Origin of the sequence: Collinsella sp. Sow4_E3, assembly GCF_052116285.1 — a bacterium.
In the GTDB taxonomy this organism is placed as follows: Bacteria; Actinomycetota; Coriobacteriia; order Coriobacteriales; family Coriobacteriaceae; genus Collinsella.
Genome location: NZ_JBQKLJ010000010.1, coordinates 1 through 57,671, shown reverse-complemented (window position 1 = coordinate 57,671; position 57,671 = coordinate 1). Strand labels below are relative to the sequence as shown.

Here is a 57,671-nt window from a genome sequence, read left to right as displayed (position 1 = left end):
TAAGGATCGCCTTGCGGTCGGCCTCGCGATAGACCATGTCGTCCATGGGCAGGTCGGAGATGCCGCCGATCTGCGCCACGTGTGCCATCACCTTAATGCCGCGCGCCTCGAGTGCCTGCAGCGCAATGCCGCCGGCGATGCATAAGGGGGCCGTCAGGCGGCCGGAAAAATGCCCGCCGCCGGCGACATCATGCATATTGCGGTACTTCACGCGCGCGGGGTAGTCCGCATGGCCCGGGCGGGGCTTGCGGCGCAGCTCGGAATAGTCCTTGGAGCGCGTGTTGGTGTTTTCGATAATCGCGGCTATGGGCGCGCCGGTGGTGTGCCCATCGACCACACCGGCAATGATGTGCGCGGCGTCGGCCTCGCGGCGCTTGGTCGCGGTCTCGTCGCGCCCGGGGGCGCGACGGTCCAAAAAGGCCTGCAACGCCTCCTGGTCAACGGCGATACCTGCCGGAATGCCGTCGAGCGAGCAGCCGATGGCGGGGGAGTGCGACTGGCCGAAGATGCTTAAGTGCAATACGTTGCCAAAGGTCGAGGACATGCTACTCCTCCTCGAGCTTGACCTTGCCGCCCAGCAGGCGGTAGTGGTCAAAGAAATCGGGATAGGACTTATTGACGGCCTCGGCGCCGTGAATTACGACCTCGCCGGTGGCACGGCTCGCGGCGATAGCGGCCATCATGGCGATGCGGTGGTCGTTGTGCGAATCGACCTCGCCGCCGGTAAAGGCGTCGACACCCTTGATGATGAGATCGTCGCCGGCAATGCGCACCTGCGCGCCCAGCGCGGTGAGCTCGCGGGTGGTAGTGGCAAGACGGTCGGATTCTTTGATGCGCAGGCGGGCACAATCGCGGATGAACGTGCGGCCCTGTGCCAGCGATGCCACGGCAGAGATAACGGGCACCAGGTCGGGGATGTCGTGCGCGCTCATCTCAAAGCCTGCGAGCTTATCGGACTGCACGGTGGCGGCGTTGGTGGAGCGCACGATGCGGGCGCCAAAGCGCGAGAGCGCGGCAAGCACGTTGCGGTCGCCCTGGGCGGAGCTGAGCGACACGCCCTCCACGGTGATGGGGTCGGAGCCGATGGCGCCGGCGCACAGCCAAAAGGCGGCGTTGGACCAGTCGCCCTCGACAGCCACGCTGCCGGGCGTGCGGTACGAGCCGCTGCTTACGCGGAAGTTTGTGACCTCGGGCTTGCCATTCTTAGCGGGGATGCGCTCGACGTTGACCTCGACGCCGAAGGCCTTCATGGCCTGGATGGTCAGGTTGATATAGGGGCGGCTCTCGATAAGGCCGGTCACCTGCACGCAGGAGGGCTGGGCCAGCAGCGGGGCTGCCAACAGTAGACCGGAGATGTACTGTGAGCTCACATTGCCCGGCAGGATAAATGTGCCCGGGCGCATGCGGCCGCTCGTCTTGAGCGGAAAGCCGCCCAGGCCCTGCAGGTCGCAGCCGGCGGCGATGATCTCGTCGGAGAGCGGGGAGAGGGGGCGTGCGCCCAGACGGCCCTGGCCCACAAAGGTTGCCTCTGCCCCCAGCGCGCAGGCGACGGGCAGCATAAAGCGGAGCGTGGAGCCGCTCTCGCCGCAGTCGAGCGTGCCGCCGGCAAGTGCTTTGAGCAGGCCAAACTCAATACTCTTCATAGTGGGATGGACCTGGAAGCCATCCTCGACGGTCTCGATGCGGGCGCCGAGCGCCGTGAGGCAGCGCACCGTGGCCTCGATATCGGCGCAGGTGGTGTTGCAGGTCACATGTGTCTCACCGTTGGCAAGGGCGGCGCAGATGATCAGGCGGTGCGCCATCGACTTGGATGCGATGGCGGGGACGGTGCCCTTGAGTGGGGACGGAGTGATGCGGGCTAGCATGCGGAGGCGTCTCCCTTCTGGCCGAGGCCCTCGGCAATTAAATCATGGAAGGCGGAAAGCGGCGTGCGGTCGATGCTGCAGCGGCCAATGCCGTGCGGAATTACCAAGTCGATGGTGTCACCGGCTCGTTTTTTGTCGTGCAGTGCCTCGGCAAAGATGGCGTCGGCGGAAAGCTCGCAGCGGGTCTTAAGGCCGTGGCGTGCGCAGAGCTCCTCGATGCGGCCGGGCAGCTCGGCGTCGCAAATGCCATGAAGCGCTGCGGCGCGCGTGATGATACCCATGCCGATCGACACGCAGTTGCCATGTCCCAGCTCAAAGTGCTCGCAGGCCTCGACAGCGTGTCCAGCGCTGTGTCCAAAGTTGAGCAGCTTGCGCTGGTTGGTCTCGCGCTCATCGGCGACAACCACGGCGCGTTTAATGTCGATATTGCGGGCGATGATGAGCGCCACACGGGCAACGTCGCGGTTGAGGAGCTCCAGTGTGAGCGGGGTTTTCTCCAACTCGGTGAAAAGCTCGGGGTCGGCGATCACGGCGTGTTTGACGACCTCTCCGCAGCCGTCGGCGAACTGCTCGGGCGTGAGGGTGGCGAGACACCCCACGTCGGCAATAACAACACTCGGCTGCCAAAAGGCGCCGGCCAGGTTTTTGCCGGCGGCCAGGTCGATGGCCGTCTTGCCGCCCACCGAAGAATCAACCATAGCGAGCAGGCTCGTGGGGATCTGCACAAATTTACAGCCGCGCATGTAGGTGGCGGCCACAAAGCCAGCCACGTCGCCTACAACGCCGCCGCCGAGTGCCACGATCACGTCGGAGCGCGAAAGCTCGTGCTCGGCCACAAACTCCAGGATGGCAATGTAGGTCTCGGCGCGCTTGTGGGCCTCGCCGGCCTCGAAGGTGCAGACACTCACCGTATAGCCCGCAGCCTCCAGGCTCTGCTTAACAGGCATTTGGTAGAGTGGGCCCACGTTGGTGTCCGTCACGATGACGGCTTTGGTACCGCCGGCGGTGGCGCGGACGAGCGGGCCCGCCTGCTCCAGCAAAAACGTGCCGACATGCACCTGGTAGGGGCGTGCGGTGTCGATATCGATGGTAATCGCCATAAGCTTTGGTCCTTTCGACCTAGCGTGATAGGTGGTCTAGTGGGCGGCCTCGTCGTCGAGCGCGCGCTTGATGCGGTCGCCCTCGGCAAGGAGATTCTCAAGATAGCGCTGGTCGCGGTCCTTGAGCGCAAGGCTGTAGGCGCCGAGCGAGTCGATCAGATGGTCGATCTCGAAGGCGAGCGCGTCGGCGTCGTCAATCATGAGCTCGGACCACATCTGGGGGTTGAGGTGCGCCACGCGGGTAAGGTCGCGGTAGCTACCGGCCGAAAAGCCGTGGTGGACCTGGGCGGTCGGGCTCTTTACGTAGGCGTTTGAGACGACGTGCGCGAGCTGGCTCGTAAAGGCGATCACGCGGTCGTGCTCGGCAGCGCTGGTCACGCTGAACTTGCCAAACCCTAAGGGGCGCACCATCTCGCGCACCTGGCCTAAAAGCTCAAGCTTGAGCGCATCGTCCACTGCAGGCGGCACGAGCACGAGTGGCGCGCCCTGGAACAGGTCGGCACGGGAGTGAGCGTAGCCCGAGTACTGGGTGCCCGCCATGGGGTGCGCGCCCACAAAGTAAAACCCGTACTCGTGGGCGAGTTCGAAGGCACGCTCGCACACGATGCCCTTCACGCCCACGGTGTCAATCACCACGGGCCCCATGATGGCCTCGGTATCGGTGGCGTCGGCGAGTGCTTGGGCGTGCGTCTCGAGCCACTCGATGCAGGCCTCGGGGTAACAGGCCAGCACGATGATGTCGCACTCGCCGAGCGTCTCGTCGTTGAGCTCGCCGGCGACGGTGCCCATGCTGGCGGCCGTCATGACGTCATCGTCGGGGTCCCAGGCCAGCACGCGGACGCCCGCCTGCGCATAGCCGCGGGCAAAGCTGCCGCCGATCAGACCCAGGCCCACAACGCCGGCGCATTTGGGGCCGCCCTGGTTAACGCGCGCGTTTCTTACCGTACCCATGGGCTACTCCATGGTCTCTTGGCAGACGACCTCGCGGATGGCGCGGATACGGCGCATGGTGTCGTCAAACTGGTCGGGGGTGAGGGCCTGAGCACCGTCGGACCATGCGCGGCTGGGCTCGTCGTGGACCTCGATCTCCAGACCGTTGGCGCCGCAGGCGGTCGCGGCGAGCGCCATGGGTTCAACGTAGCGGGTGTAGCCGGTGGCATGGCTGGGGTCGGCCACGACGGGCAGGTGCGACAGGTGGTGCAGCACCGGCACGGCGTTGAGGTCGAAGGTGTTACGGGTGCGGGTCTCGAAGGTGCGAATGCCGCGCTCGCACAGGATGACGTTGTCGTTGCCCTCGCTCATGATGTACTCGGCAGCCATGAGCAGCTCGTCGACGGTGCCGGACATGCCGCGCTTGAGCAGGACCGGGGTCTTGGTCTTGCCGACCTCCTTGAGCAGGGGGAAGTTCTGGGCGTTGCGGGCGCCGATCTGCATGACGTCAATCTTCTTATCCAAGAAGACCTGCACGTCGCGCGGGTCCATGATCTCGGTGACGATCGGCATGTCGAGCTCGGCCGAGGCCTCGCATAGCAGGTCCAGGCCGGCGGGGCCCATGCCCTGGTAGGCGTAAGGGGAGGTGCGGGGCTTGTAGGCACCACCACGCAGCATGGTGGCGCCGGCGGCCTTTACGCGACGGGCGATGCGAATGAGGTTTTCGCCCTCGACGGAACAGGGTCCGGCGATGACCTGGAACTGGTCGCCGCCGATCTTGATGCCGTGGCCGCAGTCGATAACAGAGTCCTCGGGGTGAAACTTGCGGTTGGCACGCTTGAACGGCTCGGAGACGCGCTGCACACGCTCGACGACGTCCATGGACTCGAGCAGGAACGGGTCGATCTTGGTTGTATCGCCCACCAGGCCGATGATGGTCTCGTTCTCGCCCCGCGACACGTCGGTTTTGAGACCCTTCTTCTCAATCCAGCTGACGATGTGGCCGATGGCCTCATCGCTGGCGCTCTGCTTTAAAATTGCAATCATGGTGTGCCTCTCACCTCGATGGATAACCCTTGCAAAAACGGCCCGCAGTGCGAGCCGTATCATATGGTGCATGAGAGTTTATACTAATTATTTCACTTTTGCGTCCTAAAGTGAGCCGTTGCGCTTCGTCTCCCACGTAATTGCAAAGCTTTTTCTGTTATGTTGTTAGCTCGTGGCGCACTTGGGTATAATGCCAACCGTTGGCCCTATTAGCTCAGGGGATTAGAGCGTCTGCCTCCGGAGCAGAAGGCCGTTGGTTCGAATCCAACATGGGGCACCATCGAACGTAAGACCGTCCGAACCTCGCATGGTCCGGGCGGTTTTTCTTATACCGACGCGACGTGATGGGACGTGGTATGGCAACGACGGATATCGAGCGCGGACTTTCGACCGCCGAGGTCGAGGAGCGCATTGCCGCCGGCAAGATCAACCGCAACATGGAGCTCAAGACCAAATCGGTTCGTGAGCTTATCATCGAAAATCTCTGCACGCTGTTCAATCTGATCAACGTGGTCTTAGCGATTTTGGTCATTATGACCGGATCGTTTAAGAACCTGACGTTCCTGTTTGTGGTGTTCCTCAATACCGCCATTGGCGTTATCCAGTCCATGCGCTCCAAGAAGATGGTCGATAAGCTCACATTGCTGACCTCTAAGAAGGCCATCGCGGTGCGCGATGGTGCCGAGGTGGAGCTCGACTTGGACCAGATCGTGCTCGACGACATCATTCGTCTGGGGCGCGGGGACCAGATACCTGCCGACGCCGTGGTGGTATCGGGCGAGGCGCTCGTTAACGAAAGTCTGCTGACGGGCGAGAGCGACCTTATTAAGAAGCAACCTGGTTCCGAGCTCATGAGCGGCAGCTTTATCGACTCGGGCCTGTTGCGTGCCCGCGTGGTCCATGTTGGTGCGGATAACTATGTGGCCAAGATCAACAACGAGGCCAAGTACGTCAAAAAGGTCAATTCCGAGATCATGAACGCGCTCAACGCTATCGTGCGTTTTGCGAGCGTCATCATGATTCCGCTTGGTCTGGCCTTGTTTGCCTCGAGTGTGAGCGGGCTATGGGATGCAGCCGGTACGCCGGGCGATAGCGCGCTTTCGTGGTGCTTTTCCGAGCTGCTGGCCGGTCGCGTGCCTTCGTCGGCGCTGCTGTCCACGGTGGGCGCTCTTTTGGGCATGATTCCGCAGGGCCTGGTGCTGCTGACCTCGTCGGTGCTTGCCATCGCCACGGTGCGCCTGGCGCGCCGCAAGGTACTCGCGCAGCAGCTCTATTGCATCGAGACGCTCGCGCGCGTCGACGTGCTGTGCCTGGACAAGACGGGCACTATCACGTCGGGTCGCATGGAGGTCGAGGGCACCTATCCGTTGCCCGTTGAGGGCGTGGGCTTGGCCCCGGACGAGGCACCTGTCACCGTCGATACTACTGTGCTCGATTTTGCGCTTGCCAATGTCGCGCGCGCGACCTCGGCTGATGCCAATGAGACCTGCCAGGCGCTGCTCAACTACTACGCCGACCGCCCGGTCGAGGTGTCCGAGCCGCTGTCGGTCATTCCGTTTTCGTCCTCCAAAAAGTGGAGCGGCGCCTCGTTTGCGCAGGGCTCCTATGTGATGGGCGCGGCGCAATTTGTGCTTTCGGAGCGTATCTTTGCGCAGGTCGAAAATCGTGTGGCCGAGCTTGCCGACACCTGCCGCGTGCTCGTGGTGGCCCGTGTGGACGGCTTTACGCCCGATGGCGATATGGTGGGCGAGGCCGAGCCCGTGGGCTTTGTGACCATTCGCGATGAGATTCGCACTTCGGCCGCCGAGACCATCGGCTACTTTAACGAGCAGGGTGTGACCCTTAACGTGATCAGTGGCGACGACCCGCGTACGGTGTCGTCGATCGCGCGCGTGGTGGGCGTGCCGGGGGCGGACGCTTATGTGGACGCCACGACGCTCGATACGCCGTCCAAGATTGATGCGGCGGTGGACCGCTACCATGTCTTTGGCCGCGTGACCCCGCAGCAGAAGCGCGAGCTCGTGCAGGCGCTCAAGCGTCGCGGCCATACCGTTGCCATGACGGGCGACGGCGTCAACGATGTGCTGGCGCTCAAGGAGGCGGACTGCTCCGTGGCCATGGCCGCCGGTTCCGACGCCGCACGCAACGTGGCCGAGATCGTGCTGGTCGATAACGACTTTGCTTCGATGCCCGCCGTGGTGGCCGAGGGCCGTCGATCCATCAACAACCTGCAGCGTTCGGCCTCGCTGTTCCTGACCAAGACGCTGTTTTCGATGGGCCTGGCGGCGCTGTGCATCGCGCTGCCGCCGTATCCCTTTGAGCCTATCCAGATGACGCTCATTAACTTCTTCTGCATCGGCGCGCCGGGCTTTGTGCTGGGCCTTGAGCCCAACAATGCCCGCGTGAAGGGCTCATTCTTGACCAATGTGCTCAAGCGCGCGCTGCCGGCGTCGGTTGCAGTCATTTTGGCCGCGGCGCTCGACATCTTTGTGGCGCGCGTGTTTGGCTTTAGCCAGCTCACGCTGTCGACGATGTGCCTTCTCACGTCGTGCGCGGCAAGCGTGAGCCTGATCTGGCGTATCTCGCAGCCGCTCACTCCCTTGCGCGTGATGCTCTTTGTATTTGTCGTCGTCGGCATCTTGGTGGGCGTTATCGGATTCCCCGAGCTGCTGTCTATCGCCAACTTGTCGATGGGCGAGGCAATTATCCTTCTGGTGATTGTGGTCTTTACTTGCGGCGTGTTCTTTAAACTCGCCTCGATGATGGATTCGCTTAAGCCGCGTCGCCGCCATGCCGCCACTGGCTTTGGCCGCGGCGTGCGCGTTCGCTTGGGCCGCGGTGGCGGCAAGGTGAGCTCGACGGGCTCGACGGCCGAGCGTTTTGCCAAGCGCGTCGCCGCCGACATGGCGCAGCGCCGCGAGGAGCGTACGACACGTGAGGCCGAAGCCCGCGCGCTCGAGGGCGTGGAAAAGACCCAGCCCAAAAAAATGAAGGGCGCGGGCGCCAAGCGCTCGCGCGTGACCAAGTCCGCGCAGGGCATTAAGGTTTCGATGCCGAGCAAGAAGAAGAAGTAACCGCACCTCACAGGGTAGCTAATTTGGGACGGGGCTTTTTTAGCTACCCGGCTGATGACGCGATCTATTTGGCCGATTGGCGGCCAGGGCAGCTAAAAAAGCCCCGTCCCAAATTAGCTACCCTGCGATGTTGAATTGGTGCCCTGTGCCTTTAGGGGCGTAGCGATGTTATGCTCTAACCTCGATGGTTCGAATGATTCCGAAAAGAGGCTGCCGTGATTTGCCCGCATTGTCTCAAGACCATAGAGGACGGCTCCTCGTTCTGCCCCTATTGCAATACCTATGTTGGCCCGGGCGATGGCCCCGAGCACACCGAGTTTGTGTTCTGCGAAGGCTGCGGTGCCCGTCTGTCGCCGCATGACCGCACCTGTTCCAAGTGCGGGCGCCCTGCCCCGGGCATTCTATCCGAGGATGCGGCCGCATCCGACCTGGCTGCTGGGCGCACGGCTGGTTTTCCCCGCCTGACGCAGGAGCAGATCGATACCGAGGTACCCCATGCGCCGGCCTCTGCCGCCGCGGTACTTTCCGATGCCGCCGATCCCAATGAGACCTGCGTGCTGCCGGCTTTCGACAGGGATTTTGGCATTCCCAAGGTCGATATTCCGCTGCCGGTGTCCCTTCGTGACGACGCTCAGTCCAAAAATCAAAAACCCAAGCGCAAGGTGCATCCTGACGAGGATGCCTACCACAAGCACAAGCGCCGTATTCCCAAGCCGCTCATCGTCATCGCGTTGCTCGCTGCCGTGTGCGGCAGTGCCTATTGGTTTGTGACGTCGGACCCCATGGGCGTTATGCCGGGCTTTTACGACCAGTTTGGCCAGGCCGCCAAGACGACGTTCCCCTCGCGCCAGAAGGGCGAGGCTACCGAGGAAGAGACCAATTCCGACGATACCGCCGAGGTGGTCCAGGAGGAGACCGTCCTTTCCGACGACCAGCTCTATACCAAGCTCGACGGTCTGTATCAGACCATCGTGTCGTATGGCGACGATGATCAGATCGGCGAGGTTGTCGACTCGTTTAACAGCGGGTACCTGCGCACGCCGCTCTCCACGCGTCAGGAGCTGTCGCAGAGCGCTTATGCCCTGCGCGACCAGATCAAAAAGACCCAAGACGAGCTCAACAACCTTAAGGTGCAAGATGATACCGTCTACGCAGAGGATATCGAGCACCTCAAACAGCTTGCCGAGTGGATGTACGAGCGCGTCGACATGATCTGCCAGAGCTGGGATATCTCGCTGTCCATTCCCGATGGCGAGTCGCTGAGCGCACGCCAGAGTGAAATCTTGGCGCCCATCGCACAGGGCGGCAACAGCGCCCTTAACCAGTACGATGCCAATGTGAGCGCCTGGAAGCCGCAGCCGCGTTCGTAATTTGTTGCCCTCCGACGGCATAACCTGCGTGCGCAATTGATGGAAGCCCGTGCTTATTGCTACAATTCGTACAAATATGCTTTAAACGCACGAGGAAGGAACCACATGTTTGGTTTTAAGAAAGAGCTTTATACGCCCGAGTACCAGCTCGCTGGTGATGAGTGTGCGATCATCGAGACGTCGAAGGGTACGATCAAGGTCAAATTTGACGGCGAGGGCGCTCCCATCCATGTGGCGAACTTCTGCGAGCTTTCCACCATGGGCTTTTATGACGGCCTTAAGTTTCACCGCTATGTGCCCGGCTTTGTGATCCAGGGCGGCGACCCCAATACCCGCGATATGTCCGGCGCTGACGTCGCCGCCGGCCTTGAGGGCCCCGACGGTATGCCCGGCACCGGTGGCCCCGGCTACTGCATCAAGGGAGAGTTTGCCACCAACCCGCGCAACAGCCATGTGGACGGTGCGCTTGCCATGGCACGTTCCATGGATCCCGATTCCGCGGGCTCCCAGTTCTACTTCTGCCTGGGAGCCCAGCACAATCTGGATTCCGGTTACACCGTCTTTGGTACCACGGTCGAGGGCCTCGACGTGATTTCGCAACTGCGTGCCGGCGACGAGATCGTCCATGTCGAGATCGTTCACGAGTAAAAGGGGACTTCCTTGAATAGCCAGCTGATTCAACAGGGTCGAGCCGCTTATCGTGCGGGCGACTTTTCCGCTGCCGCTCAGATGCTCGGTGCGGCAAAGACCCCCAGCGAGATCATGGGCGAGGCCGACCATCTGCGTGGCAACGCTCTGATGCACCTGGGTATGTATGCCGAGGCTGCCGAGGCGTACGCGGCTGCCCTCAACGACGGCACCTATGGAAAGCGCGGCGCGCTGCTCACCAACCGCGGCAAGGCGCTCGCTGCCGTGGGTGACTATGTGACCGCAGCCCAGGCGTTCTCCGCCGCAACGCAGGATGCTTCCTATGCCACGCCGTTTAAGGCCTATCTGGGTCTTGGCAACGCGCTGTTCCAGTCGGGCGATTTCGCCAATGCAGGCACTGCCTTCCGCCAGGCCGCCATCGATGGCGCCAATCCAGCCCCCGCGGCCGCCCTTGGCGAGCTCGGCCGCTGCTTCATCAAACTTGGCCGACCGGCGGACGCCGTGGAGACCTACCGCACCGCTATCGACTTTGCCGGTCCGCGCGATGACACGCGTGCGCTTAACGCGGGTATGGGCGAGGCGCTTTCTGCCGCGGGTCGTCCTTCCGAGGCGCTCGATGCCTTTAATGCCGCCACCGCCGACGGCATCTATCAGCTCACACCCGAGCAGGCCGATGAGCTTGCCCGCGTGCACGATTCACTTGCCGCGCTTTCGGCCCAGACCGCCATGGCCACGGCCCCGGCGCCCGCCATGGATACGACTGCTGTCGATTCGCTCGATCCCACGGGTGCCACTGGCCAGTTTATGCCCGATCCGTCCGACACGGGCTTCTTTACGCTGTCCGAGTCCGAGATGGTCCAGCAGGATCGTCGGGACCGCAAGCAGGCCAAGGTCCGTCGTCGCCATCGCCATACGGGCCTCAAGGTCTTCCTGGTTTTGCTTCTGCTGATTGTTCTTGCCGCGGGCGGTTTGGGCTTTGCCTACACGCGCGGCATGGGTATCCCCTCGCAGGAGTCCGTCATCACCGATTTGTTCCAGGCTGCCGGCGACGGTGATACCGCTAAGGCCGAGTCCTGCCTGGCCTCCAGCCTGTCCGAGGACGCCAAGGCGATGATTATCTCCTCGATCCCGCAGGGTGCCACCGTCTCCATCGAGGGCATGGATCAGTCCATGACCGAGACCACCGCGAAGGTGAAGGCTTCCCTGTCCAAGGGCGGCGAGCAGGAATATACCGTCAAATTCGTGCGCTCCGACAACCATATCGGCTGGGCGGTATCTTCGCTCGACATCGATTTCTCGGCCGCTGACAACCAGTAGTGACCTTATGAGATTTGGCGCTGCCCGGTGCTTCACCGCAAGTGAGGTGCCGGGCTTGCGCTAGTATGATGGGCTAGTAGTTTTCCAGCAATCATCCAACACATCAGGAGTTGCGTTGTTTTCTTTGATGGACATGTTCTTCGGTAGCTATGCGGGCGATCTAGCCATCGACCTCGGCACCGCCAATACGCTTGTCTCTGTGCGCGGCAAGGGCATCGTCATTCGCGAGCCTTCCGTCGTCGCCATCGACAAAAACGATGAGCGCATCCTTGCAGTCGGTATCGAGGCCAAGCGTATGCTTGGCCGTACGCCCGGCAACATTGTGGCCGTGCGTCCTCTCAAGGATGGCGTCATCGCCGACTTCGATGTCACCGAGGCCATGCTTCGCTACTTTATCGATAAGGCTTCCGAGAAGCGCTATCCGTGGACCCCTCGTCCGCGCGTCGTCGTATGCGTTCCCTCCGGTGTCACGTCGGTCGAGAAGCGCGCCGTGTTCGAGGCTACGATTCAGGCTGGCGCTCGCCAGGCCTATCTGATCGAGGAGCCTATGGCTGCCGCTATCGGTGCTGACTTGCCTGTCGAGGAGCCGACCGGCTCCATGGTCATCGATATCGGTGGCGGCACCACCGAGGTTGCCGTTATCGCCATGGGCGGTATCGTCGTGTCGCAGTCCATCCGCATTGCCGGCGACGAGTTCGATCAGGCTATCCTCACACATGTTCGCGATGCCTACAATTTGGCCATCGGCGAGCGCACGGCCGAGGACATTAAGATTAAGGTCGGCTCTGCCGTGCCGCTCAAGGACGAGCTCGACGTCGAGGTCAATGGCCGCGACGTGATCACGGGCCTGCCCAAGACCGTGCGCATCGAGAGCGAGGAGATTCGTCGTGCGCTCAATAAGCCGCTCGACGAGATGGCCAAGGCCGTCAAGGACGCACTCGACGCCACGCCGCCCGATCTTGCCTCGGATCTTATGTACTACGGCATTCTGTTGACCGGCGGCGGTGCGCTGCTGCGCGGCCTCGACGTCCGCTTGCGCGACGAGACAGGCGTTTCGGTCAACGTGAGCCCCACGGCGCTCGACAACGTCGTAAACGGTTGCGCCCGCGTGCTCGAGGCCAACGCGTTTGACGGCGGTTTCGTCCAGACCAATGCTTAATTTCCAAAAGGTGGATTCCATTTGGCACGATCTTCGGGTTTCTCTTCAAATCTGAATACCAAACGACAATCAACGGGTATGCGCCCGTTGATTGTTTTCAGCCTGATTTCTGTGTTGCTGCTCACGTTTTACATTCGAGAGGGCGAGGCCGGGCCGATACATGCCGTGCGTTCGGGCGTCACGACAATCACCTCTCCGGTGCGTTTCGTTGGCTCGGCGGTGGCGGCGCCATTCAATGCCATCGGCAACGTGTTCTCCAACCTCACCGCTTCGCAGGAGTCGCTCGACGACCTTAAGAAGCAAAACGAGGTCCTCACTTCCAAGGTCGCGGAGCTTTCCGAGGCCCAAAAGACCGCTGAGCGCCTTGAGGGTCTTGTGGGCCTGCAGTCGACCTATAACCTCAAGTCCACTGCGGCTCGTATTGTCGGAGCCTCGGGTGACGCCTGGACGTCGACCGTCACCATCGATAAGGGTTCTGCCGACGGGCTTACCATCAACATGCCCGTGACGAGCTCGGCCGGCGTCATCGGCCAGATTATCGAGGTTTCGGCCAAGACATCGACCGTGCGCCTGATTGGCGACGAGAACTCTGGTGTGTCCGCCATGGTGCAGGACACGCGCGCACAAGGCATGCTACAGGGCCAGCCCGATGGCACGCTGCGTCTTGAGTACGTGAGCGTCGACTCCGATGTTAAGGTTGGCGATATCATCGTGACCTCGGGCATCGGTGGCGTGTTCCCCAAAGGACTGCCGCTTGGCACCGTGTCTTCGGTCGAGAAGTCGGCTAACGACGTGTACTACACCATTGTGGTGCGTGCGCAGACCACGGCCGAAAATAACGAGGAAGTGCTCGTCATCACCTCGCTCACCGACGAGCAGTCGGCTTCGGACGATGATGTGAGCTCGGCCAATAGTGCCCCGCAGGGCTCGTCGCGCGGTGCTGCGACTCAGTCTAAGGACGAGAAATCGGATGATGATTCCGACACGGCCGAAGCGTCCGATTCTGGATCGAGCGAATAGGGAGGCATGTCCATGGATCTACACGAGCAGGGGACTGGCTCCCGTGCCTTTGCAATCGCCGCTATCGTCTGCGTGCTGCTGCAGACGGGACTGGCACCGCAAATCTCCATCGCGGGCGGTCGCGTCAACTTTATGATTATTTTGGTGTGCCTGAGCGTGTTTTCGGGCGACCCTACGCGTGCCGTCGTGTGCGGCTTTTGCAGCGGTCTGTTTTACGACCTTTCCGCCGCCGTGCCGGTGGGCGTTATGTCGCTGCTGCTGACCGTGGGCAGTTTTGCTTTGGTGCACAGCGCGGCTGGTCAGACGGGCGGCTCGCCGAGCGCGCGCGGCATTACCGTGGGCGCCTTTGCGCTTGCCATCAACGTGGTCTACAGCATCATCTTGCTGTTTATGGGTCTGGAGACGAGCTTTGTGGTGGCCATCTTTGGGCACGCTCTGCCGTCCTCGATCCTGACGGGCTTGATTGCCATTCCGTTTTTGATGTCCGGCGCCGCTCCGCAGTCTGGCTATGGGTTCTCCGCGCGCGGTGGGCGTCAGACGGGCATGCGCTTTAAGCCCAAGACCCGTAAGCTCAAATAGGGGAGGCCTCAAGATGTCTTCCCAGTTGACGGTTGTTGTCGCCGGTATCGCGCTGGTCGTGGCCATTGTGGTCGCGCTGGTCATCATGCGCCGCGGCGACTCCCGCTTTACCTACGACACACAGCACGGAACGGCCCCGCGCGCCACCGAGGGCGAGGGCAATACGGCCGCCACGGCCTTCAAGGGCCGTTTTTCCATCCTCACCACGGGCGTGGGCGCCATGTTTGCCGCGCTTGCCGTTAAGCTGTGGGGCATGCAGATGGTCTCGTCGGACTACTACGACAAGCAGGCCAAGAGCAATCAGACCCGTACCGTTACCACGCCTGCCGTGCGTGGCCGCATCTTGGACCGCAACGGCGTCGCACTGGTGCAAAACCGCCCCTCGCTCGCCGTCGTCGCCTATCGCGATCTTGCCGACGACAAGGTGCTGGTGCGTCATCTTGCCAACGTGCTCGGCATGCCGTATGTCGCGGTGCTGCGCAACATCCAGGACAATTCCGAGGGCGCGCAGAGCCTGCATACGATCGCGACTGACGTGCGCCGCTCTACCGTCGCCTACATTCAGGAGCACGCCGGTGAGTTTCCCGGCGTGAAGATCGCCGAGCGCACCGAGCGCCAGTACCCGTATGGCGAGACCGCCTGCCATATTTTGGGCTATACCGGCACCATTACCTCCGAGCAGCTCGAGGCGCAGAACAAGAAGTCGTCGGACGGCAACGAAAGCGCGGCTGGCCAGATCTCGTATCAATCGGGCGATATTGTGGGTCAGGCGGGCGTAGAGATTTACTACGAAAATCTGCTGCAGGGCATTCGCGGTGAGCAGACCGTGAAAGTTGACGCCTCGGGTAACGTTACCGGTCAAGCCGGCGCCGTTCCCGCCAAGGCCGGTTCTGACATTAAGCTTACGCTCGATCTTAAGATTCAACAGGCCTGCGAGACGGCTCTGGCGAATGCCATTGAGCTTGCCAAGACTACGGGCCATAGCAATGCCGGCAACGGTGCCGTGGTGTGCCTCGACCCCAACAACGGCGAGATCTTGGGCATGGCAAGCGAACCCAAGTTTGATCCTTCTGTCTTTATCGGCGGTGTTTCCAATGACGTGTGGACCGAGCTTAACGATGACGAGGGCTCGCATCCGCTGCTCAACCGCGCCATTAGCGGCCAGTACATGTCCGCCTCGACCATCAAACCCCTCTCGGCGTTGGCTGGCCTCGAATTTGGCACGTACACTTCGAGTCAAACGACCAACTGCACGGGATATTGGACCGGCTTGGGCAAATCTTGGGGAAAGTACTGCTGGCTGCACTCCGGCCACGGCACGATGACGCTGCAGTCCGGTATCGCCAACTCCTGCGACCCCGTGTTCTACGATATGGGCAAGGCCTTTTTCTACAACGACCAGCATCCCGAAGGCCTGCAAGAGGTCTTTCGCCGTTGGGGCCTGGGCAAGACCTGCGGCATCGACCTGCCGAGTGAGGGTGCGGGCCGCATTCCCGATGCCGAGTGGAAAGAGTCGTACTTTACCGACGCCTCGGCCGAGGACCGCAAGTGGAATGCCGGCGATATGACCAACATCGCCATCGGCCAGGGCGACATTCTGGTGACACCGCTGCAGATGGCCTGCGCCTACATGGGTATTGCCAACGGCGGCAAACAGTATGTGCCGCATGTGTTCTTGTCTGCTGTCTCGCGTGATGGCGACGGCGATGCCTACAAGTACAACGGCAAGGGCAAAAAGAAGCGCCTTGAGGCTCAAATTAACAACGATGCCGATCTTGCGCTGGTCCGCAACGGCATGCACGATGTGATTTACTCGGCGTCGACTTCGACCGCCGCGCACTTTAACTCCCTGACCCCTACGGTCTACGGCAAGTCCGGCACGGGCGAGAAGAGCGGCGAGGACGATTACGCGTGGTTTTGCGCCTACGCGCCGGCCGATGACCCCAAGTACGTGATCGCCACTGTCTTGGAACAAGGCGGCGGCGGCTCCGATACCGCGCTGCACGTTGTGCGCGATGTCCTCGGTGCGATTTATGACGAGCCCGACACGTCGACGGCCACGGGCGATTCCTCGGTTCGATAGGAGGTTGCGGATGGACTTTTCGCCGGCGGACCTGTTCCGCTCAACCAAAACCGGCTCTCGCAGCAGCCTGGACCGCGTTAACAAGCAGATTTCCGCATCGCGCGGAACGTTTCGCCAAAAGGTGCACGTCGGCGTGCTGTTGGCGACTGTGGCGCTCGTCACCTATGGCGCCATTATTATCTGGTCCGCCTCGCAGTTTAAAGCCGACGCCTCGTTCTCGCGTCACCTGCTGGGTATCGGTATTGGCGCGGTGCTGGCGGTGCTCGTCTGGCGCACCGACCTGCGCGGCATTTCCAACTTTTCGACGGCCCTGCTCGTCATCGATCTCATCGTGATCTTCTCGCCTAAGATTCCGGGCCTGTCCTACACGGGCGGCTTGGGAATGACGGGTTGGATCAAGATTCCCGGTATCGGTTTAACATTCCAGCCCGTTGAGCTTGCCAAGCTCATCACCATCTTCTTTATGGCCACGCTTGGCTCGCAGTACAACGGGCGCATCGATACCGCTCGCGACTACATTAAGCTCTGCGGCATGCTGTCCGTTCCGTTTTTGGCCGTCGTCGCCATGGGCGATTTGGGTTCGGGTCTGGTCGTGCTGGTGTCGGGCGCCATCGTCATCTGCATGAGCGGTGCGCGCCGCGAATGGGTGCTGTCGACTTTGGCTCTGCTCGTGGGTTTCGTGGCGCTCGTCCTGGCGCTCGATTCGGTCTTCGATTCGCTGCTCGGTCACGATGTGCTCATTAAGCAGTACCAGATGAATCGTCTGACGGTCTTTATCGACCCCGACAACGCCGATTCGGACGATGCGTACAACCTGCAGCAGTCGTTGATCGCGGTCGGCTCGGGCGGTTTCTTTGGTAAGGGGCTGGGGCATGCGACGCAGTCGGCCGGCGGCTTTCTGCCCGAGTTCCATACCGACTTCGTCTTCGCCTTTTTGTCAGAGACGTTCGGCTTCTGCGGTTCCTTTTTGTTGCTGTGCCTGTATGTGCTGCTCATCTTCTCGACGATCCGCGTCGCCTTTAAGTGCGAGTCTCTGTTTCTACGCTTGTCATGCGTGGGTATTGTCGGCATGTGGGCATTTCAGACGTTCGAGAACATCGGCATGTGCATTGGCATGATGCCGATTACCGGTATTCCGCTGCCGTTCATTAGCTTTGGTTCGTCGTCGATGATGATCCAGTTGCTGACGGTGGGTATCGTACAATCCATATGGCGGCATCGTTCGGGCGCCGCATAACCGCTGGAGGGGTTTGCCATGAAGATTCCCGTGGAAAAGCTGACCCGCGCTTTTAAAATGGGCGCGACCACCAAGAGGGATTCCGATACGCCGGTGCGCGTTTCGGTCTACCTGGATTCGACTGCCTCGCGTTTTTTGGTCGAGACGGTGCGCGATGCCTTTGTGCCGCAGACGACCTCGGGCATTGTGCGCGTTGAGCGCCTGGGTGAGGAGCGAATCGTCCCCAAGACCGATACCGACGTGGTGCTGGTGCTTTCGTGCGGTTCCGACCGCCTTGAGAGCTCCGTGCAGGAGCTCGTCATTGCCGGCGCGCCCGTGTGCGTGCTGGCCGAGTCCGCTGTCGAGGTGCCTTTTATCCAGGAGTCCACGCCCATGCTCGGCGTGGTAGCGGCCACCGATAAGACGTATCTGCTCGAGACGCTCGCCCGCTGGATCCTGGACCGTACGGAAAAGGAGACGGCCTTTGCGGCGAACTTTGCCTTTATGCGCATCGCCGCCGCCAACCGCATCATCACCTCGTGCGCGCTTACCAATATGGCGACGGGCGCGCTGGTGTTTTTGCCGGGGGCCGATTATCCCGTTATGGCGCTGGCGCAGGTTGGCATGCTCTTTGAGCTTGCGGCCATCTTTGGACGCGGCATTAAGCCCGAGCGCGGCTACGAGGTCGCGGGCGTGCTTGCCGGCGGCTTGGTAATGCGCGCCGTCACTCGCGCCCTGGTAAAGCAGACGCCGCATATCGGCTTTGCCGTCAAGGCACTGACCGCCGCCGCCGGCACCTATGGCATGGGTCGTGCGCTCGTGTCTCTCTACGAGCGCGATATCGACTACAGCCGTGCCAACGAGGTGGTTGCCGCCACGTTCTCGCGCGTCCGCGACCTGGTGACCACGGTTGCCGGCGCTACCCGTCCCATGAATCCTTTTGAGGATGCATCCGATCTTGCTGCTTAGGGGTTTCTTTTGCGCGTTCCATACCAAGACTGTTTTCATTTGATTGAGCCGCTGCTCGCGAAGGTCGAAAAGCCGAGTCGCTATATCGACCACGAGTGGGGTACGCTCTCCAAGGCCGATGCCGACTATCGTTGCTGCATGATTTACCCGGACGTGTACGAGGTCGGCCTGCCCAACCAGGGTATCGCCATCCTGTACAACATCCTTAACCAGGCCGAGGGCATCTCCTGTGAGCGCGGTTATGTGCCGTGGCCCGATATGGCCGATGCCATGCGCGAGGCCGGTATCCCGCTGCTGTCGCTCGAGGGCGCAGCGCCCGTGGCCTCGTTTGATATCGTCGGTATGCACGTGCCGCACGAGATGGCCGTGACAAACTTTCTCGAGGCGCTCGACCTCGCCGGCATTCCGCTGCTGGCTGCTGACCGCACCGAGGACGATCCCATCGTCGTCGCCGGCGGACCTTCGGTTTATAACCCCGAGCCGTATGCGGCCTTCTTCGATGCCATCCTGATTGGCGAGGGTGAGGAGTCGCTGCTCGAGATCTGCCAGTTGCATCGCCGCCTGCGTGACGAGGGCGTCCCGCGCGCCCAGATTGTCGAGCGGCTCGCGACCGTCTCCGGTACCTATGTGCCCTCGCTGTACGAGGTGCGCTATGACGAACCCTGCTCACCGCACGGCTATACCGTGCCGCGCGAGGGTAAGGACGTCCCGCCGGTGGTCTACAAGCGTGTCGTTGAGGACTTTGGCGCTACCAATCCATTGTCGCAGTCGTGCGTGCCCTATGCGCAGCTCGTTCACGATCGCCTGTCTATCGAGATCCTGCGCGGCTGCGCTCGCGGTTGCCGTTTTTGCCAGGCCGGCATGACGTATCGCCCGGTGCGCGAGCGCTCGGCCGACCAGATTGTGTCCTCGGTGATCCAGGGTCTGGAAAAGACCGGCTATGACGAGGTGTCGCTCACGTCGCTTTCGACCACCGATCACTCCTGCATCCGCGACGTGCTTGGCAGGCTCAACCGCCGCTTGGAGGATACGGGCATTCGCGTGTCCATCCCCTCGCAGCGCCTGGATTCGTTTGGCGTGGATATGGCCGAGTCGGTCGCCGGCGAAAAGAAGGGCGGCCTGACGTTTGCCCCCGAGGCCGGTAGCCAGCGCATGCGCGACATCATCAACAAGAACGTGACCGAGGAGGACGTGGACCGCGCGGCCAAGGCGGCCTTCGAGGCCGGCTGGAACCGTATGAAGCTCTACTTTATGATGGGTCTTCCCGGCGAGCGCGATGAGGATATCGTGGCCATCGCTAACCTGGCCGATCACGTGCTGGAACTCGGCCGCTCCGTGGTGCCCAAGGCGCGCCGCGGCTCCATCTCGGTGTCCATCTCGGTGTCGGTGTTTATTCCCAAGGCCGCCACGCCTTTCCAATGGTGCCCGCAGCTCGATTACGACGACGTCAAACGCCGTCAGAAGCTCCTCATTACGAGTGTTCGCAACCGTGCGGTCCGCGTGCACTACCACGATGCCGAGACCTCGCTTATCGAGGCGGCGCTGTCTCGTGCAGGCCGCGACATGACGCCGGTCATCATCGATGCCTGGCGTGCCGGTTCGCGTTTTGACGCCTGGGTGGAGCATTTCTCGCTCGATAACTGGAAGGAGGCCGCGGCCAAAAACGGCATCGACCTCAACGAGCTCGTGCACCTGCCCTACGAGCTGGACTGGCATCTGCCCTGGGAGCACGTGAGCCCCGGCTGCTCGCGTGGCTTCCTCGAGCGCGAATACCGTCGCTCGCTGGAGGGTGTCACGACGCCCGACTGCACCCGCACGTCGTGCACCGGCTGCGGAATCTGCCCCACGCTCCACGCCAAGAACGTATTGGTGGGTGATCGCGCATGAGTGAGCGCTTGACCGACAACTCCACGCTCTTTAGGCTGCGCGTTCGCTACGGCAAGCGCGACCGCCTTAAGTACCTTGGCCATTTGGAACTAATCCATACCATTGAGCGTATCGTGCGTCGCGCGGGGCTGCCCTATGCTGTGACGCAGGGTTTCTCGCCGCATATGCGTGTGGGCTTTTCGTCGGCGTTGCCCGTGGGCACGTCGTCGACCTGCGAGTGGTATGACCTGTTTATGACCGAGTTCGTCGCGCTAGACGAGGCCTTTGGGCGACTGGCCGCGGCATCTCCGGCCGATTTGGCGCCCATCGAGGCCGCATACATCGACGTGCGCACGCCGGCGCTGACGGCCCAGCTCACGCGCCTGTCGTACCGCATCGACCTGCACCTGGACCCTGAGTCACCCGTGAGCGCCGATGAGGTGCGCGCCGCGATTGACACGTTGCGTGCGGCCCACGGCATCGACTATGCGCGCGGCAAAAAGAGCAAGCGCCTGGACTTGGACCATACGCTCGTGGGCTACGAGCTTAAGGCGGGGGAGCGCCCGGAGCATCTGGTACTCATACTCGACACCCATGCCGACAACGAGGGCTCCATGCGTCCGGAAATTTTGCTTTCTGCTGCTGATGTTTTGTTGCAGGGCTTGACCCCGGGCGTCGATGCACCTATTGTTTCCACCGGTATGCAAGACCTCGTGACCATCTGCTCCTACGATGTCGAGCGTCAGAATCAAGCATGCGAAGACGACGAGGGCCGACTCGTCAGCCCCATACCTGTGCGAACTTGTGGATTTGCTCCACATACTCGTTGACGGGGGTATTATCGCCTGCTACTATATTCGGCTGTTGCACTAACTGATGCATGAAGGGCAAGTAAACATGTACGCAATCGTTAACACGGGCGGCAAGCAGTACAAGGTCGCCACCGACGATGTCATCACCGTCGAGAAGATCGAGGGCAATGAGGGCGACAAGGTCACCCTGCCGGTCATCTTCCTCAACGATGGTAAGAAGATCGTCACCGATCCCGACAAGCTGGCCAAGGCCAAGGTTACCGCTCAGATCGTTGAGCAGTTCAAGGGCGAGAAGCAGCTGGTCTTCAAGTTCCACAAGCGTAAGCGCTATCGTCGTCTGAAGGGTCACCGTCAGCAGCTCACCAAGCTGAAGATCGTGAAGGTTCAGGCTACCTCCCGCGCCAAGAAGGCTGTCAAGGCAGAGGCTGAGGCTGTTGCCGAGGCTCCCGTCGCCGAGTAGATTACACTCGTAACGAAAGAGTAGGTATACACAATGGCACACAAAAAAGGACTCGGTTCCTCCCGTAATGGCCGTGACTCCCGCGGTCAGCGCCTTGGCACGAAGCGCTTCGCCGGCCAGACGGTAACCACGGGCACGATTCTCGTCCGTCAGCATGGCACGCACATCCACCCGGGTGCGAACGTTGGCCGTGGCAAGGACGACACGCTGTTCGCGCTGGTCGACGGTACCGTTGAGTTCCACAAGGGTATCAAGCACAGGGTCAGCGTACGCCCGCTCGCGAACGCGTAATTCACCCTTCATAGAGCACATATGTGGGAGGCACTTGAGTTTTAGGATTCAAGGGTCTCCCTCTTTTTTGTAGGAGGCGATTCTGTTGTCACAGTTCACCGATATCAGCCGCATAAACGTTTGCGGCGGCGACGGCGGAGCCGGATGCATGTCGTTTAGGCGCGAGGCATTTGTTCCCAAGGGCGGCCCCGATGGCGGCGACGGCGGCCGTGGCGGCAATGTCGTCATCCAGGCCGATGCTCAGCTGTCTTCGCTGATCGATTACCGCTTTAAGCATCACTTCCGTGCCGAGCGCGGCACGCACGGCCAGGGCGCCCGTCGCAATGGCAAGAGCGGCGAGGACCTGATTTTGAAAGTTCCCATGGGCACCGTAGTCCGCGAGCTCGATCCCGAGACGCAGACCCCGATGTTCGAGATTGCCGATCTGGTGCACGACGGCGAGCGCGTTGTCGTGGCGCCCGGTGGGGCCGGCGGTCTGGGCAACACCCACTTTGTGACGTCGGTGCGCCGCGCTCCGGCTTTTGCCCAGCTGGGTGAGCCTGCCGAGGAGCACTGGATCGAGCTCGAGATGAAGCTTATGGCCGATGCCGCGCTCGTGGGCTTTCCCTCGGTGGGCAAGTCCTCGCTCATCGCGCGCATGAGTGCCGCCCGTCCCAAGATTGCCGACTACCCGTTTACCACGCTTGTGCCCAACTTGGGCATGGTGCGTGCCGGTGAGTACTCCTATGTCGTCGCCGACGTACCGGGTCTCATCGAGGGTGCGAGTGAAGGCAAGGGCCTGGGTCACCAGTTCCTGCGCCATATTGAGCGCACTGCTTTGATCATGCACGTTGTCGATATGACGGGCGGTTTTGAGGATCGCGATCCGGTCGAGGACTATCGCATCATTAACCGCGAACTCGAGCAGTATGGTGCCGAGCTCTCGGAGCGCCCGCAGATCGTTGTCGCCAACAAGTGCGATGCGCCGGGCACGGCTGACAAGATTGCCGACCTTAAGCGTGCAGCGCTCGACGACGGCCATATGTTTTTTGCCGTTTCCGCCGTTACGGGTGCCGGCCTCAACACGCTGATGCTTGCCGTGGGCGAGCAGGTGGCTAAGCTCCGCGCGGAGCTTACGGTTTCCGATGAGCCGGTCGATTTGCGCGATGAGGAGTGGGAGCGTCGCCGTCTGCAGCGCGAGAAGCGCTTCCGCATTGTTGAGGAAGAGCCGGGTGCTTTCCGCGTGGTTGGTCGCGCGATCGAGCGCATGGTTATCCAGACCGACTGGGAAAACGAGGAAGCTGTCATCTACCTGCAGCATAAGTTTGCGCGCATGGGTGTCGACGATGCGCTCGAGAAGGCCGGCTGCCGTGCGGGCGACGAGGTTCGCATTTGCCAGCGCGCCTTTGACTTTGAGGGCGCCGAGGACTTCTTGGAGTTCGAGGACGAGCTCGAGGATGCAGGCGTTGAGGTTATTGACGTAGCGGCCGAGGGTGCGGACGTGGCTCATGTCACCGAGGGCTCCGAAGGCGCTACCGAAGTCGACGTTATTGAGACCCCGGAGGGCGAGTAGGCCATGTCGCTGCGCGGTGGAATCGGATTGCCTGAGCTGCCCATCAAGGATGGGCACGAGTTTCGGCTTGGCATTATGGGCGGCACCTTTGACCCGATTCATTACGGGCACTTGGTTACCGCCGAGCAGGCTCGCGAGTCGCTCGACTTGGACGCTGTGCTTTTTATGCCGGCCGGCTCTCCTGCCTTTAAGCTCGACAAACCGGTGACGCCTGCTGAGGACCGTTATGCCATGACGGTCCTCGCGACTGCCGCGAACCCGGCCTTTTTGGCAAGCCGCTTCGAGATCGATCGTGCCGGTGTCACCTATACAGCCGATACGCTGCGTGCCCTTCGCGAGTTTTACCCGCCACAGGTGAAGCTTTACTTTATTACGGGTGCCGATGCGATTATCGATATTGTGACCTGGCACAATGCTCACGAGATTGCCGAACTGGCAACCTTTATCGCTGCGACGCGTCCCGGCTTTGACATCGATACGGCCCGGGCGAGGATTAAGGAATCGGGGCTGCCATTCGATGTGCGCTATATTCAGATTCCGGCGCTGGCGATTAGCTCGACCAACATCCGCAAGCGGGTTGCCCGCGGCATGAGCGTGCGCTATCTTACGAGCGAGTCCGTGCTCGGCTATATCCGTAAACGCGGCCTGTATGCCGATCTTGGGCAAGACGATTTTGATTGACGGGGGGAAACGTTGTCGGTAGAAGATCAGTTTGAGGGCGACGAGCGCGCGCTCTTGACGCGTATCCACGAGTTGCTCGATGTGCGCATGAAGGATAAGCGTAAGCGCTACGTGCATTCGCTCGGGGTTGCCGAGACGGCGCTGCACCTAGCCGAGGTATACGGCGTCGACCGCTTTGATGCCGCTGCCGCCGGCCTGATCCATGACTGGGACAAAGTGCTCTCCGACGACGAGCTGGTCACGCGCGCTCTGCATTATGGCATTAAGATTGCCGGCTCTCCGTCTGCCGCGACGCCGCTTTTGCATGGCCCGGTTGCCGCCTATGAGCTTCCGCAGCTTTTTCCCGAGCTGTCGCCGGCGGTCTTTCAGGCTGTCGACCGTCACACCGTGGGCGCTTGCGACATGACGCCGCTCGATATGGTGGTCTTTGTGGCCGATGCCATCGAACCCAACCGCCACGGCGATTATGCCCATGCGCTGCGCAAGATGGTGGGGAAGTCCTCGCTCGACGAGTTGTTCTTCTCCTGTTTTGCGCAGGGTCTGGTCTATGTGATCCAGTCCGGGCGCTATCTTTATCCCACGGCTATTACGATTTACAACCATTACGCCCAGCTGCGCTAGCTCGGGTGCGTCTAGAAAGAGGTATTCCATGGCCGATGAGACCATGACTGACGAGCAGATTCTTGAAGGTGCGGAGCACAAGAGTTTCGTGGCCACGTCCGACCGCACTGCCGCGACGCTCTCCGCCAGCGGTGTCGCCGCCGAGGATGTCGCCCGCGCTGCCGCGCAGGCCGCCTACGACAAGAAAGGCGAGGACGTTCAGGTGCTCGATCTGACTGAGCTTTCCGATGTTTGCGACTACTTTGTCCTTGCTACCGGCACCAACAACCGCCAGGTTGATTCCATCGTCGACGAGATTGAGGAGAAAGTCGCCGAGGCTTGCGGCGAGCACCCGTTTTCCATTGAGGGCCGCGAGCAGAAGACCTGGATGCTCATGGACTACGGTTCGGTTGTCGTCCACGTCTTCACTCCCGAGGCACGTGAGTTCTACCGACTCGAAAAGCTCTGGGGCGACGCTCCCCAGCTCTCCCTGGACCTCCTCTAGTAGCTCATTTGGGACGGGGCTTTTTTAGCTACCCTCAAGTATTTCGCCGGGCAGCCGCGTTTTTCCGCGGCCGCCCGGCTTTCTTTTTGCCCAAAAGTAGCTAATTTGGGACGGGGCTTTTTTAGCTACTACCTACCGTTCGCCGAACATCGCGATTTATAGCTCCCAGTACGTTTTTTTCTACTCTGGCTCGGGTAACGTAATTGTCATCTGTAGAGGAGGGGATGCGTATGACTCGGACTGCGCGAGAAATCTCTGTATATGGTTTTTACCATGTCGTCCAAAAGGGATGTGCCGACCAACTCATATTTGAGGATGACGAAGATCGGCTCTATCTGATTCGGCTGATTGCTTCGAAATGCCAGAAGTTTAAAGTGGATGTCATCGCGTGGTGCCTTATGGATAACCATATTCATCTTCTGCTTGACGACGAGCATGTTCATCTGAGCGATTGCATGCATTCGATTACGACGGCGTATGCCATGTATTTCAACTCAAAGACAGGCAGGAAGGGGCCTGTTTTCCAGGATCGATTTAAGAGTGTGCCGATCCTCGATGATGATCAGCTGCTCAACTGCGTGAGATACATTCACGACAATCCCGCGAAGGCGAGGATTGGGACCGCTTCGCTGTATCGATGGAGCAGCTTTCGCGAGTATATGGGATATCCGGGTATCTGCAAAACGGATTGCGTTCTCGGGTTGCTCGGGGACTCTCAGAGATTTTTTGCCTTCAGCACCTCGGGTGAGCCCAATCGCTATTGCTTCCGTGACGGCGCTCATGTGAGCGACACAGATGTGCTGGAGTTTGCGCAGGCTCTTCTTAAGCCGTACGAGCCTCATCACCTTAAGGCTTTGCCAAAGGGGGCGCGCGATGCCTGCATTCGTACTTTGAAGAGCGAGGGCTTTTCGATTAAACAGATCGTCCGTCTTACGGGCATTGGACACTGCACCATACAAAAGGTCAAAATCAAAAAATAGCTCATTTTGGACGAGGTCTGTGTTGCGACCGCGTCAGGTATGGGTTGGGTAGCTAATTTGGGACGGGGCTATTTTAGCTAACCCTACAAATCGGTTGAGTTTTATTCCGGCCCCGGGTGATTCGCTGCCAGCTGAAGGGTAGCTAAAAAGCCCCGTCCCAAATTAGCTACCCCGTACTACCCTGACAATCTAAAGTAGCTAAAAAAGCCCCGTCCCAAATTGACTACTTAGTGGGAGGAGAAGCGTGATTGGCGGCCGAAGGATAGGGCGGTGTCGCCGAACTTGTCTCGGACCGCGTCGATGGCGACGGAGAGGTCACGGCGGTCGCTGGATTGGGCTCCGCGGTCGTCGACTTCGCAAAACAGGTCGGTCTGTATGCCGCCTTGATGATTGAAGTCACTCATGCCTATGCCGGCAAGGCGTACATGCATTCCTTCCTGCCAGATGTTGTCGAGCAACTCGATCGCTACCGCCACAAAGATGTTCTCGTCGTCGGTGGGATGGGGGAGTCGTCGCTGTGCCGAGCGACCGCTGCCGTACGAGTACTTAAGTTTGAGCGTCACCGTGGCGCCGGTAAGCCCCTGGCGGCGCAGGCGACGTCCGACGGATTCGCCCAATAATGCAATCGCCGCTTCGATGTCCCCGCGCTCGGTCAAATCTTTCGCAAAGGTGCGCTCATTGCTTACCGACTTGACCTCGCGCTCTTCATCGAGGCTCGTGACTTCGGAAACCTCGAGCCCCAACGCACGCTGGCGCATGCGCTCGCCGTTAACGCCAAAAATCGCAGACAGTGTGGATTCCGGTGCGCGCGACAGCTCGCCCAGCGTGTAAATCCGCATGCGGCGCAGCCGCTCCTCGGCCGAGCGCCCGATACCGCTCATGGCAGAAACAGGTAACGGCGCCAGAAAACGCTGCTCAGTTCCCGGGCGTACGACCGTAAGCCCAAACGGCTTGTCTCGCTCGCTTGCAATCTTGGCCACCGTTTTGTTGCAACCGACGCCGATGGAGCAGGTCACCCCCAGTGCCGCCACGCGATCGCTGATGCGTCGTACGACGAGCAGTGGGTCCTCGGGCGCAAAGCGGCCCGGCGTGATGTCGATAAAGGCCTCGTCGATGGACACGCGCTCAACGCGTGGTGTCTCGTCGGCAAGAATATTCATGACCTGTGCGCTGACCTCGTGGTAGCGATCGAAATGCCCGTGTGTCCAAATGGCCTGCGGACAGAGGCGGCGCGCCTCGGCCGAGGGCATGGCGGAGTGCACGCCAAAGCGGCGTGCCTCGTATGAGCAGGTGGATACAACGCCGCGCGATTCGGCGTCTCCGCCCACGATAAGCGGCTTGCCGCGCCACTCGGGATGATCGAGCATCTCTACACTCGCAAAAAACGCATCGAGATCCATCAGGCCCACCGCCGGACCCGTCCAGGGCGGCGGCGTGACGCCCGCAGTATCCTCATAACCGTATGTATGTTCGCATCTTTTCATGGCATGAGTATACCGCGCAGCTCATGTGGGGTGCGTGGATGTGCTTGCAAATCGCGAATTCTTGTCTAAGATATGGATTTGCCTTCGACTACACCGAAGAAGTTGGTCTCACGGACTTCACCTGCCCGCGTCGATGGCGTATTATGTTCAACTGTTTGTTTGTAGTTGCAGCCTAAAGCTGCTTGGTTGGAGGAGTTTCCTTTGGCAGTCAAGATTCGCCTTGCTCGTCACGGCGCTAAGAAGCGTCCGTACTACCGTGTCGTCGTCGCCGATTCCCGCGCCCCGCGTGACGGTCGTATCATCGAGGAGGTTGGCCGCTACAACCCGATGACCGCCCCCAAGACCATCAACCTCGATCTCGAGAAGATCGCTGACTGGCAGTCCAAGGGCGCTCAGCTCACCGACGCTGTCGCTGCCCTGGTCAAGGCCGCCAACGAGGGCGAGAAGACCGAGACCGTCGTCAAGAAGTCCAAGAAGCAGCTCGCCAAAGAGGCCGAGGCCGCTAAGGCTGCCGCTGAGGCCGCTGAGGCCGCTGAGGGCGCCGAGGGCGCCGAGGAGTAAATCGTGCCTGAGGTTGACGCTGCACAGCTCGAGGGTGAGGCAATGCTCTCAGATCGCATCGCCGATCTCGTCGAATATCTCGTTGTTCAGATCGTCGACGACCCGGATTCCGTGAGCCTGGAAGTTATCGATGGCGACGATGCCTCAACTATTGAGGTTTCGGTCGCCGAGGATGACGTAGCTAAGGTCATTGGCCGTCGCGGCCGTACCATCAAGGCCATTCGCACGCTCGCCCGTGCACTGGCCGCTCGCCTCGACACTTCCGTCGAGGTAGAGGTTCTGGGCTAGGACCTTGAGGTCCCAGTACAAAAACATCGCCCGTGTGGTTAAGCCGCATGGAAGGAAGGGGGAGGTCCTCGCGCAGCCGCTGCGGGGGCTTCCTTCTGTATTGGAGCCGGGTATGCGTGTCGCCCTGACGCCACCGGCGCTCAAGCGTGACCGCTTTTGCACGGTTACATCCGTTACCGATACGGGCGATGGCGATCTGGTTTCGTTTGAGGGCATTGACGACTTGACGGCCGCCGAGGGCATCACGGGTTGTTTCGTTCTGGCGAACCGTGATGACTTTGAGCTCGATTCACTCGATGCCGCCTATACCGACCTTATGGGTCGCGAGGTGGTTGACGAGCGCTTTGGGTCGCTCGGAACGATCGTTGAGATTATGTCGACGCCCGCCAACGACGTTTGGGTTGTCGAGGGTGATCGGTATGGCGAGGTGCTGATTCCCGTGATCGAGCAGGTTGTGCTCGATCTTCCCGATCGGGGAGCAATATCCGTCCACGTTATGGACGGCTTGATCGATATGGACAAGTAGGGAGGACAACATGCTGATCGAGACCCTTTCGGTCTTTCCCGAGATGTTTGAGCCCGTCATGTCCACATCGATCTTGGGCCGTGCCCGCAAGGCCGGCCTTTTTGATTTTAAGGCGTATAACCTGCGCGACTGGACGCACGATCGCCACCGTACCGTCGATGACGAGCCGTACGGCGGCGGTCAGGGCATGCTCATGAAGGTCGAGCCCATCGCTGAGGCCATCGAGGCCATCAGCTCTGAGGGCCCCAAGCCCACCGTGGTGTTCTTTACGCCCTGCGGTGAGCCTTTTACGCAGCAGGTAGCCGAGCGCCTGCTCCAAAGCGAGCGCCTGCTGTTTGTGTGCAGCCGCTACGAGGGTGTCGACGAGCGCGCGTATGCCTATGCCGATGAGCGCCTGTCGATCGGCGACTATGTGCTCACGGGCGGCGAGCTGCCTGCTATGGTCGTTGCTGACGCTGTCGTGCGTCTGATTCCCGGCGCGCTTGGTGACGAGATGAGCAACGTTGACGAATCATTCTCGACCGCCGAGGACGGAGGCCTGCTCGAGTACGCGCAGTACACCCGTCCTGCCGAGTTTAACGGCGAGGGCGTGCCTCCGGTGCTTGTAAGTGGTGACCACGCCAAGGTTGACGCTTGGCGCCGCAAGAACGCCATCGAGCGCACCTGTCGCTGGCGTCCCGACTTAATTGAGACGGCGCGGCTTACGCCCCAGGAGCGTGCGTACGCGCAGGAGATTTTGGACGCTTCGTATTCGCAGAGCGAGGAGTGAGAATGGTTCCGTCGCAGCATTCCATGCTAAAGGGCGCGTTTGAGTGGGTCGTGGTCGTCGCAATCGCGCTCGTCGCCACCTTCTTGATTCGCACCTTTGTGGTCGAGCCCTTTGTGGTGCCCACCGGTTCCATGGAGTCCACTATCGAGATTGGCGACCAGATCCTGGCGCAAAAGGTGACGCTTGAGCTCGGCCAGCCTGTCAAACAGGGCGATATTGTGGTGTTCCACAACCCCGATGGCACCTCTGAGCACGATGTGCTCGTCAAGCGGGTCATCGCTACGGCCGGCCAGACGGTCAACCTGCAGGACGGCAAGGTGGTCGTTGACGGCCAAGCGCTCGACGAGGACTATACGACGGGCATGAGCTGGCCACTGTCGGTCCAGGCGCCTGGTGCTCAGGTGAGCTATCCCTACACCGTCCCTGACGGGTGCGTGTGGGTGATGGGCGACAACCGCGAGAACTCAGCCGACTCACGCTACTTTGGCCCGGTCGACCGTTCGGACCTGATCGCCGTGGCGCTCGTGCGTTACTGGCCGCTCAACCGTCTGGGCGCTATCGACTAAAAACCGCTATAGTACAGTACCTAACCGTGTAATCGTTTCGACGAGGGGATATTAGAGGCATGAACGCTTCATCGCTTTCCTTCCAAGACATCATCCTGCGCCTCCAGCAGTACTGGGGCGAGCAGGGCTGCGTCATTATGCAGCCCTATGACTCCGAGGTCGGTGCCGGTACCTTCCATACCGCGACCACGCTGCGCTCGCTCGGTCCTGCCGAGTGGCGCACCTGCTATGCGCAGCCCTGCCGCCGTCCCGCCGACGGCCGCTACGGCGAGAACCCCAACCGCATGCAGCACTACTATCAGTTCCAGGTGCTCATTAAGCCTTCCCCGGTTAATGCTCAGGAGCTTTACCTGGGGTCTCTTGCCGCCATTGGCCTGGACCCCAACGACCATGACGTCCGCTTTGTTGAGGACGACTGGGAGAGCCCGACGCTCGGTGCCTGGGGCCTTGGCTGGGAGGTTTGGCTCAACGGCATGGAGGTCACGCAGTTTACGTACTTCCAGCAGGTGGGCGGCATCGAGGTCGACCCCGTGCCCGTCGAGATCACCTACGGCCTGGAGCGCATCGCCATGTACGCCCAGGGTGTCAACTCCGTCTACGACCTGGTGTGGAGCTATTTGCCCGACGGCACGCCCATGACCTACGGTGACGTGTTCCTGGAGAACGAGCGCGAGTTTAGCGCCTACAATTTTGAGGTCGCTAACGTCGAGATGATGCGTCAGAAGTTTGACGACTACGAGGCCGAGTGCCACTCCTGTCTGGAGCGCAAGCTGCCGCTGCCCGCATACGACTGCGTCATGAAGTGCAGCCATGCCTTCAACCTGCTCGATGCCCGCGGCGCCCTGTCCGCAGTCGAGCGCGCCAACTACATCCTGCGCGTCCGCGCCGTCGCCAAGGCGTGCTGCGAGGCCTATATGGCCGAGGTCGCCGGAGTCAACGAGAATGCCGACCAGGAAGGCGAGGTGGCGTAAGCCATGGCAGACGCTAAGGATTTCCTGTTTGAGATCGGTACGGAGGAAATGCCCTCCGCACCGCTGAACAATGCCGTCAAGCAGCTTGGCGATATGATCGCCAAAGGCCTCGACGAGGCCGGCCTGGCCCATGGCGAGGTCCGCGTGATCTCGAGCCCGCGTCGTCTGGCTGCGCTCGTGGCCAACGTCGCCACCGCGACCGATGAGGTCCACGAGGTCAAGCGCGGCCCTGCGGCAAACATTGCCTTCGATGCCGACGGCAACGCCACCAAGGCCGCTCAGGGCTTCGCCCGCAAGTGCGGTGTGGCTGCCGAGGACCTGATCCGTCGTGAGGACACCGACGGCCGCGAGTACGTGTTCGCCGAGAAGAACATTCCCTCCGCGCCGGCTACCCCTATTCTGACGGCCCTGTGCGAGAAGACGATCGCAGGCCTGCAGTGGCCCAACTACCGCAGCCAGCGCTGGGGCCACGAGCACGCTACGTTTGTGCGTCCGGTCCGTTGGATCTGCTGCCTTCTGGGCGAGGACGTTGTGCCCGTGACGTTTGCCGATGTGACGAGCGGCAATACCACGCGCGGACATCGCGTGCTGGGCGCCGGTGACCATGTTGTCGCCAGCCCCGCCGTCTACGAGCAGGTGCTCGAGGACGCCGGCGTGCTCTCTGCCGAGCGTCGTCGTGAGGCCATCCTTGCCGGTATTGCCGAGGTCGAGGCCGCTCGCCCTGGCTGCCATGTCGACACGCCCAAGAAGGTCTTCGAGGAGGTCATTAACCTCTGCGAGTGGCCGACGGTGCTCGTCGGTACCTTCGACGAGGAGTTCCTCAAGGTCCCGCACGAGATCATCTGCGAGTCCATGCTCACCAACCAGCGCTACTTCCCGATCTATGACGGCGAGGGCAAGCTCACGCGTGAGTTCGTGGTCGTCTCCAACAGCAAGCCCGAGAATGCCGATCGTGTGATCGACGGCAACGAGCGCGTCGTGCGCGCCCGTCTGGACGATGCCAAGTTCTTCTACGAGGAGGACCTGAAGATCTCCCTCGACGAGTTCCGTGAGCGTCTGGCCAAGGTTGCCTTCCAGGAGAAGCTCGGCAGCGTGCTCGCCAAGTCCGAGCGCATTGAGCAGCTCGCGCTCGCTATTGCCCGCGAGGCCCATCTGGGCGCCCACCTCGCTGCCGATGCCGCTCGCGCCGCGCACCTGTGCAAGGCCGACCTGGTTTCCAACGCCGTCGTCGAGTTTACGAGCCAGCAGGGCGTGATGGGTGGCTATTACGCAACTGCGATGGGGGAGAACGACGAGGTCGCCCACGCCATTCGCGATCACTATCGTCCCCGCTTTGCCGGCGATGAGCTGCCCGAGGGCACCGCTGGCTGCATCGTGGCCTGTGCCGACAAACTCGATACCATTGCCGGTATCTTTGCCATCGGTGAGCCCCCGACCGGCTCTTCCGACCCGTACGCGCTGCGTCGCGCCGCTATCGGCATTATCAACATCCTGCGCGATCGTCTGCCGATCGACCCCACGACGCTCATCGACTTTGCCCTTGAGCTCTATAGCGAGCAGGGTATCGAGTTCGACGCCGCCGAGGTCGCCCAGCAGGTCCGCGACTTCTTCCACGGCCGTCTGGTGAGCATGGCCCGCGACGAGAAGATTCCGGCGGATACCGTCGCCGCCGTCTCCGCGGTGCACATCGTCGCTCCGTCCGTCTTCTTCGCCCGCTGCGCCGCGCTCGACGAGGCTCGTAAGAACGATGCCGAGACCTTCGACAACCTGGCTACTGCCTATGCCCGCGCCGCGCACATCTCTAAGCCCGAGCTGGGTATGGAGTACGATCGCAGCCTGATGGGTGAGGCCGAGCTCGCGCTTGCCGATGCCTCCGAGGCTGCTCAGACCGCTGTCGATGGCGCCCTTGCTGCCGAGGATTACCCGGCCGCATTTGCCGCCCTTGCCGCCCTGCGTGCCCCCATCGACCGCTTCTTCGACGAGGTTATGGTCATGGACAAGGACGAGCAGCTCCGCGATAATCGCCTTAAGCTGCTCAACCGCTTCGAGGCCGTTTTCTCTGGCATCGCCAACATCGGTGAGCTTGCCCGCAAAAAGTAAGCCAGCCTGCGCATAAGCGTAAAAGGAGCCCCGCATGGATTGCCCGGTCACCGCTCGTCCCACCGTTATCGTTATCTCCGACTCGCTCGGTGATACCGCTTGTGAGGTGGTGCTTGCGGCGTCCGGGCAATTTGATGAAGGGGCTTTTCGTCTCTTGCGCTTGCCCAAAGTGAACTCGGTGGAGCAGGTCAAGTCGTTTGTGGGCCCGCGCGTCGATGCGGACCATCGTGATATCGCCGTGTTCCACACTATCGTCGATCCGGCGCTTCGCGCCCGCGTGCTCGATTACCTGGGTATGCTGCATATTCGCTCTGTCGACCTGATCGGTCCGACCCTTGCCGTGCTGTCGTCGCTCATCGGTGTGCCGCCCAAGGGCGTTGCGGGCGTTATTCACAAAACGGATGACCGCTATTTCCACCGCATCGAGGCTATGGAGTACTTTGTCGAGCACGATGACGGGCGCGGCTGCGACGACCTTTCGGGGGCCGATATCGTGCTGCTGGGCGTGTCGCGTACGTCCAAAACGCCGCTGTCGATGTATTTGGCCTATCAGGGTTACAAGGTCGCAAACGTTCCGCTGGCGCACGGCATGGAGCCGCCGAAGTCGATTTACGAGGTCGACCCGATGCGCCTGTTCGGCCTGATTTCGACCGTTGACGTAATTTCTGAGATTCGCGACAGCCGCTTGGGCGATGACTACGCCCGCGCCGTCGCCGGCTCCTATGCCGAGCCCGAGAGTGTGCGCAGCGAGCTTGAGGAAGCCCGTGCCCTCATGAAGCGCCTAGGCTGCTTTGTGGTGCGTACCGACGGTAAGGCGATTGAGGAGAGTGCATCCGAGATCATCGGTCATTTGGAGGAAATCCAAGAAGCTCGAGCCCGTCGTGCCGCTCGCCGCGCTCAACAAAAGTAGCTAATTTGGGACGGGGCTTTTTTAGCTACCCCGGCTGAGGCCGCGAGCTTTTTGGCCGATTGCCGACGGGGTAGCTAAAAAAGCCCCGTCCCAAATTAGCTACTTATGGTAAAGCGATTTAGCAAAGTTCTTTCAGTTAACCTGCACGTCTCCTACACTGGTATCTTCATAAGGTAACCACCTTTATCTACCGTTTACCGTCAGTTTTATCACGTTTACCAAACCTCGCACCCTCTACGCAAGCACTTCCAATACCCGCCGTATAGTACCCTCACGGCTCGCATCCGGCGGGTCGATTCGTTACCACGGTCGTGCGCGACAGCGCATGGAAGGGGAGTATCGTGAGCGATTGCAAGAGGGTTTACCGTTTTGGAACCGACGCCCAGGGCACCTGTGTCACTGAGGGCGACAAGTCCATGAACTTCGTGCTTGGCGGCAAGGGTGCAAATCTTGCCGAGATGAGCCGCATCGGCCTGCCGGTTCCCGGTGGCTTTACCATTACCTGCCAAACCTGTGTCGAGTACTCCGGTGCCGGCAATGTGTGGCCCGAAGGCGCACTCGATGAGATCGTTGCCGCCGAGGCCGATCTCGAGGCCCGCTGCGGCAAGAAGCTTGGTGACGCATCCGACCCGCTGCTCGTGTCGGTTCGCTCGGGTGCTCCGTTCTCCATGCCCGGCATGATGGACACGGTCCTCAACTTGGGCCTTAACGACGACTCCGTTCTGGGCCTCATTGCCCAGACGCAAAACCCGCGTTTTGCCTGGGATAGCTACCGCCGCTTTATCCAGATGTTCTCCAACGTCGTTATGGGTGTCGATGCCGACTTGTTTGAGAACGCCCTGACCCAGGCTCGCTTGGTCGCCGGCGTTCGCGTCGATTCCGAGCTTTCGGCCGAGGACCTGCAGGAGCTCGTCGAGACCTTCAAGGGCATCTTCTCCGAGAACGTCGAGGCTGCCCTGTATCCCGAGCTCGAGGTTGTCGACGGCAAGCCCGTCTTCCCGCACGATCCGGAGCTCCAGCTGCGCCTTGCCATCCAGGCCGTCTTTGGCAGCTGGATGAACGAGCGCGCCTGCATCTACCGCAAACAGCATGGCATTTCCGACGAGCTCGGTACCGCCGTCAACGTCCAGGCCATGGCTTTTGGCAACAAAGGCGAGACCTCTGCGACCGGCGTCGCCTTTACGCGCAATCCGGCCGATGGCACCAAGGAGTTCTACGGTGACTTTTTGGTTAACGCCCAGGGTGAGGACGTCGTCGCCGGCATCCGCAACACTGAGCCCATCGCCGACCTCAAGACCACCCCGGGCCTCGAGTCCGCTGGTGAGGAGCTCGAGCGCGTTTTCCTGACGCTCGAGGATCATTACCGCGATATGTGCGATATCGAATTCACCATCGAGCAGGGTAAACTGTGGATGCTTCAGACCCGCGTGGGCAAGCGTACCGCAACCGCCGCGCTGCGCATCGCCATCGAGATGGTCGAGGAGGGTCTCATCACCCGCGAGGAGGCCGTGAGTCGCATCGATCCCGCGCAGCTCGACCAGCTTCTGCATCCGCAGTTCGACTCCTCCAAGAAGTACGAGGCCCTGGCCTGCGGCCTTAACGCCAGCCCCGGCGCCGCCGTAGGCGAGGTCGTGTTCTCGAGCGACGATGCCGTCGCACGTTCTGCCGAGGGCCATAAGGTCATTCTGGTCCGCTGGGAGACCAACCCCGACGACTTGAAGGGCATGGTCGCTGCCGAGGGCATCCTTACCAGCCACGGCGGCAAGACGAGCCATGCCGCCGTTATCGCCCGCGGTATGGGTACGCCCTGCGTCTGCGGCGTTGAGCGCTTCCATATTGACGCCACCGAGAAGATCGTGCGCATCGAGGGCAGCGACCGTGTGCTTCACGAGGGCGACATCATCTCCATCGACGGCACCCAGGGTATCGTCGTCGACGGCGCCGTCGATCTGGTCTCCGCCGAGCTCACCGGCGATCTGGACACCATTCTGTCCTGGGCAGACGAGATCCGCCTGGACGAGACCGACGGTCACGCCAACCACGTGCGCGTCAACGCCGACAACCCCGAGGATGCCGCGCTCGCACTCGAGTTTGGCGCCGAGGCCATCGGCCTGTGCCGCACCGAGCACATGTTCCTGGGCGACCGCAAGAACATTATCCAGAGCTTTATCCTGTCCGACGACGAGGCCGTGAAGCAGCAGGCCCTGGCCGACCTGCTCAAGGTTCAGACCGAGGACTTTCTGGCGATGTTTAAGACCATGTCCGGTCGCGATGTGGTCGTTCGCCTGCTCGATCCGCCGCTGCATGAGTTCCTGGATAATCCTCGCGAGCTCGAGGTCGCCATCACCAAGAAGGAAGCCGCCGGCGCCGGCGAGGAAGAGCTTGCCACCCTGCGTGCCCGCCTGCGTCGAATCGACGGCATGGTTGAGTCCAACCCGATGCTCGGCTTGCGCGGTGTGCGCCTGTCCGTTGTCTTTGGCGATCTGCCGCTCATGCAGGTTCGCGCCGTCGCCACGGCTGCTGCCCGCCTTATCAAGGAGGGCGTCGACCCGCGCCCCGAGATTATGGTCCCGCTCGTTTCCATCACAGCCGAGCATGTCCAGACCCGCGAGGTCATCGAGCGCGTGATCGCCGAGGTATCCGCCGAGGAGGGCGTCGAGCTCAATATTCCCGTGGGCACGATGCTCGAGCTGCCGCGCGCTTGCATGGTCGCCGACGAGATCGCCCACCATGCCGACTTCTTCTGCTTTGGCACCAACGACCTCACCCAGACAACCTTCGGCTTCTCGCGCGACGACGCCGAGGCCAAGTTCATCCCGCTGTACATGCACAAGAAGATCCTGAAGGATAATCCCTTCGAGACCATCGACGCAGCGGTGCTCGAGCTGGTGCGTATGGCCGTCGAGAAGGGTCGCGCCGCCAACCCCGACATGCACTTTGGCGTGTGCGGCGAGCACGGCGGCGACCCCAAGTCCATCAAGGGCCTGTTCAACGTGGCCGATGTGGACTACGTGTCCTGCTCGCCCTATCGCGTACCCCTGGCGCGTCTGGCGGCCGCTCAGGCCAAGCTCGAGGCCAAGCGTTCCGCTTAACTGAGTCGCGTTCCATTTGCGCCTCTTACGCCCCCCTTCGCGCCGCCGCGCTCCCTGTGGACGCGGCGGCGTTTTATATTTATTCTGTTGGTTCAATACATTGGCAACTGACGGGAGGACTGCGATGAAAAACCTCACCAGGTATTTGCAACGAGCGCGTCGGGGAGCACAGATGACCCTGTGCTGGGTGGTCGTTGCGGTCACGGCGCTTTGCGGGATGCCGACGGCCGGTTTTGCCCTTCAGGATGAATCTCGCGACGAGCTTTATGGCGACGTGGTCAACCCGCTCACCATTACGGTCAACGATCGCGACTGCACGTTTGTTGATATCGATGACGGCAAACTCGAGGGCCGTACCTCGATGTACGACAACGTCTCGTTCTACACGGCCGCCGTCAAAAAGGTGCTGCCCAACTGGGCATCGCTTGCCTATAACATCCTTGGCTATGGTGGAGGCGACGACTCCGGGGACTTTTTGTACTGGGACCACGCCGGCAAGGGCTTTGAGAAGGACTTCGGTAAGGGTCACTACATCTATCTGTATGATGCGCTTTCGGGCGGCAACGGTGAGCATTCCGACGGCGCCGACAAATCGAAACAGAGTGGTCTGACATCGGCAAAAAGCCTCAAAGCTGTCTACGATCGCTTGACCGACGATATCGCCGGCTGTATCGGTCACAAGCTGAAGGGCTCCGATTTCCGTGAAAACGTGCCGCTCGACGGACTGTCGAAAGACACGACTGAGCAGGACGTCATCTATGCCACCATTGCTTGTGTCGACAAGCTCGGCGGCACCTATCAGTATGATTTCAATGGCTTTGGCATCGCGTTCTATAACTTTAGAGTTCAGCAGCTCAACAGCATGAACAAGCTTAACTGCGCGCCCGAGGACGCGCCGGGCTATTCCTTTGTCGATTCTAAGACTGAGCAGGAGCTCGTTACCTCGGCTCTTAACGTCGGCTATGAGGACGCCTCGCAGAGCATCACACTCGCCCGCGGTACCGAGGAGACGGTCGGCACGAGCACTTCTGAATCCGCATCGTATTCCAAAGGCGGCTCGTGGGGCGCATCGGTGAGCCTCAAGGAGTCGCTGGGCGTGCCCGGAACAGCGAGCGAGGAGATCGAGACCTCGTTTTCGGCCGAAGCCACGATGTCCCAGTTGTGGGAGGCGAGCAAGACCGAGGAACAGTCGATCACCACAACGGACAATCAGTCAGTCACCGTCGATATGACGATCCCTGCGCACACGCAGGTCAATAGCAAGCAGACGAGTTCTACCACGACGCTGTCCGAGGACTATGACCAGCCGGTGGGCGTGACGTTCGACGTGATTATCTTTAACATGAACGGCGAGTGCTACGACGACAACGCCGCCGTGCAGGAGTTCCATACCGCCGGTTATGACCAGCGCTCGTTCTACACCACCTTTGGCGATCAGTCGACCGACGCCGTGCAGAACCTGTTCCTGCGCTCAATCGCCCATCGTGGCGACGACGGCTACGATACCACCGCCGGAAACGTTACGAGCTGGTCGTATCGCACCAACAACCACATGGTGCGCGCCATCGATTGGAATTCTGTCCTGGCCGATCGCGAGGTGCCTTCGCGCAACGGCGGCGCCCCGCGCACGTGCAATGTGCTCAACGACATGGCCGCCACCTACCCCATGTCCATTACGGGTTCCAATCTGTCGTTTGAGTCGGTGACGGTCGATACCCAGTTGGGCACGCCGCAGCCCATTAAGCCCATTTCCAAGATTCTCGTATCGCTGCAGACCGATAAGACCCGAAGGCTTACGGTGGGAGACGAAGACCCCATCTCTTCCTATCGTGTGCGTGCAAGGGACGAGGACGATGTTGACTATTACGGCTTTGTGAAGTCGTCGGGCGACTGGCGCGTAGTCGATAAAAACGGCAAGAAATGCAAGTCCGACGTCATCGAGATCCAGACCGACCCTGTCACCCACGAGCAAGTCGTGGTGGGTAAAAAGGCCGGCACCGCCTACGTAAAGTACTTTATCCCCGAGGACACCTATGTGGACGTGAACGGGCATGTTTCGACCAATGACGAGATCGACGCCGCAGCCTACAAATATAAGGTAAGCGACGTGGCGCCCGAGTCGTTTAACGGCAGCATCAAACTCGAGGGCTCGGCACAGACCGTCGTCGGAGTCGAGGAGAATCTCAACGGCATCGACGGCCTAACGGCTACGGTCTATGACACGACGGGCAAGGAAGTCGATAGGGTCTGCAGCTGGGAGGCCCAGGAGCTCGAGAGCAAGGGCATTTCGGTCGCGACGGACGGCACGATGACCATCTCGCAACCGGGCACCTTCCATGTTCGCGCCTTTATTGACGGCGTGTATTCCGATTGGGCCGAGGTCATCGCCGCACCCGCACCGGTCGACCCGATGACGACCGTGGTCGAGACACCGGTGAGCGTTACGTCCGTTTCTTCGGGGGATTCTTCGGCAACGACGGATAGCGCGGCTCCTGCCCAGGGAGAGCAGGCGGCTTCCGATGCGAACGCGGCCGAGCCTGCTCCGGCGAGCGACGATGCCACTGCAGTGACTGACGACACCGCGCCCGCTGCCGCAAAAGATGCCTCGCCGATTCCTACGGGCCTCGTTACCGTTTTGACCGATATCTGCCGCTACGGTATCGATCACGGCCTCATCGGCACATCAAACAAGGAAGAGATGACCAAGCAGGACTTCGACATCTTAGGCATCCTGTACCTGATGGCAGACAGCCAGGACCTGGTGCCCCAAGACGCCGAGGATGCGATGAATGAATGGGCTCATGACAACTATAATGACGAAGAGCTTGCCACCTGGAAGCAGCATGCGCTTTCGGTGCTGCTCGAATACGGTTATATCGCGCCCGGAACGACCGTGACGACGCCGACGACTGATGCTGCGGACGGCGCATAAGTGCAGAAAGAGTGCGTGTTTTTGTCTTTTTGCGCACGGGCAAAATAGTTCTTGCAGCCAAGGTCGTGGCGTGTATACTCGAATACGTTTGTTCAACTACGTGCCGGCCAAGGTGGTACGGCACCTCTAGAAGAGTAAGGAATTGCACATGGATTACATCCGCGCAATCGAGCGTCAGCAGATCCGCGAGGACATCCCGCAGGTCCGCGTTGCCGACAACGTCAAGGTTCACTACCGCATTAAGGAAGGCGACCGCGAGCGCATCCAGGTTTTCCAGGGTGACGTCATCCGCATGGCCGGCGCCGGTGCCCGTGAGACCTTCACCGTCCGCAAGATTTCCTTCGGTATCGGTGTTGAGCGTACCTTCCCGCTTCACAGCCCCAAGATCGCCAAGCTCGAGGTCGTCCGTCATGGTCGCGTCCGTCGCGCCAAGCTGTACTACCTCCGCGACAAGGTGGGCAAGGCTGCTCGCATCCCCGAGAAGCGCTAAGAAGATCGCAGCGTCTGTCCACTCGTTTGGACACAAGGGTCACCTTCGGGTGGCCCTTCTTTTTATCTGATTTCCATGCAAGGAGGGCCTGGTATGGCCAATATGACGAGCTCGATTTCGGCATCGCAGGTTGCCGGCGAGCTGGCGAGTGCCACGTTCGAGGAGATTCCCGCCCTCGTGGAGCACTATCGCGAGGATCCGCGCCAGCAGGTGATCAAGGCTTGCGAACGCGCACTTAAGCGCCATGCCAAGGAACTTTCCGAGCGCGAGCGCGTCAACGGCATGTACGAGCTTATGCATGAGCTCGGCGGCGATGGCGTGGTCGTTGGTGTTGACGAGGTGGGGCGCGGCTCTGTCGCCGGCCCGTTGACGGTCTGCGCTGTCTGCCTTCCCATGGAGCCGCGCGTTTGGGGCATTAACGATTCCAAAAAGCTCACGCCTGCCCGTCGTGAGCTGCTCTCGGTGCAGATTGCCGAGGTGGCTACGGCCATTGGTTTTTGCCATATCGCTCCTGCGGATATCGATGAGATGGGCATGGCCCGCGCCATCCGCACTGCCGTCGCGGGTGCGGTGGCCGATACGGGGCTCGAGCCCGATTGCGTGCTTATGGACGGCAACCCCTTGGGCGCCGTCCCTAACGAGCGCGATGTGGTCAAGGGAGATGCCAAAATCGCCTGCATCGCCGCTGCTTCCATTATGGCCAAGGTCACGCGTGACGAGATGATGGTCGAGTACGATGCCGAGTATCCCGAATATCATCTTGCTGAGTCAAAGGGCTATGCGAGCCCCGAGCACATTGAGGCTATTCGTAAACATGGCCTTTCTCCGTTGCATCGTGTGAGCTTCTGCGGAAATTTTTTGCAGACGGAGCGTCTTTTTTAAGGCAAATATGGAGACAGGGACTTCTGGAATTTTATAAACCAGCTGGTGGGGACCGCATGCAACGCAATTGTTGCATGCGGTCCCTTTTTTGTTTGTTTTTGGTTGGACTTTGGTTTTCTTTTGGTACTTACCCGCAAGAAAGGAGGCCCCATGATCGGGTCAATATCGTGCGCGGGAAAGGAGACCCCATGTGCGCCGCAAGTGCAAAGAGCAAGACGCAACAGCTCAAAGAGCTTTGGGAGAGCGGGGAGATTGATTGCGCGTCGATTACGCCTGGGTTCATTAAGGGCCTCAGTCCTCGAGAACTGGGCATGCTGGGCGAGCTTATTGCAATCGATTACTTTCGCGAGCGCGGTTATGCCCTCTTGGAACAGGGCTACCGGTGTCCCGAGGGCGAGGCCGATCTGGTACTGCTTGATGAACTTGATGATGTCGTGGTGATGGCTGAGATCAAGACAAGGCGCGTCGCCCTAGATTGCAACACGCGGGTCTTTCCCGAGGAGGCGGTGGACGCCCAAAAGCAGCGTCGCTACCGCCGTATCGCGAGTTGTTACCTTATGGATCACTATCCCCTTAAGGCGATTCGCTTCGACGCGGTGGGCGTTACTATCCGCGGCGGTCATATTGCGGAGATTGAGCATCAATACAACGCATTCGATTGGCAGGTATCGTGATGGCGTTTGACACCTTTGCCGTCCACGCTGCATGCATTCGTGGCGTCGAGGCGATTCCCGTCACGGTCGAGGTCTCGCTTGCCGGCGGTATTCCGGGTATCCAAATGCTTGGCATTCCAAGTATGGAGGTGATGGAGTCGCGTGGCCGCATACGCTGCGCAATGCGCTCGGCGGGATTTGAGATTCCACGGGCGGGCATCACCGTCAACTTGGCTCCGGGCGACATCCGTAAAACGGGCAGTGGTTTTGACCTGCCGATTGCCATCGCGGTACTGGCGGCCGATGGGCAGATTCCCCGCGACCATCTAGACCATTGCCTTATTGCCGGTGAGCTCGGGCTGGATGGTAGCGTGCTGCCCGTAAAAGGCGAGGTTGCGTTTCAGTTGTTGGCGCGTGATATGGGCCTGTCCTTTATTGCAGGAAGGTCGGATCAACATGTGCCGCTTGCCGGTGTGGACTGTGGCTTTATCGACCATCTGTCTCAGCTCGCCCGCGGTATGGGCGAGGCGGCTCGGCATTATCTGGATTCCGAGGGTGTCGAGGCGTCGTTTGAGCCAGAACTTGATTATGCCGATGTGCTGGGGCAGGAGGTTGCCAAGCGCGGCATTGCGCTCGCGGCGGCGGGGGAGCTCGGCCTGCTTATGATTGGCTCGCCGGGTTCGGGCAAGACCATGCTCGCACGCCGCATGACGGGTATCTTGCCCGAGCTTTCTCTCGAGGATCAGCAAGAGGCGCTGTGCATCCATTCGGTCTTGGGCGAGAATATCGATGGTTTGCTGGCGGGACACCGGCCGTTCCGTAGCCCCCACCACAGCATTTCGACTGCGGGCCTTATTGGCGGCGGACGGCCGGTGCACCCGGGCGAGATTAGCCTAGCGCACGGCGGCGTGCTCTTTTTAGACGAGCTTGCCGAGTTTCCCAACAGCGTGCTGCAGACACTCCGTCAGCCCATAGAGCGCGGCTACGTCAAGATCGTACGCGTCGATGGAGCTTTCACGTTTCCCTCGCGGTTCCAGCTGCTTGCCGCGAGCAATCCCTGTCCCTGCGGCTTTTTGGGCGATCGCGAGGTACCGTGCCGCTGCTCGGCTTCGATGGTTGAGCGCTATCGGTCTAAGCTACGTGGTCCCTTGGCCGATCGTATTGACCTTATGATTGACGTGACCCGACCCGACCCGCAGGTAATTATCGAGGGCGCCGAGGGTATGTCGTCAGCTGAACTACGTGACTATGTTGTGCGGGGTCGGGCATTTCGCGCCTGGCGCGAGTCCCGTATGGACGATGCAGATGCCGAGGCCGAGGACGATGAGTCACGTTCCATCGACGGCGTCGTTTCGACCTTTGCGCTCGATGGGGCGGCGGAAAAGTGCGTGCTCGGCCTGTCGAGGCGCACACATCTCACAGGGCGCGGCATCGTGCGCTTGGTGCGTATCGCGCGCACGATTGCCGATGTTGCCGAAAGTGAGCGGGTAACCCAAGACCACGTGCTCGAGGCGGCGATGTACCAGGGGAGGAGGGACCAGTAATGCCCGAGGAGACTTTTGAGCTGCATCCCGGTGATGCGTTGTATCCAGCTACCGTTTTGGAGCTCTCTGATGTACCCCAGACGCTTTATGTGCGTGGCGACCCCGCCGCACTGTCGACGCCCTCGCTCTCCATCATCGGCGCTCGCAAGGCCTCGCCGTACGGCCTTGCCGTGGCAGAGCTGGCCGCGAAAGTTGCGGTCGAGGCGGGGGTGACGGTGGTCTCGGGCGGTGCGGTCGGCTGCGACCAGGCCTCGGGTTGGGCCGCGGTCAACGCTGGTGGCAGGCACGTCGTGGTGTTGGGTACGGGTGCCGACGTGGTTTACCCGCGCTCGAGTGCAGGGCTCATCGCGCGCACGATTGATACGGGCGGCGCGGTGGTGTCCATCTCGCCTTGGGGTATGGGGCCACGCAAGTTTGCCTTTCCGCGGCGTAACCGGGTGATTGCCGCGCTTTCGCAGGCGCTGTTCGTGTCGGAGGCCGGCATGCCCTCGGGCACGTTCTCGACAGCGGAGGCCGCCATGGACCTGGGGCGCGAACTGCTCGCGGTACCGGGCTCCATTTTGTCACCAGAGTCGCGTGGGACCAACTACCTCATCGCCAACGGTGCCTGCTGCATTGTTGACGAGGAGTCTATTGAGATGGCCATCTCGCGAATTTACGGCACCCTGCGCTATTCGCGTCCCGATGCGCCCGGTATCGCCGATCTGGACCCCACGCAGCAGGCCGTGATGCACGCGCTCATTGCCTCGCCGCTCAAGGTCGATGACATTGCCGCGCTCGTCTCCCTCGATGCCGTCGGCGTGCTCAAACTCCTGGGCTCACTCGAGCTCGAGGGACTCATCGAGCGCATGATGGATGGAAGGTATGCGCCCTCAAAGTTTGCGCTTCACGCTCAGACGCCCTTCGGTCACAATGGAAAGCGTGTCAATTAGAAAGGTGTTTGCAGATGCTGTTTGATCAAGTGACGGTTATCGGTGGCGGTCTGGCGGGATCGGAATGCGCGATTCAGCTGGCAGATCGCGGGTTTGCCGTAAAGCTGTGCGAGATGCGGCCGCTGGTGACCTCTCCTGCCCACCATACCGATCACTTGGCGGAGCTCGTCTGCTCCAATTCGTTTAAGTCGACCCGACCCGATTCTGCCGCCGGCCTGTTGAAGGCCGAACTCGAGCGTATGGGTTCGGTGCTGCTCGACTGCGCTCATCGCGCTGCCGTTCCCGCTGGCGGCGCCTTGGCGGTCGACCGTGTTAAATTCTCCGAGCTCGTCGAGGCCGAGGTTGCCGCCCGTCCCAATATCGAGGTCGTTCACGGCGAGGTCACCCAGATTCCCGAGGGCCATGTGGTTATCGCCGCGGGTCCCTTGTGCTCGCCGGCGTTGAGCGGGGAGGTCATGAAGCTCGTCGGTGGTGATTCCCTGGCGTTCTTTGACGCCGCGGCCCCGATTGTCGATGCCTCGACGCTCGATATGGATGTGCTGTTCTCGCAGTCGCGCTACGAGGAGCAGGGGAGTGGCGACTATCTCAATGCCGCGCTCAACAAGGAGGAGTACGAGGCCTTTATCGAGGCGCTTACCACGGCCGATCGCGTGGTGCTCAAGGACTTTGAGGGCGGGGACCTCTTCCAGGCCTGTCAGCCAGCCGAGGAGGTTGCGCGCACGGGCAAGGATGCCATCCGCTTTGGCGCTATGAAGCCCGTCGGGCTCACCGACCCGCGCACCGGTCGCCGTCCCTGGGCGGCGATTCAGCTGCGCGCCGAGAACAAGGAGAAGACCGCCTATAACCTGGTTGGTTTTCAGACCAACCTGACCTTCGGCGAGCAGAAGCGCGTTTTTCATATGGTTCCCGGTCTGGAGAATGCCGAGTTTTTCCGCTATGGCGTCATGCATCGCAATACCTTTGTCGATGCTCCCCATGTGCTCGATGGGACCTTCGCCGTGCCCGGCACGGGCGTGCGCCTTGCCGGACAGATTACCGGTACGGAGGGTTACATGGAAGCGGTCGCGACGGGTCTCCTCGCTGCGCTCAATACCTATGCCGAGGCTATCGAGGTTGCTCCTGTCGAGCTGCCGCGCGTGGGCGCTCTCGGCGCGCTCGTGGGCTATGCGACCGATCCTGCTACGGTCGGATATCAGCCCATGCATGTTAATTTTGGCCTGGTGCCTCCCCTCGAGGACGGTAAACGCCGCAGCAAACGTGAGCGCTATCAGGCCTATGCGGATCGCGCCCTTAAGGCCTTGGATTCCTATCTGGAATCGCGCTCCGACTTGTTTGGAGGCGACCGGTCATAGCCTTTGACCTGTACGGTGCCGTCGACTCGTTCATAGCCTATATTGCACGCGTCGAGGGGCTTTCTTCTAACACTGTTATCGCTTACGGCTCTCGTCTGGAGCGTTTTGCCACTTGGTGCGAGCGTGGGGATATCGATGCACGCACGGCGGACGTACGTACCGTTCGTATGTATCTGGCGGAGCTGTCGCGCGAGCAGGTGGCGCCCAGGACGATTGCGGCGCACCTGTCTGCCATTCGTTCGTTCTATCGATGGATGGCTGCCGAGGGTCTTATCGATGGAGACGCTGTCTCTGCGATTGCCTCGCCCAAGCTTCCACGCGATTTGCCCGGAGTGCTGACCACCCAGCAGGTTAAGGCACTGCTTGCAGCGCCAGACGTTTCAACGCCTGCGGGACTGCGCGATGCGGCGATGCTCGAATTGCTCTATGCATCCGGGGCTCGCATCTCTGAGCTTGCGGCACTCAATGTTGAGTCCATTGCTTGGTCCGAGCGAACGCTGCGGCTTTGGGGTAAGGGGAGCAAGGAGCGTATCGTGCCCCTGTATCGGCGTGCTCTCGATGTGACCCACCGCTATATTGAGGAAGGAAGACCGGAGCTTCTTGCTCAGGCAAAGCGTGGCGACGGTACGAACGGTGTGCATCCGCTGTTTATCTCGGCACGCGGCAACCGTATGAGCGCCGCCATGCTTAGGCGACGGTTTCATATGTTGGCGACGCTTGCGGGTATCCCTTCCGATATCGCCCCGCATGCGATGCGCCATACTTTTGCGACCGATTTGCTCGAGGGCGGAGCGGACTTGCGCTCTGTCCAGGAGTTGCTAGGGCATGCAAGCTTGTCCACCACGCAGATTTATACGCATCTCACGCCCGATCGGCTCAAACGCGCCGTTACCCAAGCTCTTCCGCGCGGCGAATAAGGCAGGAGATGGGTTCTATCCAATCGATCGCGCGTCCGTGTGTGTGGTTTTGATTTCGGGTTGGCAGAAAGATGTAATCCTGCTATCATTCATCGGGTTGCTTCACGGCAACAGGTTTTTATCACGCACGCGCGGCTACTTCATACCGTGGTGCCCGGGCTTTGGTAGCACATGTCCGGGTTGGTTTTGGAGGATGACCCCGCGCGGAGGCAAACCACAGGAGGTTTAACATGGCTACCAAGATTAATATCCGCACCCTGCTCGAGGCCGGCTGCCACTTCGGTCACCAGACCCGTCGCTGGAACCCCAAGATGAAGCCGTTCATCTTCGGTGAGCGCAACGGCATCTACATCCTCGACCTCAAGCAGACCATTCTTGACGCCGACCAGGCTTACACCTTCGTCAAGAACGTTGCCAAGGGTGGCAACGTGCTGTTCGTCGGCACCAAGAAGCAGGCTCAGGAGGCCGTCAAGAACGCCGCTGAGCGCGCCAACATGCCTTACATCAACCAGCGTTGGCTCGGCGGCATGCTGACCAACTTCGTCACCATCCGCTCCCGCATCAACCGCATGGAGGAGCTCGAGGCCATGGTCGAGGACGGCCGCATGGCTGTTCTTCCCAAGAAGGAGCAGGCTGTTCTGGGTAAGGAGCTCGCTAAGCTTCAGACCAACCTCGGTGGCGCCCGCGACATGAAGGGTCTGCCCCAGGCTCTCTTCGTCATCGACACTAAGCGCGAGGAGAACGCCATCAAGGAGGCCCAGCGCCTGAACATCCCCGTCGTCGCTCTGATCGATACCAACTCCGATCCCGACGAGGTCGAGTACGGCATCCCCTGCAACGATGACGCCATCTCCGCTGTCACCCTTATGTGCGAGCTCATGGCCGACGCTTGCCTCGCCGGCTCCGGCAAGGAGCAGGTCTCCGAGGCCGAGATGGCCGCTGAGCCCAAGGCCGAGTAAATCAGTCCTAATTAAGTCTTTTTCATCTCTTTGAAAGGAACCACAATGGCCCAGATTACCGCCGCTATGGTCAAGCAGCTCCGCGAGATGACCGACTCCCCGATGATGGAGTGCAAGAAGGCTCTCGTCGAGGCTGACGGTGACATGGACGCCGCTGTTGACGTTCTGCGTAAGAACGGCCTCGCTAAGGCTGCCAAGAAGGCTGGCCGCGAGACCAACGAGGGCGCTGTCGCCGCGTTCGTCTCCGAGGATGGCAAGACCGGCGCTCTGCTCGAGCTCTCCTGCGAGACCGACTTCGTCGGCTCCAACGCCAAGTTCACCGGCTTTGCTTCCAAGGTCGCCGAGGTTGTCGCCACCACCGAGCCGGCCGATGTCGACGCTCTGCTCGAGAAGCCGATGGGCGAGGAGACCGTTTCCTCCGAGCTCACCGAGATGATTCACATCATGGGCGAGAACATGAAGATCTCTCGCTTCGCCGCCCGCAAGGCCGAGAACGGCGCTCTCGCTTCTTACATCCACATGGGTGGTAAGATCGGCGTCCTCGTCGAGTTTGCTTTCGAGAAGGCTGAGACCGCTCAGGCTGAGTCCTTCAAGACCTTTGCCCACGACGTTGCCCTTCAGGTTGCCGCTGTCGCTCCGATCTGCGCTACCCGCGATCAGGTTCCGGCCGAGACCGTCGAGCATGAGAAGCAGATTTACATGGCTCAGGCTGCCGAGTCCGGCAAGCCCGAGGCCATCCAGGAGAAGATGGCTGTTGGCCGCCTGGAGAAGTTCTACAAGCAGTCCGTGCTCACCGAGCAGGAGTTCATCAAGGACAGCTCCCTCACCATCAAGAAGTACGCTGAGCAGGTCTCCAAGGAGCTCGGCGATACCATTACCGTCGTTGCCTTCGACCGTCTGGTCCGTGGCGAGTAAATAGGCTCTTGTAGCTGGTAATGAGCAGGCTGTGGGTTTTACTCACAGCCTGCTTTTTCATGGCTCTAAGCAGAGCCTTTGATATCATATTGAGAGTCTAATTAAAGGAGGATCGCTTTGTCCGACATCCGATATAAACGCGTGCTTCTGAAGCTTTCCGGCGAAGCACTGATGGGCGATGGCCACTATGGCATCGACCCCAAGATTACCGACCATCTTGCCAAGCAGGTCAAGGAGCTGCTCGCCGTTGGCCATGAGGTCGGCATCGTTGTCGGCGGCGGCAATATTTTCCGCGGCATGGCTGGAGCTGCCGGCGGTATGGAGCGTGCTCAGGCCGATTACATGGGCATGCTTGCAACCGTTATGAACGCGCTCGCCCTGCAGGATGCCTTCGAGCATAACGATGTTCCTTGCCGCGTTATGAGTGCCATCCAGATGAACGAGATTTGCGAGCCCTATATTCGTCGTCGCGCCATCAATCACCTGTCCAAGGGCAATGTCGTTATCTTCGCAGCCGGCTCGGGCAATCCGTACTTTACGACTGACACCGCCGCGGCCCTTCGCGCCTGCGAGATCGGTGCGGAGATTCTGATTAAGGCCACCAAGGTCGACGGTATCTACGACAAGGATCCCGTCAAGTGCGCCGATGCCGTCCGCTTTGACAAGATCACCTATCACGAGGTGCTCGTCCGCGGCCTGCAGGTTATGGATTCCACGGCTACGGCCCTGTGCCAGGATAACCGTATGCCCATTTTGGTCCTCAACATCGATGGCGAGGACAACGTCAAGCGCGCGCTTTCGGGTGAGCCCGTCGGCACGCTCGTCTATCAGGAGGATTAAGCATGGCAGAGAACATCACCGCCCACATGGACAAGTCGCTCGAGTCCCTCAAGCATAACTTCTCCAAGGTCCGTACCGGCCGAGCCAACGCTAACATTCTGTCCGACATCACCGTCGATTATTACGGTGTTCCCACGCCGGTCACGCAGGTTGCCGCCGTAAAGACCCCCGAGGCCCACATGCTGCTCATCGAGCCGTGGGATAAGGCGCTTATCAACGCCATCGTCAAGGCCATCGGCGCTTCCGATCTGGGTATTACCCCCAACTCCGATGGCACCGTTGTTCGTCTTCCGTTCCCGGCTCCCACCGAGGAGCGCCGTCGCGAGCTCGTCAAGGAGTGCCGCGAGTACGCCGAGCAGGCCAAGGTGTCTATCCGTAACATCCGTCGCGACTTTAACAACAAGCTCGAGCGCGATGAGGAGCTCACCGAGGACGACGTCCGCCGTGAGCAGGCCAAGGTGCAGAAGCATACCGACGAGTATGTCGCCAAGGTCGAGGAGCTTCTGAAGGAAAAAGAAGCCGAGGTCATGGAGATCTAAGGTGCAATACGACGAGAACAAACTGGTCGAGTACTTTGCCGACGCCCCTGCGGGCGTCGGTTTTTCCGACCTTGACCTCAATAACATTCCGCGCCATATCTCGTGCATCATGGACGGTAACGGTCGCTGGGCTACGGCGCGAGGTCTTGCCCGTACCGAGGGCCACAAGGCGGGTATCGTCTCCCTTCGCGAGATTATTACTGCCTGCGTGCGTCTGGGTGTCGACGTGCTTTCCGCCTATGCGTTTTCAACCGAAAACTGGAACCGCCCGCAGCATGAGGTTAACGTCTTGATGCATCTGTTTGCCAAGACGTTTATCGATGAGCTGCCGCTTCTGAAGCGCGAAAACGTCCGTGTTGTCTTTTTGGGTGATATTTCCGCGCTGCCCAAGAAGACCCGCGACGTTTTTGAATGCGGTCTTGCCGAGTGCGCCGATCACACCGGTATGACGCTGGCGCTTGCCGTCAACTACGGCGCTCGTGCCGAGATTACCCGTGCCGCCCGTCAGCTTGCGCTCGATGCCGCCGCCGGCAAGATCGACCCTGCTGCTATCGACGATGATATGGTCGCTTCGCACCTGTACACCGCCGGTCTTCCCGATCCCGAGCTGGTCATTCGCACCTCTGGTGAGCTACGCCTATCGAACTATCTGCTGTGGCAGGTGGCTTATTCCGAGTTCTATGTCACCGATACCTATTGGCCTGACTTTAATCGTTGGGGCCTTGTTGACGCCATTTTGGCCTATCAGGGCCGTGACCGTAGGTTTGGTGGACTGAGCAAGACCGAGGAGGCTTAATCGTGTCCGATCGTCCCAAGGCATCTGCTCCCAAGACGCCTACGCGCAAAGCTACCACTGCGGGAGCGCCTGCAGCGAAGAGCGGCACCGGTTCGTGGCTTGCGGGCTTTATTACCCGTGCCGCCGCCGGTATCGTCTACGCCGTCGTCTTTATCCTGTGCCTGGTTTTGGGTATCGTGCCCACCGCCATTTTTGTCTCTGTCATGAGCGGGCTTTGCTGCTTTGAGTTTTTCCGTATGACGAGGCTCGATGGCAAGGTCGCCAACGAGCATCTGGGCATTATAGCCGCCGTGCTCTTTCCGTTATCGGCGCTTGGCGATTCGCTTTTGCTGAACGCCCTGCTTTTTGCACTGATGCTCGCGGTGGGCATTTGGTATGTTTGGTCGCCGCGTACCCGCATCTCTGATGTGGCCGTGACGCTCATGGGTCCCATCTACACAGGCTTTATGCTGTCGGCTATTGTGCTGCTGCGCGATGCCGTGCCCGGTTTTGCCGGCGCCCTGCTTTCAGTGGGTGTTTGCGCGTCCCTTTGGGTCTCCGATTCGTTTGCCTACATCGTGGGCAGCCGTATCGGCAAACACAAGATGGTCCCCAAGATCTCTCCCAACAAGAGCTGGGAGGGCTTTGTTGGTGGCATCTTGGGCTCGGTTCTCATCTGGCTCATTTTGTGGGTGACGCATCTCTATAAGCTGAGCTTGCCCTATGCGCTGCTTTGCGGCGTGGTTGTGTCCATCTTGGGCGTTATCGGCGACCTTATCGAGTCGCGCATCAAGCGTGGCGTGGGCGTCAAGGATTCCGGCAACCTTATCCCGGGCCACGGCGGCATGCTCGATCGTAGCGATTCGCTTATCTTCGGCTGCATCACTGCGCAGCTGATGCTGATGATCGGAGGCGTGCTGTAATGTCCTTCCAGACGACCTATGGCTCCGATGGACGTCTCCGTGTTGCCATCCTGGGCTGTACGGGCTCTATCGGTACCCAGGCGCTCGATGTTTGCCGTCAGCATGCCGATCGTCTGCAGGTGACGGCGCTTTCCGTTAATTCCAGCACCTCCGAGCTCGTTGCGTTTGCCCGTGAGTTTTCGGTTCCGGCTGTTGCCATCGCAGATACCGCTCACGGGTCTGATGCCGTGCTGCAGGAGTTGCCTCAGGGCACGAACGTCGGCGTTGGTGCGCAGGCGGTCTGTGATCTCGCGTGCCGTGATGATGTCGATTGCGTGCTCGTTGCCATTGTTGGCGCGGCTGGTCTCGAGGCAAGCCATGCTGCCTTGATCTCGAATAAGCGCCTTGCCCTTGCCAATAAGGAGTCGCTCGTTGTTGGCGGTGACCTGCTGATGCCGTTGGCACAGCCCGGTCAGCTTATCCCGGTCGATTCCGAGCATTCTGCAATTTACCAGTGCTATCTGGGTGAGAATCCGCGCGAGGCCCACTGTATTTGGCTTACCTGCTCGGGCGGTCCGTTCTTTGGCCGTTCGCGCGAGGAGCTCGACCGTGTGACCCGTAATGACGCCTTGGCGCATCCCACTTGGGCTATGGGTGCCAAGACCACGATCGACTCGGCTACCCTCATGAACAAGGGCCTGGAGCGTATCGAGGCGATGCGCCTGTTCGGTTGCGGCCTCGACTTTATCAACGTGGTCGTGCAGCGCCAGTCAAAGATCCATTCGATGGTCGAGTTTGCCGACGGCTCCGTGATGGCGCATCTCGGGGCATCTGACATGCGCATTCCCATCCAGTTTGCCTTCTCGTATCCCGAGCGCTGGGATACTCCGGCTCCGCGCATCGATTTCCGCGAGTTGGGTCAGCTTACCTTTGCTGCGGCCGACATGGATACGTTCCGCTGCCTGGCGCTGGCCGAGCGTGCGGGCAAGACGGGCGGCACCATGCCGTGCGTGCTCAATGCCGCCAACGAGGTCGCCGTCGATGCCTTCCTGCATGATGGCTGCAGTTTTACCGATATCGATCGCATTGTGGAATCCTGTATGGATGCGCATGATGCGCAGACGGTCGATTCGTTTGAACAGCTTCGCGGTATCGATGCGTGGGCGCGTGAAAAGGCCGCGCAAGTGCTCGCCGCAACCCGTTTTTAACCCATAAGGATTGCTTTTTCGTTTTATGGAAACTGTTCTGAGCGTTCTCTCATCGGTCTTTTGGGGCCTGCTGATGCTTTCCGTCCTCGTGTTTTTGCACGAGGGCGGCCACTTTTTGGCGGCGCGTGCCTGCGGCGTCCGGGTGACTGAGTTCTTTTTGGGCCTGCCGTGTCGCTTTGATATTCACCATACGTCTCGTCGGATCGGCACCAAGTTTGGCGTGACCCCGCTGTTGCTGGGTGGGTATGCTGCCATCTGTGGCATGGATCCGACCGATGTCTCGTATGCCGATCGCGTGCTTGCCGCCATCTATCGCCACGGCCGTGTGACGGTGGCCGATCTTGCCGTCGAGCTTGAGCTGTCCGAGGAGGATGTGCTCGAGGCCTGTGCTTTGCTGCTGGGTTGGGGCTCCATAGCTCCTTGGTATGAAGAAGGAGAAAAGCCTTCGCCTGGTTACTATCCCACCAAGTACCAGACCCTGCCGCGTGATGCGGCGGGTTATACCACCTTTGACGGCCGTCGGTTCGATCGCGAGCACGCGACTGCCGAGGGTGATGTATGGGAACTGCCGTGCGGCGAGGCCGAATTCCTTGCACGCGAGCGCTCGCACACCTATTTGGGTCAGGTCTTTGTCAAGCGTGCCTTTATGCTGCTCGCGGGCATTATCGTCAATATCCTGACGGGCTTTTTGCTCCTTATGAGCATCTATTCCATCGCGGGTGTCACGGTGCCGGTGGACACCAATGTGATCGGCCAGGTTGACGAAGGCTCGATTGCCTCCGCGGCGGGAATCGAGGATGGCGACGCGATTCTTTCGGTCGACGGAGTATCGTGCTCTACCTGGATGGACGTTTACGATGCCATTGGCAAGGCTGCCGGTAAGGACGATATAGCCATTGAGTACGAGCGTGACGGCAAGAAGCATTCGACCACGGTTGCGCTCAAAGAGGACGAACGCCTAGGTGTGTATGTCTCTACGCAGGTGGTCCGTTTAGACCCCATCACGTCGGCTCGCCTGTCGTTCTCCTATGTCGTGCAGACAGCGCAGGGCGTGATGCGCCTGCTCCAGCCTCAGCATACGATGGAGATTCTCGATCAGTCCTCTTCGATCGTGGGTATTAGCGTTATGTCCTCGCAAGCTGCTGCTGCCGGCCCTGCCACGTTCCTTTCGTTTGCCGCCCTCATTTCGTTCTCGCTTGGCTTTATGAACCTGCTGCCCATCCCGCCACTCGATGGCGGCAAGTTGGTCATCGAGATCATTCAAAAGATTGCGGGCCGCGAGCTTCCGCTCAAGGTCCAGACGATTGTGAGCTATGTGGGCATCGCGCTCTTTGCGCTGCTGTTTGTCTATATGCTTCGTTCCGACATCCTTCGATTTATTCTGTAGGGGAGTGTTTGGATTGTCTTTATCCCATCCTTTGCCTCACGAGTTGACGCGCCCCGTGCATGTGGGCGGCGTGCAGATCGGTGGAGGCGCGCCGGTGGTGGTCCAATCTATGACCTGCACTGATACCGCTGATGCCCAGGCAACGCTTGCGCAAGTGTGCGCGTTGGCGCAGGCTGGCTGCGATATCGTGCGCGTGAGCGTGCCCACCGAGGCCGCGCTTGAGGGTTTCCGCACCATCTGTGCCGAGTCTCCGGTGCCGATCGTTGCCGACATCCACTTTAACCATAAGCTCGCCATTGGTGCCGTTGAGGCCGGTGCTGCCAAGCTGCGCATCAATCCCGGCAATATCGGCGATTGGGCCAAGGTTGACGCGGTAATCGATGCTGCGGGTGCCGCGGGCTGTGCGATTCGTATCGGCGTCAATGCTGGTTCGCTTGAGCAGGATATCGCTGGGCGCGACGACCTCACGCAGCCCGAAAAGCTCGTGATGTCGAGCGAACGTTTTGTCAAGCATTTTGAAGACCGCGGCTTTACGAACATTGTGCTATCGGCCAAGGCCCATAGCGTGCAAACGACGCTCGACACCTATCGTGCCCTGTCGCGTGAGATTCCCCACGTTCCGCTCCACCTGGGCGTTACCGAGGCGGGCACCAAGCTGCAGGGCACCATCAAGAGCTCGGTGGGCCTTGGAATCCTGCTGTCCGAGGGAATCGGTGACACCATGCGCGTTTCGCTCACGGCCGATCCGGTTGAGGAGCCGCCGGTCGCCTGGGGAATTTTGCAGTCGCTGGGCCTGCGTCGCCGCGGCCCCGAGATTGTCTCGTGCCCCACGTGCGCCCGCTGTCAGGTTAACCTGATCGCAATCGCCGAGGAAGTAACCGAGCGGCTTAAGAACTATGCCGCGCCGCTTTCGATTGCCGTCATGGGATGTGCCGTTAATGGCCCCGGTGAGGCTTCTGATGCCGACCTGGGCGTTGCTTGCGGACGTGGTCAGGGCCTGCTCTTTTCGCATGGCCAGATCATTGGTAAAGTAGCGGAGGACCAAATTGTCGACGCGCTTATGGCCGAGGTCGACAAGATTATTGAGGAGAAATAAATGACCCGAGCAATGTATATGTCTAAGCTGTATGCTCCGACGCTCAAAGAGGATCCGGCCGACGCTGAGCTTGCGAGCCATCGCCTGCTGCTCCGTGCCGGTATGATCCGCAAGGAGGCCGCCGGTCTCTATTCCTATCTGCCGCTCGCGTGGCGCTCGATTCGCAAGATTGAGAACATCGTGCGCGACGAGATGAACGCCGCCGGCGCCCAGGAGCTCATGATGCCCATCATGGTCGATGCCGAGCTGTGGCGTGAGTCCGGCCGTATCGATGCCTATGGCAAGGAGCTCGTGCGCTTTGATGACCGCCACGGCCGCGAGTTCGTGCTCGGCCCCACGCACGAGGAGACCGTGACTGCCCTGGTGCGCAACGAGCTGCGTTCATACAAGCAACTGCCGGTGAATCTCTATCACATCCAGGACAAGTTCCGCGACGAGTTCCGTCCCCGCTTTGGCCTGATGCGCGGTCGCGAGTTCATCATGAAAGACGCCTACAGCTTTTCTGCCACGCAGGAGAGCCTGCAGGAGGAGTACGACAAGATGAAGCAGGCCTACGCCAATATCTGCGAGCGCTGCTACATCAAGGCCCTGCCCGTCGTCGCCGATTCCGGCGAGATCGGTGGCGACACCTCCGTCGAGTTCATGGCGCTGGCAGATGCCGGCGAGGCTTCGCTGGTCTACTGCGACGATTGTGGCTTTGCTGCCGATGACGAGGCGGCAAGCACCAAGGTCGTTGTGACCGAGGGCCCCGGTGACGGCACACTCACCAAGGTCGAGACTCCGGGTATGGGCACCATCGAGGCCGTCGCCAAGTTCTTCGGCTTCCCCGAGAACGGTACGCGCAAGTCGCTGGCTCTCATCGACGCCGAGGGCAAGCCGGTTGTAGCCATCGTTCCGGGCGATCATGAGCTCAACGACTGCAAGGCCGAGCATGTCTTTGGCAAGGGCTATCGCATGATGACCGACGAGGAGCTCCAGACCTACGGTCTGCATAAGGGCTTTATCGGACCGGTTAACCTGCCCGAGGGCATTCGTCAGGTCTGCGACGAGAGCCTGCGCGAGTCCAAGCAGTGGGCCTGCGGTGCCAACGAAGTCGACTATCACTTTACCGGTGCCTGCCCCGAGCGCGACTTTACCGTCGACGAGTGGGCCGACCTGGTTACCGTCGTTGCCGGCGACCCTTGCCCGCACTGCGGCAAGCCGCTCTCCGCTGCTCGCGGTATTGAGGTTTCCCAGGTCTTCCAGCTGGGCACCAAGTACTCCGAGGCCATGGGTGCCACCTTTATGGACGAGGACGGCAAGGAGAAGCCGCTTATCATGGGTTGCTACGGCGTGGGCGTGTCCCGCTCGCTCGCTGCCGTCGTGGAGCAGCACAACGACGAGCACGGTATCGTTTGGCCGGTCTCCGTTGCCCCGTACGAGGTTGCGGTGATTCCGCTCGACCCCAAGAAGGAGGAGTGCGCTTCTGTTTGCGATCAAATCGTCGAGGGTCTGTGCGCCAAGGGTATCGAGGTTGTCGTTGACGACCGTGACGAGCGTCCCGGCTTTAAGTTTGCTGACAACGACCTTATGGGCTTCCCTTATCAGGTGGTGCTCGGCAAGCGCGGCCTTAAGAACGGCACCGTCGAGCTCAAGGATCGTGCCACGGGCGAGCGCGAGGATGTGGCGATCGATGAGGTTGTCGCCAAGGTGGCTGAGCTTGTGAAAGCAGCACGCCGTTAATCGAGCCCGCTGCGTTTAGTGCACTTGTTAAGCGGCCCTGCGTCTCTCGAGGTAGAGATGCAGGGCCGCTTTTGCGTCTAAGGGACATTTGTTGCTAAAAGGAAAACCCCGCAGCCCATGCGAGTGAACTGCACCCCAAAACCTGGACGGCTTAAATAAGAACTACGCCGCAAGGGACTGTCTCCGGAACTCCTCCGGGGTCAGTCCCTTCAGTTTAACCTGGCGCCTCCTCGTG

53 protein-coding genes and 1 tRNA gene (1 of these 54 running past the window's edge) are annotated in these 57,671 nt (G+C 60.6%); 47 read left to right on the top strand and 7 right to left on the bottom strand.

Translation table 11 applies throughout. The features are described 5' to 3' along the window. The 5 genes in view from aroC to aroF are tightly spaced (at most 36 nt apart) and all read right to left on the bottom strand, a layout consistent with a single transcriptional unit that may run on beyond the window. On the bottom strand, positions 1 to 544 hold the 5' end (the start) of the coding sequence (gene aroC / locus ACTQ48_RS07230; RefSeq protein ID WP_441545343.1) for a chorismate synthase. Its footprint begins 551 nt before the window's first position; only the first 544 of its 1,095 coding nucleotides appear in the window; the start codon lies at positions 542 to 544; the stop codon falls past the left edge of the window. A 1-nt stretch (position 545) separates the two neighbouring features. Next, positions 546 to 1,865, bottom strand: coding sequence for a 3-phosphoshikimate 1-carboxyvinyltransferase (gene aroA, locus ACTQ48_RS07225; protein ID WP_441545344.1), 1,320 nt, complete (start codon positions 1,863 to 1,865; stop codon positions 546 to 548). Next, positions 1,859 to 2,965 carry a 3-dehydroquinate synthase gene (gene aroB / locus ACTQ48_RS07220; RefSeq protein WP_441570473.1) on the bottom strand — a complete coding sequence of 369 codons (1,107 nt, stop codon included), beginning with the start codon at positions 2,963 to 2,965 and terminating at the stop codon, positions 1,859 to 1,861. Before aroB ends, aroA begins: the two co-directional genes overlap by 7 nt. A 36-nt stretch (positions 2,966 to 3,001) precedes the next feature. Further along, a complete protein-coding gene (locus ACTQ48_RS07215) occupies positions 3,002 to 3,916 on the bottom strand; it encodes a prephenate dehydrogenase (RefSeq protein WP_441570472.1) in 915 nt (304 codons plus the stop codon). 3 nt (positions 3,917 to 3,919) lie between these two features. Next, a complete protein-coding gene (gene aroF, locus ACTQ48_RS07210) occupies positions 3,920 to 4,942 on the bottom strand; it encodes a 3-deoxy-7-phosphoheptulonate synthase (protein WP_154516169.1) in 1,023 nt (340 codons plus the stop codon). Positions 4,943 to 5,145: 203 nt separating this feature from the next. Here aroF and ACTQ48_RS07205 point away from each other — a divergent pair. The 20 genes from ACTQ48_RS07205 (at position 5,146) to ACTQ48_RS07110 (ending at position 26,124) form a co-directional block, all read left to right on the top strand. After that, positions 5,146 to 5,222 (top strand) — tRNA-Arg (locus ACTQ48_RS07205). A 76-nt stretch (positions 5,223 to 5,298) separates the two neighbouring features. Further along, on the top strand, positions 5,299 to 8,016 hold the full coding sequence (locus tag ACTQ48_RS07200) for an HAD-IC family P-type ATPase (protein WP_441570471.1): 2,718 nt from the start codon (positions 5,299 to 5,301) through the stop codon (positions 8,014 to 8,016). Positions 8,017 to 8,231: 215 nt separating this feature from the next. Next, positions 8,232 to 9,386, top strand: coding sequence for a zinc ribbon domain-containing protein (locus ACTQ48_RS07195; protein ID WP_441570470.1), 1,155 nt, complete (start codon positions 8,232 to 8,234; stop codon positions 9,384 to 9,386). 105 nt (positions 9,387 to 9,491) lie between these two features. Next, positions 9,492 to 10,034: a peptidylprolyl isomerase gene (locus ACTQ48_RS07190; RefSeq protein WP_154516178.1), complete on the top strand. Its 543-nt coding sequence runs from the start codon at positions 9,492 to 9,494 to the stop codon at positions 10,032 to 10,034. A gap of 12 nt (positions 10,035 to 10,046) precedes the next feature. Next, positions 10,047 to 11,351, top strand: coding sequence for a tetratricopeptide repeat protein (locus tag ACTQ48_RS07185; protein ID WP_441554369.1), 1,305 nt, complete (start codon positions 10,047 to 10,049; stop codon positions 11,349 to 11,351). A gap of 127 nt (positions 11,352 to 11,478) precedes the next feature. Further along, positions 11,479 to 12,510 (top strand): rod shape-determining protein, encoded by a 1,032-nt coding sequence (locus tag ACTQ48_RS07180; RefSeq protein WP_006236061.1) that lies wholly within the window; start codon positions 11,479 to 11,481, stop codon positions 12,508 to 12,510. A 78-nt stretch (positions 12,511 to 12,588) separates the two neighbouring features. Continuing rightward, positions 12,589 to 13,530: a rod shape-determining protein MreC gene (gene mreC / locus ACTQ48_RS07175; RefSeq protein WP_441570469.1), complete on the top strand. Its 942-nt coding sequence runs from the start codon at positions 12,589 to 12,591 to the stop codon at positions 13,528 to 13,530. A 12-nt stretch (positions 13,531 to 13,542) separates the two neighbouring features. Beyond that, positions 13,543 to 14,109, top strand: coding sequence for a hypothetical protein (locus ACTQ48_RS07170; protein WP_441570468.1), 567 nt, complete (start codon positions 13,543 to 13,545; stop codon positions 14,107 to 14,109). A gap of 13 nt (positions 14,110 to 14,122) precedes the next feature. Continuing rightward, entirely contained in the window at positions 14,123 to 16,192 is a 2,070-nt protein-coding gene (mrdA, locus tag ACTQ48_RS07165) for a penicillin-binding protein 2 (RefSeq protein ID WP_154516187.1), read from the top strand. Between the two features lie 10 nt (positions 16,193 to 16,202). After that, complete coding sequence (locus ACTQ48_RS07160; protein WP_441563403.1) at positions 16,203 to 17,429, top strand: FtsW/RodA/SpoVE family cell cycle protein; 1,227 nt, start codon at positions 16,203 to 16,205, stop codon at positions 17,427 to 17,429. Positions 17,430 to 17,447: 18 nt separating this feature from the next. Continuing rightward, positions 17,448 to 18,377, top strand: coding sequence for a YcjF family protein (locus tag ACTQ48_RS07155; RefSeq protein ID WP_441570467.1), 930 nt, complete (start codon positions 17,448 to 17,450; stop codon positions 18,375 to 18,377). A gap of 9 nt (positions 18,378 to 18,386) precedes the next feature. Continuing rightward, positions 18,387 to 20,264, top strand: coding sequence for a TIGR03960 family B12-binding radical SAM protein (locus tag ACTQ48_RS07150; RefSeq protein ID WP_441563405.1), 1,878 nt, complete (start codon positions 18,387 to 18,389; stop codon positions 20,262 to 20,264). Beyond that, the gene (locus ACTQ48_RS07145) at positions 20,261 to 21,073 is read left to right on the top strand and encodes a TIGR03936 family radical SAM-associated protein (protein WP_441563406.1); all 813 of its coding nucleotides are present in this window, start codon (positions 20,261 to 20,263) and stop codon (positions 21,071 to 21,073) included. Before ACTQ48_RS07150 ends, ACTQ48_RS07145 begins: the two co-directional genes overlap by 4 nt. 67 nt (positions 21,074 to 21,140) lie before the next feature. Next, positions 21,141 to 21,515 (top strand): 50S ribosomal protein L21, encoded by a 375-nt coding sequence (gene rplU / locus ACTQ48_RS07140; RefSeq protein ID WP_035138585.1) that lies wholly within the window; start codon positions 21,141 to 21,143, stop codon positions 21,513 to 21,515. Positions 21,516 to 21,548: 33 nt separating this feature from the next. After that, entirely contained in the window at positions 21,549 to 21,806 is a 258-nt protein-coding gene (gene rpmA, locus ACTQ48_RS07135; protein ID WP_154516202.1) for a 50S ribosomal protein L27, read from the top strand. 85 nt (positions 21,807 to 21,891) lie between these two features. Continuing rightward, complete coding sequence (gene obgE, locus ACTQ48_RS07130; RefSeq protein WP_441570466.1) at positions 21,892 to 23,358, top strand: GTPase ObgE; 1,467 nt, start codon at positions 21,892 to 21,894, stop codon at positions 23,356 to 23,358. Positions 23,359 to 23,361: 3 nt separating this feature from the next. Next, positions 23,362 to 24,039 (top strand): nicotinate-nucleotide adenylyltransferase, encoded by a 678-nt coding sequence (gene nadD / locus ACTQ48_RS07125; protein ID WP_427794396.1) that lies wholly within the window; start codon positions 23,362 to 23,364, stop codon positions 24,037 to 24,039. Positions 24,040 to 24,126: 87 nt separating this feature from the next. Further along, entirely contained in the window at positions 24,127 to 24,660 is a 534-nt protein-coding gene (yqeK, locus tag ACTQ48_RS07120) for a bis(5'-nucleosyl)-tetraphosphatase (symmetrical) YqeK (RefSeq protein WP_427718844.1), read from the top strand. A 28-nt stretch (positions 24,661 to 24,688) separates the two neighbouring features. Continuing rightward, on the top strand, positions 24,689 to 25,144 hold the full coding sequence (rsfS, locus tag ACTQ48_RS07115) for a ribosome silencing factor (protein ID WP_427726898.1): 456 nt from the start codon (positions 24,689 to 24,691) through the stop codon (positions 25,142 to 25,144). A 230-nt stretch (positions 25,145 to 25,374) separates the two neighbouring features. After that, positions 25,375 to 26,124 (top strand): transposase, encoded by a 750-nt coding sequence (locus tag ACTQ48_RS07110; RefSeq protein WP_441570465.1) that lies wholly within the window; start codon positions 25,375 to 25,377, stop codon positions 26,122 to 26,124. A gap of 227 nt (positions 26,125 to 26,351) precedes the next feature. Here ACTQ48_RS07110 and dinB read toward each other — a convergent pair whose 3' ends face one another. Next, positions 26,352 to 27,608, bottom strand: coding sequence for a DNA polymerase IV (gene dinB / locus ACTQ48_RS07105; protein WP_427717584.1), 1,257 nt, complete (start codon positions 27,606 to 27,608; stop codon positions 26,352 to 26,354). A gap of 201 nt (positions 27,609 to 27,809) precedes the next feature. Here dinB and rpsP point away from each other — a divergent pair, with 201 nt between their 5' ends. From rpsP to ACTQ48_RS06970, 27 genes are all read left to right on the top strand, one after another. After that, a complete protein-coding gene (gene rpsP / locus ACTQ48_RS07100) occupies positions 27,810 to 28,169 on the top strand; it encodes a 30S ribosomal protein S16 (protein WP_441570464.1) in 360 nt (119 codons plus the stop codon). Between the two features lie 42 nt (positions 28,170 to 28,211). Next, a complete protein-coding gene (locus ACTQ48_RS07095; RefSeq protein ID WP_154516529.1) occupies positions 28,212 to 28,457 on the top strand; it encodes a KH domain-containing protein in 246 nt (81 codons plus the stop codon). A 34-nt stretch (positions 28,458 to 28,491) separates the two neighbouring features. Further along, the gene (gene rimM, locus ACTQ48_RS07090) at positions 28,492 to 28,983 is read left to right on the top strand and encodes a ribosome maturation factor RimM (RefSeq protein WP_427717603.1); all 492 of its coding nucleotides are present in this window, start codon (positions 28,492 to 28,494) and stop codon (positions 28,981 to 28,983) included. Between the two features lie 10 nt (positions 28,984 to 28,993). Further along, positions 28,994 to 29,752, top strand: coding sequence for a tRNA (guanosine(37)-N1)-methyltransferase TrmD (gene trmD, locus ACTQ48_RS07085; protein WP_441546965.1), 759 nt, complete (start codon positions 28,994 to 28,996; stop codon positions 29,750 to 29,752). A gap of 2 nt (positions 29,753 to 29,754) precedes the next feature. Next, positions 29,755 to 30,318: a signal peptidase I gene (gene lepB / locus ACTQ48_RS07080; RefSeq protein ID WP_441054258.1), complete on the top strand. Its 564-nt coding sequence runs from the start codon at positions 29,755 to 29,757 to the stop codon at positions 30,316 to 30,318. A gap of 59 nt (positions 30,319 to 30,377) precedes the next feature. Continuing rightward, entirely contained in the window at positions 30,378 to 31,289 is a 912-nt protein-coding gene (locus tag ACTQ48_RS07075; protein ID WP_006236091.1) for a glycine--tRNA ligase subunit alpha, read from the top strand. Positions 31,290 to 31,292: 3 nt separating this feature from the next. Continuing rightward, positions 31,293 to 33,389 carry a glycine--tRNA ligase subunit beta gene (glyS, locus tag ACTQ48_RS07070; protein WP_441570463.1) on the top strand — a complete coding sequence of 699 codons (2,097 nt, stop codon included), beginning with the start codon at positions 31,293 to 31,295 and terminating at the stop codon, positions 33,387 to 33,389. 34 nt (positions 33,390 to 33,423) lie between these two features. Further along, the gene (locus ACTQ48_RS07065) at positions 33,424 to 34,299 is read left to right on the top strand and encodes a pyruvate, water dikinase regulatory protein (protein WP_154516238.1); all 876 of its coding nucleotides are present in this window, start codon (positions 33,424 to 33,426) and stop codon (positions 34,297 to 34,299) included. A 341-nt stretch (positions 34,300 to 34,640) separates the two neighbouring features. Further along, on the top strand, positions 34,641 to 37,391 hold the full coding sequence (gene ppdK / locus ACTQ48_RS07060) for a pyruvate, phosphate dikinase (protein ID WP_441570462.1): 2,751 nt from the start codon (positions 34,641 to 34,643) through the stop codon (positions 37,389 to 37,391). Between the two features lie 172 nt (positions 37,392 to 37,563). After that, positions 37,564 to 40,323, top strand: coding sequence for a hypothetical protein (locus ACTQ48_RS07055; protein ID WP_441570461.1), 2,760 nt, complete (start codon positions 37,564 to 37,566; stop codon positions 40,321 to 40,323). Between the two features lie 148 nt (positions 40,324 to 40,471). Then, complete coding sequence (gene rplS, locus ACTQ48_RS07050; RefSeq protein WP_441570460.1) at positions 40,472 to 40,813, top strand: 50S ribosomal protein L19; 342 nt, start codon at positions 40,472 to 40,474, stop codon at positions 40,811 to 40,813. Between the two features lie 93 nt (positions 40,814 to 40,906). Continuing rightward, entirely contained in the window at positions 40,907 to 41,695 is a 789-nt protein-coding gene (locus ACTQ48_RS07045; protein WP_441057368.1) for a ribonuclease HII, read from the top strand. Positions 41,696 to 41,883: 188 nt separating this feature from the next. Beyond that, a complete protein-coding gene (locus ACTQ48_RS07040; protein WP_154516246.1) occupies positions 41,884 to 42,369 on the top strand; it encodes a YraN family protein in 486 nt (161 codons plus the stop codon). Further along, complete coding sequence (locus ACTQ48_RS07035) at positions 42,369 to 43,892, top strand: YifB family Mg chelatase-like AAA ATPase (protein WP_154516248.1); 1,524 nt, start codon at positions 42,369 to 42,371, stop codon at positions 43,890 to 43,892. The genes ACTQ48_RS07040 and ACTQ48_RS07035 overlap by 1 nt, the downstream gene beginning before the upstream one ends. Next, positions 43,892 to 44,824, top strand: a complete 933-nt coding sequence (locus tag ACTQ48_RS07030) for a DNA-processing protein DprA (RefSeq protein WP_441041584.1) — start codon at positions 43,892 to 43,894, stop codon at positions 44,822 to 44,824. The genes ACTQ48_RS07035 and ACTQ48_RS07030 overlap by 1 nt, the downstream gene beginning before the upstream one ends. Positions 44,825 to 44,838: 14 nt before the next feature. Continuing rightward, the gene (gene trmFO / locus ACTQ48_RS07025) at positions 44,839 to 46,176 is read left to right on the top strand and encodes a methylenetetrahydrofolate--tRNA-(uracil(54)-C(5))-methyltransferase (FADH(2)-oxidizing) TrmFO (protein WP_441570459.1); all 1,338 of its coding nucleotides are present in this window, start codon (positions 44,839 to 44,841) and stop codon (positions 46,174 to 46,176) included. Beyond that, a complete protein-coding gene (locus ACTQ48_RS07020) occupies positions 46,140 to 47,093 on the top strand; it encodes a tyrosine recombinase (RefSeq protein WP_441570483.1) in 954 nt (317 codons plus the stop codon). The genes trmFO and ACTQ48_RS07020 overlap by 37 nt, the downstream gene beginning before the upstream one ends. Positions 47,094 to 47,323: 230 nt before the next feature. Continuing rightward, entirely contained in the window at positions 47,324 to 48,052 is a 729-nt protein-coding gene (gene rpsB, locus ACTQ48_RS07015) for a 30S ribosomal protein S2 (protein WP_055285135.1), read from the top strand. 45 nt (positions 48,053 to 48,097) lie between these two features. Beyond that, on the top strand, positions 48,098 to 48,967 hold the full coding sequence (tsf, locus tag ACTQ48_RS07010; RefSeq protein ID WP_022094736.1) for a translation elongation factor Ts: 870 nt from the start codon (positions 48,098 to 48,100) through the stop codon (positions 48,965 to 48,967). Positions 48,968 to 49,084: 117 nt separating this feature from the next. Continuing rightward, on the top strand, positions 49,085 to 49,807 hold the full coding sequence (pyrH, locus tag ACTQ48_RS07005; RefSeq protein ID WP_154516255.1) for a UMP kinase: 723 nt from the start codon (positions 49,085 to 49,087) through the stop codon (positions 49,805 to 49,807). A gap of 2 nt (positions 49,808 to 49,809) precedes the next feature. Then, positions 49,810 to 50,346: a ribosome recycling factor gene (gene frr / locus ACTQ48_RS07000; protein ID WP_006236112.1), complete on the top strand. Its 537-nt coding sequence runs from the start codon at positions 49,810 to 49,812 to the stop codon at positions 50,344 to 50,346. Position 50,347: 1 nt separating this feature from the next. Further along, positions 50,348 to 51,142: an isoprenyl transferase gene (locus ACTQ48_RS06995; protein ID WP_441570458.1), complete on the top strand. Its 795-nt coding sequence runs from the start codon at positions 50,348 to 50,350 to the stop codon at positions 51,140 to 51,142. 2 nt (positions 51,143 to 51,144) lie between these two features. After that, positions 51,145 to 52,044 (top strand): phosphatidate cytidylyltransferase, encoded by a 900-nt coding sequence (locus tag ACTQ48_RS06990; RefSeq protein WP_441570457.1) that lies wholly within the window; start codon positions 51,145 to 51,147, stop codon positions 52,042 to 52,044. After that, positions 52,044 to 53,231, top strand: coding sequence for a 1-deoxy-D-xylulose-5-phosphate reductoisomerase (dxr, locus tag ACTQ48_RS06985; protein WP_441570456.1), 1,188 nt, complete (start codon positions 52,044 to 52,046; stop codon positions 53,229 to 53,231). The genes ACTQ48_RS06990 and dxr overlap by 1 nt, the downstream gene beginning before the upstream one ends. Positions 53,232 to 53,256: 25 nt before the next feature. Beyond that, the gene (locus ACTQ48_RS06980) at positions 53,257 to 54,618 is read left to right on the top strand and encodes a M50 family metallopeptidase (RefSeq protein ID WP_441031074.1); all 1,362 of its coding nucleotides are present in this window, start codon (positions 53,257 to 53,259) and stop codon (positions 54,616 to 54,618) included. Positions 54,619 to 54,631: 13 nt separating this feature from the next. Further along, positions 54,632 to 55,714, top strand: a complete 1,083-nt coding sequence (ispG, locus tag ACTQ48_RS06975; protein WP_441570455.1) for a flavodoxin-dependent (E)-4-hydroxy-3-methylbut-2-enyl-diphosphate synthase — start codon at positions 54,632 to 54,634, stop codon at positions 55,712 to 55,714. Beyond that, the gene (locus ACTQ48_RS06970) at positions 55,715 to 57,436 is read left to right on the top strand and encodes a proline--tRNA ligase (RefSeq protein WP_441570454.1); all 1,722 of its coding nucleotides are present in this window, start codon (positions 55,715 to 55,717) and stop codon (positions 57,434 to 57,436) included. It abuts the gene before it with no gap. 162 nt (positions 57,437 to 57,598) lie between these two features. Here ACTQ48_RS06970 and ACTQ48_RS06965 read toward each other — a convergent pair. Continuing rightward, the coding region (locus tag ACTQ48_RS06965) for an IS3 family transposase (RefSeq protein WP_441015707.1) at positions 57,599 to 57,671 on the bottom strand (73 nt) is incomplete at its 5' end.

Excerpts from the sequence above, each read along its gene's own strand:
- ACTQ48_RS07095 (WP_154516529.1), top strand. The coding sequence starts at position 28,212 with ATGCTCTCAGATCGCATCGCCGATCTCGTCGAATATCTCGTTGTTCAG.
- ACTQ48_RS07200 (WP_441570471.1), top strand. The coding sequence starts at position 5,299 with ATGGCAACGACGGATATCGAGCGCGGACTTTCGACCGCCGAGGTCGAG.
- ACTQ48_RS07110 (WP_441570465.1), top strand. The coding sequence starts at position 25,375 with ATGACTCGGACTGCGCGAGAAATCTCTGTATATGGTTTTTACCATGTC.
- ACTQ48_RS07045 (WP_441057368.1), top strand. The coding sequence starts at position 40,907 with ATGGCCAATATGACGAGCTCGATTTCGGCATCGCAGGTTGCCGGCGAG.
- mrdA (WP_154516187.1), top strand. The coding sequence starts at position 14,123 with ATGTCTTCCCAGTTGACGGTTGTTGTCGCCGGTATCGCGCTGGTCGTG.
- ACTQ48_RS07065 (WP_154516238.1), top strand. The coding sequence starts at position 33,424 with ATGGATTGCCCGGTCACCGCTCGTCCCACCGTTATCGTTATCTCCGAC.
- nadD (WP_427794396.1), top strand. The coding sequence starts at position 23,362 with ATGTCGCTGCGCGGTGGAATCGGATTGCCTGAGCTGCCCATCAAGGAT.
- ACTQ48_RS07145 (WP_441563406.1), top strand. The coding sequence starts at position 20,261 with ATGAGTGAGCGCTTGACCGACAACTCCACGCTCTTTAGGCTGCGCGTT.
- tsf (WP_022094736.1), top strand. The coding sequence starts at position 48,098 with ATGGCCCAGATTACCGCCGCTATGGTCAAGCAGCTCCGCGAGATGACC.
- frr (WP_006236112.1), top strand. The coding sequence starts at position 49,810 with ATGGCAGAGAACATCACCGCCCACATGGACAAGTCGCTCGAGTCCCTC.
- rpmA (WP_154516202.1), top strand. The coding sequence starts at position 21,549 with ATGGCACACAAAAAAGGACTCGGTTCCTCCCGTAATGGCCGTGACTCC.
- ACTQ48_RS07075 (WP_006236091.1), top strand. The coding sequence starts at position 30,378 with ATGAACGCTTCATCGCTTTCCTTCCAAGACATCATCCTGCGCCTCCAG.
- aroB (WP_441570473.1), bottom strand. The coding sequence starts at position 2,965 with ATGGCGATTACCATCGATATCGACACCGCACGCCCCTACCAGGTGCAT.
- rsfS (WP_427726898.1), top strand. The coding sequence starts at position 24,689 with ATGGCCGATGAGACCATGACTGACGAGCAGATTCTTGAAGGTGCGGAG.
- trmFO (WP_441570459.1), top strand. The coding sequence starts at position 44,839 with ATGCTGTTTGATCAAGTGACGGTTATCGGTGGCGGTCTGGCGGGATCG.
- lepB (WP_441054258.1), top strand. The coding sequence starts at position 29,755 with ATGGTTCCGTCGCAGCATTCCATGCTAAAGGGCGCGTTTGAGTGGGTC.
- yqeK (WP_427718844.1), top strand. The coding sequence starts at position 24,127 with ATGAAGGATAAGCGTAAGCGCTACGTGCATTCGCTCGGGGTTGCCGAG.
- ACTQ48_RS07160 (WP_441563403.1), top strand. The coding sequence starts at position 16,203 with ATGGACTTTTCGCCGGCGGACCTGTTCCGCTCAACCAAAACCGGCTCT.
- aroF (WP_154516169.1), bottom strand. The coding sequence starts at position 4,942 with ATGATTGCAATTTTAAAGCAGAGCGCCAGCGATGAGGCCATCGGCCAC.
- ACTQ48_RS07215 (WP_441570472.1), bottom strand. The coding sequence starts at position 3,916 with ATGGGTACGGTAAGAAACGCGCGCGTTAACCAGGGCGGCCCCAAATGC.
- ACTQ48_RS07155 (WP_441570467.1), top strand. The coding sequence starts at position 17,448 with ATGAAGATTCCCGTGGAAAAGCTGACCCGCGCTTTTAAAATGGGCGCG.
- ACTQ48_RS07030 (WP_441041584.1), top strand. The coding sequence starts at position 43,892 with ATGCCCGAGGAGACTTTTGAGCTGCATCCCGGTGATGCGTTGTATCCA.
- ACTQ48_RS07180 (WP_006236061.1), top strand. The coding sequence starts at position 11,479 with ATGGACATGTTCTTCGGTAGCTATGCGGGCGATCTAGCCATCGACCTC.
- ACTQ48_RS07040 (WP_154516246.1), top strand. The coding sequence starts at position 41,884 with ATGTGCGCCGCAAGTGCAAAGAGCAAGACGCAACAGCTCAAAGAGCTT.
- trmD (WP_441546965.1), top strand. The coding sequence starts at position 28,994 with ATGCTGATCGAGACCCTTTCGGTCTTTCCCGAGATGTTTGAGCCCGTC.
- ACTQ48_RS07035 (WP_154516248.1), top strand. The coding sequence starts at position 42,369 with ATGGCGTTTGACACCTTTGCCGTCCACGCTGCATGCATTCGTGGCGTC.
- ACTQ48_RS06980 (WP_441031074.1), top strand. The coding sequence starts at position 53,257 with ATGGAAACTGTTCTGAGCGTTCTCTCATCGGTCTTTTGGGGCCTGCTG.
- rpsB (WP_055285135.1), top strand. The coding sequence starts at position 47,324 with ATGGCTACCAAGATTAATATCCGCACCCTGCTCGAGGCCGGCTGCCAC.
- ACTQ48_RS07170 (WP_441570468.1), top strand. The coding sequence starts at position 13,543 with ATGGATCTACACGAGCAGGGGACTGGCTCCCGTGCCTTTGCAATCGCC.
- ACTQ48_RS06970 (WP_441570454.1), top strand. The coding sequence starts at position 55,715 with ATGACCCGAGCAATGTATATGTCTAAGCTGTATGCTCCGACGCTCAAA.
- dxr (WP_441570456.1), top strand. The coding sequence starts at position 52,044 with ATGTCCTTCCAGACGACCTATGGCTCCGATGGACGTCTCCGTGTTGCC.
- rplU (WP_035138585.1), top strand. The coding sequence starts at position 21,141 with ATGTACGCAATCGTTAACACGGGCGGCAAGCAGTACAAGGTCGCCACC.
- mreC (WP_441570469.1), top strand. The coding sequence starts at position 12,589 with ATGCGCCCGTTGATTGTTTTCAGCCTGATTTCTGTGTTGCTGCTCACG.
- aroA (WP_441545344.1), bottom strand. The coding sequence starts at position 1,865 with ATGCTAGCCCGCATCACTCCGTCCCCACTCAAGGGCACCGTCCCCGCC.
- ACTQ48_RS07190 (WP_154516178.1), top strand. The coding sequence starts at position 9,492 with ATGTTTGGTTTTAAGAAAGAGCTTTATACGCCCGAGTACCAGCTCGCT.
- ACTQ48_RS07055 (WP_441570461.1), top strand. The coding sequence starts at position 37,564 with ATGACCCTGTGCTGGGTGGTCGTTGCGGTCACGGCGCTTTGCGGGATG.
- glyS (WP_441570463.1), top strand. The coding sequence starts at position 31,293 with ATGGCAGACGCTAAGGATTTCCTGTTTGAGATCGGTACGGAGGAAATG.
- dinB (WP_427717584.1), bottom strand. The coding sequence starts at position 27,608 with ATGAAAAGATGCGAACATACATACGGTTATGAGGATACTGCGGGCGTC.
- rplS (WP_441570460.1), top strand. The coding sequence starts at position 40,472 with ATGGATTACATCCGCGCAATCGAGCGTCAGCAGATCCGCGAGGACATC.